We start from the raw sequence: 55,379 nt of genomic DNA, 5'->3' as shown, positions 1-55,379 counted from the left end.
CCGCGATGTGCAACTGTTCGAGGATGTGCACGTTCTCCCCGGGCAGTCCCGCGTCGCGCACCAGGAACGCGGCGGCGGCGAGCGAGGCGATTCCCCCGCCCACCAGATAGACCTTGGAGTTCGGCGATGCCGGCATGGCGTCCTCCGGTTCGTCGGGCCGGACTGGCGGCGACCGGAAGACCCGACGGACCACCACACCGGCCACCTCTGCCCTCCCGAGCCTCTCCCAGCCCCGCCCGCCCCGCGAACGGAAGCCCATGGGCACCCGGCCCCGCCGTTCGGTTCCACCCGATCGGCCCAGTGCCGTGCGGAGGGGTACGGTCGGCTGCCGCCCGCCGACCGGAGGCCATCCACCCCCGGAGACCCGCCCGCCCGGGCCCGTTCGCGCGCGGACGGGCCCGGGACGGGAGACCGCCGCCCCTTTTCCCTGTCCCGTCCCGCGCTCGTCCCGTCCCGTCCCGGCGCCCGGACACCTGCCGGACAGCTCCGGGCCTCCCGGGGCGAGAACGCCTGCTCGGCGCGCCCGGACCCTGCTCCGGGCGGTGTCCCGGACGCGTCCGGGACACCCGTCCCCTGTTCCCCTCGCGTCACCGCCGCTCCCAGGATCGATTCCGACAGCCAACGCTTCGACCCGAAGGAGAGACATGCGTACTCGACTCGTGCTCGCCGGTGCCGCCACGGGAGCCGCCCTGCTGCTGGGCGCCGCCTCCGCCACCGCCCAGGCGGCGCCCGCGACCTCCGGCACGAGCACCACGTCCGTCGCGCCGATCGCCGACTCGTGGATCTACGTCGGCACCTACCGCACCCACCAGGCGTGCTACGACGATGGTGTGAACTCCGCCTACGCCGAGTGGGACTGCAAGCCGTCCAGCAGCGGCAAGTGGCAGCTCTGGGTGAACGACGAGTCCTGAGCCCGGAGCGGGACCGGGGCACGAACGGCCCCGGTCCCGGCCCGGGTTCCAGAACGGCGGCGACGTCACGGCCCGCCGCGGCCGGCCCGTGACGTCGCCGCCGGCATTCCGGTTCGGGCCCGCAGGAGCGGGGCGACAACGGGCCGGCGGGATCTGTCGGACCCCTTCTGTAGGGTGCGTCGCGTGAGTGACATCTACGAGTTGGTGATCGCGGTCGACCTGCGCGACGAGCTCTCCGAGCAGGAGGTCGCCGAGCTGCGCTGGCACCTGGGAGCCGGGCCGCAGCCCGAGCAGCTGTCCATCGTGACCGACTTCCCCTTCATGACCGAGGACGAGTCGGGGGAGTGGGTGGTCGAGGACGATCCGTCCCCGCTGCTGGCCGTGAACGGCGGCGCCTGGAAGGTCGGCGGCGCGCTCTGCTCGGCACTCGCCGTCCGTGACGAGCCGCCCCGGAAGGGCTGGGCGCTGACCTCCCGCCAGGAGGTCCACCCGGACGAATTCGAGAAGCTGGGCGAACTGCTCGGCTGGCTCGCCGCCCGCGCGCACGGGAGTCACCGTTTCCCGGATGACACGACGGTCCGGCTGGGGTATCTGAGGTTCTACGAGGACCTGATGCCGGACGTGCTCGAAGTGAAGGACGGCCGGGTCGTCTGGCCCGCGTAGCCCATGCCCTGCGGGGCGAGCGGGTGGACGGTGACTCCGGCGCCGCACACCGGTTCGTTCGCCTCCGGCGGGAACGTCGGAATCACCCGGGCCCGTGCCTGCGTACCACCCCGCACGCGGGCGACAGCGGCCGGTCCGCGCTGTCGCCCGCCTCGTGCGTCGGCAGGTCCATGGGGGACGTGCCCATGGGTCAGGCGGAGTAGCCCTTCGGGGGTATCAGGGTGGCGAGTTGGTCGAAGGAGAGCCAGTAGATCTGGTTGCCGCCGAAGGAGGCCGGGTCGGCGATGAGGACGGTGCGGTTCGCGTCGTCGTACCCGATGACCGTGAAGTAGTGGTAGATCGTCTGGTCCGACGGGTAGCCGGGCGGCTGGTTGCCCGGCGGGGCGACGATGTTCGCCACCAGTGGGTAGTTGTTGTCGATGTCCAGGACGATGTCCCTCCACAACAGGTCCCGCTGGGCCTGGGTGGGCGGATCGTTCGGCATCTCCTTGGTCTCGTACCAGCCGGTGCCGAGGTTCGCGTTGAGGACACCGGTGACCTGACCGATGTGGTCGGTGCCCGCCTCGGTGGTACCGAGCTGCCAGGCCAGGTCACCCTGGCTGGGCGGGGCGATGCGTGCCGACAGCGCGATGCGGGTCGCGGCGGGGCCGCACCAGTAACCCGTCTGCTGCACCTGGTAGTCGATCTGCAGGGTGTGCGCGCTCGCCGTCCTCACGCCGTCGACCCGCAACCGGGTGCCCGGCTCGTCGTGTCCGCTGACGACGGCGGTTCCGGCCTTCGAGCCGTGGGCGAGCACCGACACCGGGCCGGGCCGGGCGGGTTCGGCCCGGGCCGCGGCCGGGGCTACGAACGCCCCGAGGGCGGCCACGACGACTGCCGCGGAAAGGAATCTCTTGCGCATGAGGGCTCCTGGGTGAGGTGGGAGAGAGAACGAGGAGGAGGGCACGACCGCCCGTGCGGCGGTGCCTGTGCCTGTGCCTGTGCGTGTGTGGCTGTGGCTGTGGCCCGGAACGCGTGTGCTGTGCGCGGGCCGGTGCGGCCGGGGTGGTATCAGGGGATCGGGGGCACTGTGGGGCTCTCCCGGGCGAGCAGGTCGCGGGCGAACGGTTCCCACTGCGCGTAGCGGTCGGGGTACGCCGAGACCTGCACGGCCTGGCAGACCTCGCCCGGCGGCATCGTCTGCCACCCGTCGATCTGGATCAGCCCGGGATTGCTGCCGAAGGGGGCCACGCCGTAGAAGGACTTCGACGACGTGGCGACGTCGGTGATCTGCTCGGGGGTGCCCCAGCCGGTGCTGGGACGCTGCTGGAAGATGCCCAGCGAGTCATGGTCCACCGGGACCAGGTAGTTGACGAACTTCGACTCCTGCATGGCCGTCATCAGCGCGATGACCTGACCCTGTTCGGGAATGCCCGCCCCCTTGCCGACACCGATGACGGTGCGCGCGTTGGCGAGCTCCTCGGGTCCGAGGTCGGCCGCGGTACGGAACGTGCGGAGCAACTCGGCATCGGAGGCGTGCCGCAGGACGTCGGCGGTCGCGCCGTCGACCCGTCCGGTCGCGGGCAGCCCGTGCCGTTCCTGGAACCGCGCCACACCGTGGCCCGGGCCCGTCTCCCCGGCCTCGGCGGTCGGGTTGCGGAACGAGGACGCCCGGGCCACGCCGGGGGCGGCGAACAGGGTGCCGGCGACGGCGAGCGACGCGGCCGCGGCCGCGGTGCGGGCGAGGGCAGTGCGCAATGCCACTGCTTCATCTCCTTCGTACGGGGCGTCACCCCGCCCGTCCGCCCCGTGCGTGGGGCTGTCGCCCCCGCCGCCCCGCTGCCGTGCGCGTCGCGCGGCACGACCGCTCAGGCCCGGGGCCCCGAGGGGTGCTCGGGGCACGTCGTGGGGTGACCGGGCCTGGAACGGGCGTTGGTGACGGGGCGTGGGGAAGAGGCGGTGGGGGAGGGACTGTGGGGGGTGGGGGATGCGCGCGACGGTTCCCAGCATCCTTGCGTGCCCATGACAGACGCAAGGCCCGAAAGCCCAGGCTTACCGCGTGGCGCCGGGCGGTGTCGGCCACCCCGGCGGACCGGCCGCCTCCCCGCGCCCGCAACTGCGCAGCAGCGCACGCCCCTCCGCGGTCGCGACGTGCAACGACCGCCCGTTCCCGCGGACCGTGGTCACCAGACCGGCCGCGCGCAGCACCTTCATGTGCTGGCTGATCGCCGGATGCGTCACCCCGAGGAGCCGGGCCAGGCCGACCGTGGAGGAGCCGGTGCGAACGGCCCGGAGGACCGAGGCGCGCGTGTGCCCGAGCAGCGCCCCCAGCGCGTCGCCACCAGTCCGTTCCGGGGGCGCGGGCCGGGCCCAGTCCATCGCGTGGTCGATCGGGTACACCAGGACGGGGGGAAGGTCCCCGTCGGCGAGCGTGATGGGCGTGGGCCAGCAGAAGAAAGAGGGCTGCAGGATGAGCCCGCGGCCGTCGAGACGGAGGTGGTGGTCCACGGGGTAGTCGGCCTCCAGCACCGGCGGCCGCCAGCGGAGCCGCGGTCCGAGAGCGGCCAGCAGACCTTCCGTCCCGCCGTCCAGGAGGCTGTGCAGCCGGACGATGCGGTCCGCGTCGATGTGGGCGTGGACGCGCGGCCAGAACGGTGCCAGTGCCTCCTGGTGGTACGTGCGCAGGGCGTGCCCCAGCCGCAGGAGGGTGTCACCGTCCCCGCCCGCCAACGCGTCCGTCCAGCCGGGAAGGCGGCGCGAGGCGGCCACCCGCGCCAGATCCCTGCGCAGCCGCGGACCGGGGGTGCGCACCAGGGTGTCCACCGCCGCCTGGAACGTCTCGCCACCACCGCGGGTGGGCGTGAGGAAGTCCGGGGAACAGCCGTGGGGCGGCAGCAGCGGCGACAGGAATCTGCAACTGTCGGAGAGGCGCGGCCGCACCCACCGCCGCCATTCGCCGAACACCCCCTCCCCGTCGCGCCGTTGAAGGGTCTGCACACTGTTGCTGATCTCCCACAGATGGTCCGGACCCGAGGCGACGCGCACCCGGCCCAGGTCCTCGGACGTGAAGTACACGCGCAGCACGGCCAGTCGACCCCCGTTACCCGACTCCATGGACGAACTCCGTACGGGACGGAGCGGAGCCCCAGCCGATCCCCGTCCGACGGCCCCTGTCAAGACACCCGGCAGCCCCGCTCGCGGGACACGACGGACGGGGCCGGCCGTCTCCTGTCAGCGGCGTGCGGCGGACTTCCGATCATGTCCACGGGGATCGACGACGTCGACCGGGCGTCCATGAACCGTGCGTACGGCGACGGAAGAGGCCCTGACCGCGCTGATGATCTCGTACCCGCGTCGGCTCGAGGCGTCGCACCGGGGCGGGGTACGGGCCCCTGGGCGACCGATCTGCTCAGGGAACCGCACTACGCCCGGACGACCGGGTCGCCGAACGCTTCGCGCTGCTGGAGGACCAGTTGCGCAGCCCTGACCGGGGCCAGCGGCGCGAGCGATCGACACGAGCGGTCTGCTCCTGACGGGCCGGCGGGGCCCGCACGAGGAGTCCGTACGGCTCCTGGGCGAGCGGATCAGGGAAGCCGAACCCCGCATCGTCCGGTGGGCGGCCGATGAACCGGAGCGGCTGTACGCCATCGGCGGGCCGGCGACCGAGGCCCTGGCCGAACGGGTGACGGCCGGGCCGGGCTCCCCTCCCCAGGCGCGGTGGAACGAGACCTCCTGCGGGGCGGCCGAGGAGTGGGCGCGGATGGGGCCCGCCGCGGCCCCGCCGCTCCGCCGGGATCTCGCCTCCGCCCGGCGCCGCGACAACACGGGCGGCCGGGGCCGGAACCGCTACCGCTGCACCGACGACGAGCGGCTGCTGCGGCACGGCCGTGCGGTGATCGCCGCGGTCGGGTCCTGACGAAGCCCGGACACGATCCGTTCCCGTCCGTCACGCGGTGCGGCGGGCGCCGTCACGGGCCGGGGCGGACCACGGGGCGGGAACGGGCCCCGGACATCCGGGCCCCGGCATACGACGCGGGTGGGGTACGGGTGGGGTAGCGGACCGGAGCACCGGGGAAGGGGCCGGTCCCGCGAAGGGGCCGGGGTGCCGCCGGACCACCGCCCGTGCTCCGACCCTCACGCGGGCGGGGCGTGATCGCACACGGAGACACGGCCTCGGCTGCGTACTTCTGCCCCGGCGGGGGAAAAACCTTTCTACGAGAGGTCGCCAGAACCTCGTGACCGCACGGGCGATGCGCGTGGGCACCTCCTCGTACGCCATCTCCCGGGAGCTGTGCGTCGTGGTGACGGAACGGCTCCATGGAGTGACCCGAGGGTCCTGCCCGCCGCGGAGAGCCGCTCCTCGCAGGAGTACTCCGATGACCACACTCAAGATCACGTCTTTGCCACCCGCACGCCGTGACCACCTCCTGAGCCTTGCCGAAGACGTCCACTTCCCCGCGGCACAGCGGCTCTTCGAGGAACACACCGCCGCCGACCGCTTCTGGGTGCTGAAGACCGGGGCGGTGACCCTCGACTCGCAGCTGCCCAACCGGCGCCGCGCGGAGATCGAGACCCTGGGGCCGGGCGAGCTGGTCGGACTGTCCTGGCTCTTCCCGCCCTACGAGTGGGAGCTGGGCGCCGAGACACTGAGCCCCGTCCGGGCCCACGAATTCGACGCGGCCCGGGTACGGGCCCTGTGCCGGTCGGACCCCGAGTTCGGATTCGAGATCAGCCAGTGGGTCGGCATGGTGCTCACCCGTCGGCTGCACGCGACCCGCGGCAGGCTGCTCGACCTCTACGAATCCGTCGCACGGGCCTGAGACCACCCACCGGGCCGCCCCTGTCCGCAGGAGCGGCCCCGCCCCGCCGCTCGCCCGGACCACCCCGGACGACCGGCGCGGCTCACGCCTGCCCGCTCCCGGACGGCCCCGCACCCGCCCGGTCGACGCGGGCGATGTGGGTACGCTGGACGAGGTGGCTGCCGTCGGACGCCGGACACGGTGATTCAGACACCGGACACGGTGAAGAGGGCGCCGTCGGAGTCGCGGATGACGCAGGCGTCCTCCGGGGTACCGGTGAGTGAGGGAACCGGTGACGATTCGCCCCCGGCCGCGACGGCGGCCGCTGCGGCCCGCCCGCTGTCCCGGACGTGGAAGTCGACGTTCCAGCGGGGCCGGACCTCGGGGTCGGGAGAGTCCTCGACGCCCCCGCCGCGCAGGGTGGCGACGGTGCGCCCCGAGGCCTGGACGACGATGTGGTCCTGGGCGTAGTCGACCGTGCAACCGCCGGGCGGGCGGGCCCAGTCGAAGATCTCCGCGTAGAAGATCGCGGCGTCGAACGCGTCCCGGGTCCGCAGGTCCAGCCGGACCGGGGCACCGCACAGCCCCACCGGCCAGGACAGGGCCGGGCCCTCCCAGAACCCGAACACGGCCCCGTCGCGGTCGGCGGCGATCCCGGCCCGGCCCTCGCCCAGCGGGAGAGGGCCGACGGCGAGCGTGGCACCGCGCTCGTTGATCCGGCCCGCCGTCCCGTCCGCGTCCTTGACGGCGAAGTACGGGGTCCAGACGGCCGGATGGCTTCCGCCCGGACAGCATCCGATCCCGGCGACCGGCTCGCCCCGTGCCAGTGCCACCGAGAAGTCGTCGCCCAGGTCGCTGTCCCTGAACTTCCACCCCATGACGTCGGTGTAGAAGGCCTGAGCCGCACGCAGGTCCTGCGTCAGCAGGTTCACCCAGCAGGGCGCGCCGATCACCGGCATGATCTTGTCGGAGGTCGTCATTCGGAACTCCTTCGGATGCGTGGAGGGACAGCCCCCGGACGTGCAGGGCGGTGGGGTCGGCCCAGGGCCGGCCCGGACCACCGGTGCCGATGCCGGTGCCGCACCGTGTGCGTGTGCCCACCTGCCGTCGGGATACCGAAGCGGCGCCCCGACTACTGGGCCCCGCCCGTGCGCACGGCTCATCCGGCGTGCCGCGGCGGGCCGGGAACACCATGACCGCGTCACCGCCGTGCCGGACCCCTGTCCCCACCCTGGCGCCGATCGCACCCCACCGCACATCAACACCACGGCGCCCGCGCCCGATCCCGCACCACCCCGGCCCGGACAACCCTCGGCGGCCCGCGCCCGCTTTGGTTCCGGCTCCGGCTCCGGAGTCTCGGGGCGATCCGGTCCGTCCGCCGGGCGAGGACAATGGAAGTGAGGAAACGCCGCCGTGCGCCGGAGGACCGCGCTCCCGCAGCTCCGGCGAAGGGCCTCCCCGCGCGGCTGCGTCCTCCACCGGCCGTACCGCCGAGCTCCCGGACCCGCCCGGGCCGGTCCGTGCCCGGCGCACCGGCGCGACGACGAGGAGCGGACATGGCACGGGTGGTGGTCGAGGGCACCGACATCGTCGTGCGCCTGTCCTGGTGGGAGAAGGCGATGGCGCGCCACCGCGACGTGCGCGTCCCGGTCACGGCACTGCGCCGCCCCCGTGTCGAGCCCGACTGGTGGCGGGCGCTGCGCGGCGAGCGCGGCCGGGGCACCTGGATCCCCGGACGGTTGTACGCGGGTGTCCGCCCGCTTCAGGAGGGACGGGACTTCGTGTCGATACGGGAGGGCAGACCGGTGCTGTGCGTGGAGCTGCGCCGGGGCGCCCCGTACAGCCGGCTGGCGGTCTTCGTCCCCGACCCCGAGGAGGCGATGGGCGCCCTGCTGCCGCTGGCCCCGCGGGACCGGCTGGGGGTGGAGTGACCGAACGCTTCCGCCGCCCCGCCCCGGACCGGACCGGACTGGCGCAGGCACCGGCAACGGCACGACCGGGGGCGCGACCTCCGGCGACGACGAGGCCGTCCACGCGACGACCGTCGACGAAGAGCGGAAGGGAGAGGCCGGATGAGTGAGAACCCGCACCCCGGCCGGCCGGGCGAGCGGTCGCTCGTGCCGGTGCGCGACTGGCACGGGGCCGCCCCGGCCGGGCTCCCGCCCCGGCATCGCCGGGACGCGGCGGGGACCGGCCGGACGGAGCCGAAGGACGGGACGGGGCCGCGCGAGCGGATCGCGGAGCTGACCGACGACCTGCAACGGGTGAAGGCCGAGTACGACAACTACCGCAAGCAGGTGCGCCGCGACCGCCTGGCGGTCCGGGAGATCGCGGTGGCCAACGTCCTCACCGGTCTGCTGCCGGTCCTGGACGTCGTGGAGGAGGTCCGCGCACGGGGCGACGACCGCGGCGCGGCGGCCCTCGCCGGGGTGGTCGAGAACCGGCTGGCGGCGCTCGGTCTGCGCACCGTCGGGGCGGTGGGCGAGCCCTTCGACCCCCGTGCCCACGAGGCGGTCGCCTTCCGTGCCTCGGGCGCGGCCCGTGCGGCCGTGTGCACCGAGGTGCTGCGGTACGGCTACCGGGTCGGCGGCCATCTCCTGCGCCCCGCCCAGGTGGAGGTGACAGGACCCGCCCCCGCCCGGAAGCCCTCCGTGCGGCTCAGCCGCGGTAGAAGTCGGCGAGGGCGGTGAACGCGGCCTTGGGTTCCCACGGCATGTCGGGATAGGCGGTCCCGGAACGGTCCTCGAAGACCTTCACGACGCCGTAGCCGGCCAGGTCCAGGTCCTCGCCCGGACCGCCGTCGGGACGGTGCGGGTAGTCGCGGAGCGCGAAGGTGAACACGAAGGTGCTGTCGACGCCCCCGGCGTCGAACGCTTCGAGCAACTCGCTTATGTACGCGGCCTGTCCGGCCTCGTCACGCTCGTACTCCCCGTTCAGCCGAAGCGGCACACGGGTGTCCTTGTCGTGCTCGACGATCTCCAGACCGCGGGCGCCCACGTCACCGGCGCCCCGGTAGCAGGCCGAGCCGAACTCGGTGATCGCGACCGGTTTTCCCTGCGCGACGAGGCCGTGGACCCCCTCGGCGAACCGGTCGGCGGTCTCGGCCGACCGGTAGAGGTCCAGGGACACGATGTCGAAGAGGGACCAGTCGACGCCTTCGAGCGGTACGGCGGCGTAGGTCACCTTCCCGCCGAAGCGCTCGCGAACGAGGGGAACGGCCTCGGCGAGGAACTCGTCGACCCGGGCACGGGCCCCGGCGATGTGCTCGTGCACGTGCTGCGGGTCGGCCAGCAGTGCGACCCGCTCGTCCAGCCCGTCGCCGGGCAGGAACCCCTTGTTCATGAGGCTCAGCTCGGCGCCGGTGACGAAGACGACCTCGGCTCCCCGGCGCCGGAGCCGTTCCGCGCGCCCGGCGCAGTCGGCGAACAGCGACAGCATCTCGTCGGTGGTCAGTTCGAGCGGGTAGGGGGAGAACCAGACCTCCAGGCCGAGGCCGGCGGCGAGCTCCGCCGCGATCTCGATCCGGTCCGGATCGCCGCCCATGATCCGGACCGCGTTGCAGTGCAGGTCGTCGCGGATGACGCGCAGTTCGCGCCCGACCAGCTCCGGGTCGAAGTCGCCGCGCCCGACGGTTCCGCCCCGGACGAAGCCGGTGTCGTAACTGATGCCTCTGGCACGCATGTGTCATGTCCTCTCCGCACGGAAACTTTTACGGTACGGACCGTACCTTATTTTTGATGAGGCCTGGGCGGCAAGGAGAATGGGAGGGTACGGGCGGTATCGAGTGCGGGAAGGCGCCATGGCGGAGGAGTCGAAGGGGCGGGTGCGGTCGGACACCGGACGGACACGGCGGCGCGGGGCCGCCCTGGAGGAGGCGATCCTGCGCGCCGCCGCGGACGAGCTCACCGGCTCCGGATACGCCGGGCTGACGATGGACAAGGTCGCCGCCCGCGCCGGCACCAACAAGAACGCCCTCTACCGTCGCTGGCCGAACCGCCTCGCGCTCGGCGTCGCCGCCTACAAGCACCTGGCCACGACGGTCCAGCCGCCCGACACCGGCACGCTCCGCGGCGACGTCCTGGAGTGGCTGCGCCAGGCGAACCGCTACTGGAGCTCCCCGCTCGGCGCGATCCTGCGCGAACTGCTCGCCGCCGCCGGCGGAACCCCGGAACTCCTGGCACGGCTCCAGGAGAACTCGACGGACGCCACGGCCGCACCCTGGCTGACCATCCTGGGGCGCGCCGTCGCCCGCGGCGAGGCTCCTCCCGAGGCGCTCCACCCCCGGGTCGCCACCGTGGCCATGGTCCTGCTGCGCAACGAATTCGTCGTACGCGCGGTGCCCGCCGCACCCGACGAGGTCCTCGTCGAGATCGTGGACGAGGTGTACCTGCCGCTGGTGCGAGGCCGGGGCGAACCACCGTCCTGAGCAAAGCGGTTCGGGCCGGGCGGGGGTGTCCGGGCGCCTGTTACGCCTCCGGCGCCTGCTCGGCCCGCCCCTTCCCGGCGCGGTCCCTCGCTCACCGGGCGGCGACGGGCCTACGCGCCGCCCCAGCCGTCACCGGAGTCCCCGCCCCCGCCGTACGGCCACGGCTTGTTCGTACCGAAACGGACCCACAGCCAGTAGCCGCCCGCGCAGAGAGCCAGCAGGCCGACCGGAACCAGAACGGCGAGGAGTATCCGGATCACCACGTCGCCTCCTCGGCAGGGCGTCGGCGTCCCGTCGGGCCGGACGCCTCGGGCCGCCCGGTTCCCGGCTTCGTCCGGGCCTCGATTGTAAGGGGCCGTCAGGTCCGTGGCACGGGCTTCTCCGGCTGGTTTCCCGGGCCGGCCGCGTGTACCTGGACGTCCGGTTTCCCGGGCCGGTCGCGCGTCCCGCCCGGACCGCGCGACCTCGGCCGGTTGTTGCGCAAGGGGCTGGAACTGCTGGTCATGGTGTGCCTCCTGCGGAACTGCGTCGTGCGTACCCGGACGGCGCCAGGTCTTCGGGCACCTGGTGCGTTGACCGGTGGCGCATGCGGTGGTGCCTGCCGGCGCACTGCGCGCGGCGTTCCGCACCGGCCTGTTCCGGCCCGCCCGCACCACGGACGGAAGCCGCGCGGCCGGACCCCCCGCGCGGCTGTTCCGCGGTCCGCGGTCCGGTCAACCCGTCGCGCGCACCGCGTCGAGGACCGGCCCGGCGACCTCCACGGGCCGGGACACGGCCACGGCGTGCGAGGCGCCGTCGAGTCCGACGGTCTTCGCCCCGGCCCGCTCGGCCCCGAACCGCTCGACCTCGGGATCGATCGCCCGGTCCGCGTCGGCCACGAGCGCCCAGGAGGGCTTGGTGCGCCGCGTGGCGGCCGAGGCGGCCTCCGTGAACACCGAGGTGGCCGACGGGCGTTGCGCCACAGCGAGTACCTCGGTGACGGCGGCCGGCACGTCGGCGGCGAAGACGTCCCCGAACGCCCCGGCCCCGATGGTGACCTCGACCGCGGGCTCCGCCTCCCGCACGGGGTACGTCGCCCCCTTCAGGTCGCTGACGAGCGGCTAGAGGGGGAAGCGGCCCTGTAACTCGCTCAGGCTCCCGCCCTCCTCGGGGACGGGCGCGTGGCGCGGCGTCACCCGGCCTGGAGCGCGGTGCGCAGGGCGTCGACGGCCAGCGTGATGGCGGCCTGGGCGGCCCGGGTCCCGCGCAGGGCGTCGAGCATGACGAAGTCGTGGATGATGCCCTGGAAGCGCACGGCGGTGACGGGGACACCGGCCAGGCGCAGCTTGTCGGCGTAGGCCTCGCCCTCGTCCCGCAGCACGTCGGCCTCGCCGGTGACGACCAGGGCCGGCGGCAGGCCGGTGAGCTGGTCGATGGTGGCCCGCAGCGGGGAGGCGGTGATCCGGGCGCGCTCGGCCTCGTCGGTGGTGTACTGGTCCCAGAACCACTGCATGCCGTCGCGGCGCAGGAAGTAGCCGGTGGCGAACTGGTGGTACGAACCGGTGTCGAAGTTCGCGTCGGTGACCGGGTAGAAGAGGACCTGCTGGACGAGGGGGACGTCGCCGCGTTCCTTGGCCATCAGCGTCAGCGCCGCGGTCATGTTGCCGCCGACGGAGTCACCGGCCACGGCCAGTCGCGAGCCGTCCAGCTCCTTGGCCGCGCCCTCCTGGACGATCCACCGCGCGACCGCGTAGTTCTGCTCGATGGCGACCGGGTAGCGGGCCTCGGGGGAGAGGTCGTACTCGGGGAAGACCACGGCGGCGTTCGCGCCGACGGCGAGTTCGCGCACCAGCCGGTCGTGGGTGTGGGCGTTGCCGAACACCCAGCCCGCACCGTGGATGTAGAGGATCACCGGCAGGGGGCCGGTCGCCCCGGCGGGGCGCACGACGCGCGTGCGGACACCACCCGTCGGGCCGCCCGGCACGGTGATCCACTCCTCGTCGATGCGCGGCTTCTCGATCTCCCCGGACTGCACCTCGTCGACTGCCTTGCGGCCCTCGGCCGGCGGCAGGTCGAACAGGTAGGGCGGATTGGCGGTCGCCTCGGCGAAAGCGGCTGCCGCCGGTTCCAGCACCGGCCGGGCCGGCTCCACGACGTCGGACATGTGGTTCTCCTGGGTTCCAGATGACGTGCCGGTTCCTCCGGCCGGACGGCTCCTGGCCGGACACGGATCCGAGGGGCCGTCATCCGTCAATCCAAAACCATGGGAACGACGGAAATTGCCCCCCAGTGCACAGGTGATGACCCGACAGTGTACGGAAAGCAGGCCGCACTTCTGGAACGGACACGGTGCACTTCCGGGAAGCAGTGTCGTGCCGACCGGAAATCGTCTGAGGGCGAATCTGCCGAGGGCCGCCGGGATTTCGATCCCGGGCATTTCAAGGAAAAGCCGCCCGGAATTCTTTCCGCCGGGCACGGACGGACCGGTCCGACAAGCCCGAAGTGCTCGTCCCGTCCGCCGCCGCCATCGAGGCCGGGCGCCGGTGCGCAGGAAGCGGCGCAGAACGGCGCAGCCGGAAACCGGCGCCGTCCACACCGCAGGAGGTTGTCGAAAGGTGTCCATGATGCCGGTCGGTGGGCTGGTCCCCCGCGCCACCGGCGATGCCGTGGATCTCGTCGTCCGCCGTGCGAGGATCCACACCGGCGACCCGGTCCGCCCCGAGGGCGGCGACGAATGGCTGCGTCTCGACGGCGCCGGGGAGGACCTCGCCCCGGCGGCGGATTCCGAGAACTTCGCCAGGCCGCGCCCCGAACTCGACCTCGTATACACGGTGGAATTCCAGAAGGCCGTGCACCTGCTCATGGAGAACGGTTGGAGATTCCGGCGGCACGCCACCTGCGACGAAGCCATTCGGCGGGATTTCGCGGTACTCGATGAACTGGCCGCCGAGTGATCTTCCCGGCCGGTAACCGCCGGCTCTTCGACCACGCGGAGACCGTCCCGGAGGAAAGCCTCGACCGTATAGCCGCCCTCGGCGGAGCCATGTCCGTACAGAACCGGCCGTCCTTCCAGGGCGAGGCGTTCGTACGCCGCTACGGCTCCGGCGCGGCCGCCGACGTGCCTCCCGGTCCGGGCCTGGTCCACGCGCAGGCCGTCATCGGCACCCGCGCGCCCGGCCGACGCCTCGGCCGGGCACGGACGGAATGCCGGGAACGGGCGGGAACGCGATGGACGTCGGACTGCCGGTCCCCCGGCCGGCAGCGGGGTTCCTCATCGCCGGACACGGAGTGCGGAAGGTCGGTTTCGGGCTGGGCGGTCACGGCCTGGCGGGCGGGACGGAGGAGTTCCGCCACGACGGCTTCCACGACGGCTTCCGCGGCGGCAGGCCCACCGCGCCCACCGCGCCCACCGCGGTCGGCAGCCGGATCGACGCCGGCCCGTTCCTGGCAGCCGGTCTGCTCACCCCCGCGGCGGCGATGGCTGCCATGGGCGTGATGACGGTCGTCGGCATCGTCAAACGGCCCAACGGGCTCCGGGCACGGAACGACGGTTACGAGTACCCGCTGGTCCTCGTCGTGGTCGCCGGGGCGCTCGCCCTCACCGGGCCGGGCCGCTGGTCGGCCGACCACGCCCTGGCACTGGCCCCCGGCAGAGGGTTCCCGGGCCGGGAGTTCTCCGACTGGGAATTCCCCGGCCGGAAGGGGAAGGAGCCGGTATGCGCAAACTGCTGACCGACATGGCCCGTACGCTGGCCCCGCCCCGGGAGGACCGGCACGGCCCGCTGCCGCCGCTGATGCTGATGCTGACGGTGGTGACCGGGCTGGTCGACGCCGTCAGCTATCTGGCGCTCGGGCACGTCTTCGTCGCCAACATGACCGGCAACGTGGTGTTCCTGGGGTTCGCCCTGGCGGGCGCCGAGGGGCTGTCCGCGCCCGCCTCCGTCGTGTCGATGGCCGCGTTCCTCGCCGGCGCGCTGGCGGGCGGCCGGCTCGCCACCCGGTTCGCGGCGCACCGCGGGCGGCTGCTGGCCTTCGCCGCGGCGCTCCAGACGGTGCTCGTCGCCGCGGCGGCCGTCGTCGTCGGGCTCTTGCGCGACGACACGGCCGGGGAGGTCCGGTACACCCTGATCGTGCTCCTCGGCCTCGCCATGGGGCTGCAGAACGCGGTCGCCAGGCGTCTCGGCGTCCCGGACCTGACGACGACGGTGCTGACCCTGACCCTGACGGGGCTGGCCGCGGACTCCGCCCCGGCGGGCGGGCCGGGACCCCGCCCCGGGCGGCGCGTCCTGTCCGTGCTGGCCATGTTCCTCGGAGCCCTCGGCGGCGCCGTGCTCCTGGCCCGCTCCGGAATCCTCCCGGTCCTGGTCCTGGCGGCGGCGCTGCTCGTGGCGGTGTCCGCGGTCACCCACCGGCTCTCGGTCCCCGGCGCCCCCTGGACCGGGCCCGGGGCATGAGCCGGACCGTCGTCCCGCGGGAAAACCGAACGCCCCGGCCCTCCCGGCAGCACCGGGGAGGGCGCCCCCCGCTCACCGCTGAGGGGCCTCGCGCACGGGGTGCTTGCTCAGAATGGACACCCGGTTGAACGCGTTGATGGTGATCGCCACCCATATCACCGCGGAGATCTCGTCGTCGGTGAAGGTCCGGCGGGCCTCGGCGTAGGCGTTCTCCTGCGCGAGGGCGTTCGCGGGTTCGGTGGTCGCCTCCGCCAGGGCGAGCGCCGCGCGCTCACGCGCGGTGAACAGCTCGGTGTCGCGCCAGGCGGCCAGCACGCCCAGGCGCCGGGTGGTCTCACCCGCACGCAGCGCGGCCCGGGTGTGCACGTCGAGGCAGTAGGCGCAGTTGTTGATCTGCGACACGCGGAGATTGACCAGCTCCACCAGCACCCGGTCCAGCCCCGCGTCGGCGGCGACCGCGCGGACCGCGCCGGACGTCTCGACCAGGGCGCGGTAGGCGCTCGGACTCTGCTTGTCCACGAAGACCCGCTCGCTCACGGGGCCCGCCACCGTGTCACTCAACCTGGACTCCTTCACAGGACCTGCCCGATCCTCGTTCGTTTCGCCGTGCGCCCGACGGAGCATCGGCCTACCATCGGGCATGATTATTGAACATGAAACCATTTTTGGGAGGGGCGTGTGATGAACGACGCCGAGAAGGGGCCCGAGGAACCGCCCCGGGCAGCCTTCGGCCACGGTGAGAACCCGCCGGGGATCGAGGTGCTCGGAGCACGGGACGTCCCGCTGGGCGGCCCGAGGGCGATGACGGTACGGCGTACGCTGCCGCAGCGGGCCCGGACGACGATCGGCGCATGGTGCTTCGCCGACCACTACGGACCCGACGACGTCGCCGACACCGGCGGCATGGACGTCGCACCCCATCCCCACATCGGCCTGCAGACGGTGAGCTGGCTGTTCAGCGGGGAGATCGAGCACCGGGACAGCATGGGCAACCACGCCTTCGTGCGGCCCGGCGAGCTGAACCTCATGACCGGCGGCCACGGCATCAGCCACTCGGAGGTCTCCACCGCCCGCACCACGACCCTGCACGGCGTCCAGCTGTGGGTGGTGCTCCCCGAGGAGCACCGGAACACCGGACGCGACTTCCAGCACCACGTCCCGGCCCCGGTCCGGGTGGACGGGGCCGAGATCAGGGTGTTCCTGGGGACACTGGCGGGGGACACCTCCCCGGTGCGCACCTTCACCCCGCTGCTCGGCGCCGAACTCCTCCTCGACCCGCACTCGACGACCGAACTCGCCGTCGACACCGGCTTCGAGCACGGCGTCCTCGTCGACCACGGGGACGTGCACGTCGCCGGGACGACCCTGCGCCCGGCGGAGCTGGGATACCTCGGCACGGGGAACGACACGCTGACGCTGACGAACGGGACGGACTCCGTCGCGCGGGTCATCCTCCTCGGGGGAACACCGTTCGAGGAGCGGATCGTCATGTGGTGGAACTTCATCGGCCGGAGCCACGAGGACATCGTCGAGGCCAGGGAGGCGTGGCAGAACGCGTCCGACCGCTTCGGCGAGGTCGACGGCTACGACGGCGACCGCCTGCCCGCACCCGTGCTCCCCAACGTCCGCATCGCACCGCGCCGCAACCCGGCCAACCACTGAAAGGCCCACGATGACACAGCCCGCCGCCGCTCCGGTCGTCCAGCGAGTGGACTCCGAGCACCGTTACGAGATCCTGGTCGACGGCGTGACCGCCGGCCTCACCGAGTACCACGACCGCGACGAACAGCGCGTCTTCTACCACACCGAGACGGGTGAGGCCTTTGCCGGACAGGGTCTGGCCTCGGTACTCGTGCAGCAGGCGCTGGAGGACGTACGCGCCTCGGGGAAGCACATCGTGCCGGTCTGCCCCTACGTGGCGAAGTTCCTCAAGAAGCACGAGGAGTTCGCCGACATCACCGACCCGGTGACCCCCGAGGTCCTGAAGTGGCTGAAGGGCATGCTGGCGCACTGACCGCCCCGCCGTCCCGGCCCGCCCCGCACGGGCGGGTCCGGCCGGAACCATGAGGCCCACCCTGCCGGTGCCTTCGACGGGTGGGCCTCGTGGTTCTCCGGGAGGCCCGGGCGGTGCAGAGGTGGGCCCGCGCCTGCTGGGCCGGGTCGCCGGCGCGTTCCGCGACGGGCGCGGCGCGGCCGGCCAGTTGGCGCTCTCGTCCTGGATCCACTCCCGGGCCCGGTCCGCGTCGGACAGGTCCACGATGTCCTGCCACGAGGCCGGCGGAGCACCCCGGTCGGGCTCGAACCAGCCGCCCGCCACCACCGCGGTCTCCAGCAGCCAGCGATGCATCGCCCCGCGGGCCCGTGCGGCGTCCTCGGCGGACTCCTCGGCCTCCAGACGGGTACGGGCGTACAGCCGCAGCAGGTCGTGGAAGCGGTAGCGGTCCCGGTCCGTGCCCGGCAGGCCGGTCTCCACCAGCTCCTCGAGGGTGTCCTCGGCGTCGAACAGCGACTGCCCGGTCAGCCGGGCGGCACAGGCGGCGCCGGTGTCGGGGCCCGGGACCAGGGCGAGCGGCCGGAACACCCGGGCCGCCCCGGGGGTGAGCTGACGGTAGGGCAGGCCGAAGGCGGCCGACACCCGTACGTCACCGGCCGCCAACGTGTCCGGGCGTCGTTCCTCGAGGGCGAGGCGGTCGGCGAGACGGCGTACGCTCCAGCCGCTGCGGGTGGCCGGCCAGCTGCCCGCCACCCGCGGGGCCAGCGGCAGGTGCCCACAGCGCCGGGCGACCTCGGCCGGCCCCTCCAGCGTCAGCGATGCCCCAGCCGCAACGCCCCGAACACCGCGTCCCCACCGCGCCGGGCGTCAGGACGGCTGCCGCAGCCAGGTGTCGAGAGCCGTGTAGTCGCCGTCGGCCAGACCGCGGCGGGGGTCGACCCGATGGAGCAGGGCACGGCCCGGATGGTGGGCGGCGACCCAGGCCCGGTCGGTGCCGGTGACCTCGTCGTCGACCCAGGCGAACGGGCGCCCCGCCGCGCGGTCGACGAGGGCCCGGGTCTTCCAGTGCAGCCCGGCACGCTCGTCCCGGGCATCGACGTCGGACGGTTCGGGCCAGACCACCACGGCCAGCGGTGGCAGACCGAGCAGGGGAGCGACGCACTCGTTCGCGTCGGCCATCCACGTCGTGGCCCAGACGATCTCGCAGGGGAGGGCGGCCAACCGGGGACCGTGCCCGGGATCGATTCTGGCCAGGAGCGGGTTCGCGGCGGCACCGAGGAACGCGGGATCCACCGGGTGGGTCGGGTAGTGGTGCGACGGCGCACCGAACGGGATGAGCGGTCCGTCGACGTCGAGGAACAGCAGTGGACGCTGCGCGGGGTCGGTCACGGCAGCACGATAGCGACCGGCCCCGGTCCCCCGGCGCCGCCTCCCGGACCCCGCCACGGCGGGCGCTCTTGCCTCGGGGGCCGTGATCGGCGAGCATCATCGGCATGCGTGGGGTCCATGACGACGAGCGGCTGGCGGACGTCTACCAGAGCGGCAACGAGATGCCCGAGGAATCACTGAGGGACTGGACACGGCTGATCGGCTCCTTCGCGGCCCGTCCGTCACCCGCCGTGGTGGAGATCGGCGCGGGCACCGGCATGTTCTGCTCGGCGATGGCCCGTTGGCTGGACCCGTCGGCGGTGATCGGGATCGATGCCTCCCTGCCCATGCTCACCCGGGCCCGGAGTCTCAACCCGCACCCCGCGGTCCACTACCTGGCAGGAACCGCGGAAGCCGTGCCCACCGGATCCGGCCTGTTCGACCTGGCCCTGCTGTCCCGGGTGATCCACCATCTGCCCGACCGCGTCGGGGCGGCGCGTGAACTGGCCCGTGTCCTGCGGCCCGGCGGAACGGCCGTCATCCGGACGACGTTCCGGGAGCGGCTGGACGCGCTGGTCTACGATTACTGGCCGCGCCTGCGCGAGTCGGACGAACAACGCTTTCCGTCCGGGGCCGAGGTGCTCGACGACTTCGCCGCGGCGGGCTTCGCGGTCCGGACCGTCACCTCCTTCGCCCGCCCCGTCACCACCGGCCTCCGCGACTACCACGCTCGCATGACGTCCCGGCCCCAGTCGAAGTTCACCCGGCTCACCGCCGAGGAGTTCGGGGACGGACTGCGGCGCCTTGCGGCCGACGCCCGGAACGAGCCGGTGACGCGCCCGGTTCCCGTGACGGAGCGGTACGACGTGGCCGTGCTGTCCCTGCCCTGAGCGGCGGCCCGTTCCCGGGGCGGTGCCGCCGGTACGGGAGGGGACGGGGAATGCCATGATGGCGGCTCCGACGATCCCGAGGGGCGATCCCGCGTGCACACGCCCGCCGATTATCTCGAACTGGCGCGTACCGAGAACGACGGCCAGGTCCTGCACCGGCTCGTGGGAAGCCCGTATCCCTTCGTCTGGCAGGCGCTGGCGGCCAACCCCCACACCCCGCCCGCGGCCCTCCTGGAGCTGAGCGCGGCCCGGGACAGTGTCTGGAACGACAACCGGCTCCTGTGGCTGCTGGCGGAACACCCCCGCGCGGACCGCACCGTGCTGCGAGCGGTCCTCGACGCCACGGCGGCCGTGCTCGCGGAGGGCGAGCGGCCCTACGCCGCCGTGCTCGCCCTGGCGGGGCGCGGAGAGCTGGAGGCGGACGAGGTGGAACGGCTCGGAACCCTTCGCGGCGCCTCGGCCCGGCTGCGCGGCCTGCTCGCCCGGCGGCTGGACGCCCGCGCCCCGGACCGCGCGTGATCCTCCGGGGCGCCGTCATGCCTCCAGCAGCCGTGCGGCACGCCGCTCGTCGAGGCCGCCGCGCCAGCCCGCCAGCGGCAGGGTGATGTCCGAACGCGGTGCGCCGCGCAGCGCGCGGGACGCGGCGTGCCGCTCGGCGGTGGGGACGAACCGGTCCCACATCGGCGGCAGGACCGGGCAGGGGAGCACCCCGGTCTCGGCGAGTCCGATGAGGATGCCGTAGCGCTGGTACTTGTCGGTGCCGGGCACGATCCTCGCCCGTGCGACCGCCTTCTCCAGCTCGCCCGGGCGTGTCCCCGCCGGCACCGAACGGATCACGTCGAGCAGCGCGCGCAGCCGTTCGCGGTCCTCCTCCTGCGGCCGGGGCAGCCCCTGCGCCACCGCGGCCTCCAGGTCCGGCAGGTAATGCTCCGGCACCTCGTTCCACGACCAGCCGAGCGCGAGGCGCAACAGCTGCTCGGTGACGTCGACCTCGGACTCCGGGGCCAGACCGCAGTCGGGAACCCCGTCCCCGTTCCGCGGAGCGGTGCCGAGGAACCGCGCCCAGCCGTGGGAGATCACCGTCTGCCGGCCGCGCGGGGCGCTGCCCAGCCCGGCGACGAACGCCGCGAGCACCGCGTCCTCGTGCAGCGCGGCGGCCGCGGCGCCGGCGCGTCCGACGATCTCGGACGCGCTCCACCGCTCGGGCTCGCGCACCGGCCATCCCGCGCGACGGGCCGCGGCGACGTCCGCGGGGTCGCCGGAGGGTTCGGTGCCCCTGACCGTCCCGGTCCGGGTGAAGCGGTACCCGTAGCAGCGCATCAGAGGCTCCAGGTCGTCCTCGCCCGGAATCCGTCGCGGGGCGGTGCCCGGGGGAGTGGGGCCGCCGGTCACGAGAGCGCCTCCCAGGACCAGGCCGCGATGCCCACGCGGTTGCGCACCTTCAACTTGGCCTGGATGTTGGCGATGTGGGTCTTCGCCGTGCCGGGGGAGATGAACAGGCGCGCGCCTATCTCGGCGTTCGTCAGGCCCTCCGCGACGAGGCGGGTGATCTCCTCCTCGCGAGGGGTGAGGGGCGAGGGTTCGCGCGGTGCCGGAGCAACGGGAGCCGCCACGGACCGGAGGAGACGGACCGTGATCTGGGGGCTGATGAGGACGTCGCCGGCCATGGCGGCCCGCACCCCCTCGATCAGCAGGCCGGGGCCCGAGCGCTTGAGGAGGAAGCCGCAGGCGCCGTCCCGCAGGGCCGTGCGGACGTAGTCGTCGTGGTCGAAGGTGGTGACCACCAGGACGCGGAGCGGGTCGGACACGTCCGGGCCCGCCAGCCGCCGGGTCACCTCCAGGCCGTCGAGGACCGGCATGCGGATGTCCGCGACGACCAGGTCGGGGCGGAGCTCGTGGGCCAGGTCGACGGCCGCGGCACCGTCCGCCGCCTCGCCCACGACCGTCATGTCCGGCTGGGAGTCGAGGATCAGCCGGAATCCGCCGCGGATGTCCTCCTGGTCGTCGGCCAGGAGGATGCGGGTGGGTGCGTACGCGCCCGTCGGGGGAATGGTCACTTCGGTTCCTTCGCAGGGGCTGTGCGGGGCGTCCGCAGCGGCAGGACGGCCACGAGACGCCAGCCGTCCTTCTCGTACGGGCCCGCGATGAGTGTGCCGCCCAGCGCCTCGGCGCGTTCGGCGAGCGCGGGGAGGCCGCGCCCGCCCCCGCCCCGGCGCAACGCACCGGTGCGGGGGCCGGGGGACGTGCGCGACGCCTCGTTGGTCACGTGCAGTTCCACGCCCCCGGGGACGTGGACGAAGCGGACTTCCGCACGGGGAGCCCGGGGAGCGTGTCTGCGGATGTTCGTGAGCGCCTCGACCACGATGCGGTACGCCACCGCGCTTGCCTCCCGCGCGTGGGTGAAGGACTCCAGGACGTCCGGCGGCAGGAGGAGCCGGGTCGCGGTGCCGCTCGATTCGGTGAAGTCGTCCACCAGGGCGGCGAGTCGGGGAACCCCCGGCGGCTGGAGCGACGCGTCCGGTGTTTCCTCCCCGTCCAGCATCCGTATCGTCCGGTCCATCGTCTCCAGGGCGTTCAGACCCGCCTTCTCGATCCGTTCCAGGGCCAGGACCGCCTGGCCCGGATCGGTCTCCGCCACGAAGCGGGCCGCCTGGGCCCGCACGACGATGCCGCTGACGTCATGGGCCACGAAGTCGTGGAGATCGCGCGAGAGTTGCAGGCGCTGGGCGCGCCGCGCCTCCTCGACCGCGGCACGCCGGCGCAGGTCCATGCGGCGCGGATAGGCCCCGATCGCCGCCGCGCCGAGTGCGGGGAGCAACCAGAACGACGCCGCGCCCGTACGTTCCAGGAAACCGCCGTCGACCAGCGGCGCGGGCCAGACGGCCACCGCGAGGACCGCGAGGGGGACCGCGACGCGCAGCTCCCGCACGGGCGACCAGCGCGTCACCGCCGCGATGAGGAGCAGCAGCAGGGCGGCCTCCAAAAGCTTCCAGACGGAGCCGGGGCCCGTGGTGGCGGTCGCGGTGGTCGTCAGGGACAACAACGCGCAGACCGCCGTGGGGCGGGCCAGACCGGAGGGGCGGCGGAGGATCAGGGCCCGGACGATGGCTGCCGCCGCCGCGAGCGCCGGAAGACCGCCGAGTATCACGCTTGTCATGGCCGGTGTCGTTTCCCCCGTGGTCGTTCCGTCCGTCGTCGAGGACGGGGCCGTTCGTGCGGATCCGCCCCGCCGTCGTGTTCGTCGGTCCCGACGCTTCCGCGCAACCCCCGCCGACGGGACGGGCGTTCACCCGGGGACGCTACCCAGCGGCCGTCGCGGCAACGTGCCCGGGGCCGTCCCGGTGGTGTGGGGATCCGGTCGGTCACACGCTCATGCCGTAGCCGAGTTCCTCGGCGGCCATGCACCAGAAGGCGTTCTCGTCCGCGACGGCGTCGGCGTCGAGTGCCTCGAACCGTTCCAGCAGTGCGTCGGTGAGCGCGTCGGCGGCCTGCTCGGCCTCGTCGTCGTCGGCGTCCCCACCGGGCCCCTCGTACGCGGCTGCCTCGTCGGCGGCCTCCTCGTAGGCGCGGTTGAAGGCGATGAACGCCGCCACCCCGGAGTTCAGCAGGTGGGGATCACCGTCCTCGGGCAGGTTCCACAGCGACCCGTCGTCGCGGCGCAGGCCGAGCGAGCCCAGTCCCGGGTCGACCGCGACCAGGGCGTACCGCGCGTCGCCGATCGTGCGTTCCGCGAAAGGGGGTTCCTGCCAGGCGCCGGGATGGGGGAAGCGGGTGCATCCGGCCAGGAGCGGGGCGAGTTCGGTGTCGTCCATGCCGAGAACCTAGCCCGTACCACTGACACGCCACCCATCCGGCCGGCCCCTGCGGCACCCGTGCCGGCGGACACCCCGGGACCGGGACGGCCGGGTCAGGAGCGGGACGGCCGGGCCGGGACGCCGTCGGCGACCGTGCGACCGTTCGCGACCGACGCCTTCGGCTCCTTCTGCCGGATGAGCAGCACGGCGGGGACCAGGACCAGGATCATCGGCGTCGGCTCGACGACGACGGAGCCGACGACGCTCCACGCGGCCAGGCCCCAGCCGATGGCCGGCGGTACCCGCACGCACTGCCGCCCGAGGTACGAGACGAGCAGGCCGAGCAGCAGCAGCGGCACGGCGAAGCTCCCGAGCGAGATCCAGAACGCGCCGGCCGCGCCGCTCGGCTCGATGAACTCCTCGCGCGGCAGCCCCCACAGGTCACCGCCGAACCAGGCCCCCAGGTGCCCGGTGTTCTGCGCGCCGAGGGCGAGAAGGTGCAGGGCACCCAGAAAGGTCAGGACGCGCCCCGCGCGCACGGCTGTGTTTCCCATGACGACCCCCGCAGAGTTTACGAAACCATCAGTTCCGAAACTATGGGTACCGTAATATGGCGGTCATGGCAACCACGGGACGACCACGGGACGCACGGGTGGACGCGGCGATCCTCGACGCCACGCGCGAGCTCCTCGCCCGGGACGGCTACGCCGGGCTGACGATGGACGCGGTGGCCGTGCGGGCGGGGATCGGCAAGGCGGCGATCTACCGGCGCCACGCGAGCAAGCAGGAAATGGTGTTCGCCGCGGCGGTCTACGGACCGGAGTTGCCGGTCCGGCCCGACGCGGGCAGCCTCGCCGGGGATCTCACGGCGCTCGTCGGGGAGATCGTCGGTCATCTGGCCGGCCCCGCGGCCTCCGCCGCGGTGCTCGGCCTCCTGGCGGACCTGGGGCCCGACGGCGACCTCGGGGACCGCTTCCGGGAGCGGTTCGTCAGCCGCGAACTCGCCGACATCGAGGGCCTGCTCGACCGTGCGGTCGCCCGCGGTGAACTGCCGCCCCCGCCGTCCCGCCCGGACGCCTCGATCGTCCACGCCCTGGTGACCGGCCCGGTCTTCGCCCTGCTGTACCTCCAGCACGCCCCGCCGGACGGCCTGGCCGAACGGCTGGGACCGATGGTCGCGGCAGCCCTCATCGCCGCCCCGTCGCCGTCCGACTCCCCGGACGCGTCCGGCGGCTGATCCGGTGTCGGCCCGGCGGGTCGGCGCAGGTCCGCCCGGCCGTGTCCCGACAGCGGGTCCCGTACCGCCCCGACGCCCTGGTATACCATCTGCCGAATGCTGGATGGACGGAGCAACGATGCGCGGGGCCGCGCCGACGGCGCCCCGTCGGTCTGGCGGGCGCCGGGCATGCCGGCCCTGCTCGGTTCGACCGCGCTCGGCTTCGCGGGCGTCGCCCTGCTGATGCCGGTCGCCCCGCTCCGGGTGCTCGACGGCGGCGCCGACGAACTGGGCGCGGGCGCGGTCAACGCCGTGATGATGCTCTGCACGGTGATCGCCCAACTGCTCGTGGGGAGGACTCTCGAACGCCTCGGCTGGCGCCGCACGCTCATGCTCGGGGCGTGCCTGCTCGGGGTTCCCGCGCCGGTGCATCTCCTCACCGACGACGTGTGGGCGGTGGCGGCGCTCGCGGCGGTGCGCGGTCTCGGCTTCGGGATCATCACCGTCTGCGGAGCCATGGCAGTCGCCGTGCTCGTCGAGCCCGCGCGTCGCGGCCGCGCGGTCGGAGCCTACGGACTGGCGATCGCCGCCCCGCAGTTCCTGCTCGTTCCCGTCGCACCCTGGCTCGCCGAACGGGCCGGGTACTGGACGGTGTTCACGCTCGCCGCCGTCCCCCTGCTCGCGGTCCCGCTCGCCCCGCCCGTGGCCCGCGCCCTGCGCGCCTTCGACCGGCCCGCCGATGCCCCCGGCCGACCCGCCGGGCGGCGCGACACCGCCGCACTGCGCCGCGCCCTGACCGGGCCGATCGCCGCGCTGCTCGCGATCACCTCGGCCGGCGGCGCCGTGCTCACGTTCGCGCCGGGCCTGGACCCCGACCCGACCACGGTGTACCTGGCGCTCCTGGTGTTCACCGGGACCTCGGCCCTGTGCCGTTGGGCCTTCGGGGGCTTCGCGGACCGCAGGGGCGCCGCCCCGGCGATCGCACCGCTCCTCCTCCTCGGCGCCGCCGGACTCGCCGCCATCGGCGCGGGGGCGGCCGACGGCCCCGGCACGACCGGCAGGGCCCTGCTGATCGGCGGCATGCTCGTCGTGGGCGTCGCGTACGGCGGTCTGCAGAACCTGACCCTCGTGCACGCCTTCGCCGCCGCGGGGGAGGAGGAACGACCGGCCGTCGGCACGGCGTGGAACGTCGGCTTCGACGCGGGCACGGGGCTCGGCGCCCTCGCGGCCGGCGCGGTCGCCGCCGCCTCCTCCTACACGGTCGCGTACGCCGTCCTCGCCCTGGTCACCGGGCTCGTCGGCGTCGCGTGGGCGATCCCCCGCCGCCGTACCGGAACCGGTACGGCCGGAACACGCGCTAACGCAGGCGGAACACCGGGCCCCGGGGAGTGAAGGGGAGCGGGGCGCCCTCGGGGACGAGATAGGCGTGCTCGGTGCGGACGCGGAGCACGTCGCAGGCGCCGTCCGTGATGATGAGGACGGGCGCCGCCGGCGGGAAGTCCTCCGCGCGCCGCAGCAGGTCGATCCCCGGCTGGAGGACGGTGCCGCCGCGCCCGCGGACCCGGACCCGGCCGGCGATCTCCGACGGCGGGAGATAACCCGCGTCGTACGGGGCGGCGTCGCAGAACACCACCCGGGCGGCCGGGACGTCGCGGGCCTCGGCGTAGGAGGCGATGGCACCGAGCGCCTTGCCGAGCAGGCGCGCGTTCATGGAGCCGGAGGTGTCCAGGACGACGCCGAAGGTGCAGCGGGCGACCTCCTCGGGAGGGAAGTACCGCCCGGCCCGTGGAATGTCGGGGGTGGACGCCTGTCGGCGGGCGGGCCGCGCGAAGCTGCGCACGGGCTCAGGACGGGGCACGAACTCGTCGAACCAGCGGGCCAGCCTGGCGTCCCACGGCACCGGGGGATGGGTCAGCGCCCGGATCTCCTGGACGAGTCCGGCGGGCAGCAGCCCCCGTTCGCCGGCGGAGTGCAGATCGAGCCCCTGGGACAGGCCCCGCCGGTAGAACTCGTCGAGATCGACCCAGTCACGGCGGAGGCCGTCGAGCGGTTGGCCGAGGACGTCGCCGACCCCCTTGCCCCGCAGGGTGGCCAGCCGCCGCATGCGGCGCGTGTCGGTGACGATCCGGTCGTACACCTCCTCCGTCGACAGCCCCCGCAGCTCCGGGTCGTGCAGCAGCCCCTCGGGCATGGTGCCGACGCCCATCTCGACGAGCCAGCCGTTGATCACGTAATCGGCGGCGACGTTGAAGAGGTACGGGTCGCGGCCCCCGCACCGGTCGCCGTGGCGCAGGGCGGCGTGCAGCATCTCGTGCGCGAGGATGAACCGCCACTCCTCGTCGTCGTACCGGCGCAGCGGGTTGACGTAGATCTCCCCGAGCGAGGCGTCCACGGCGGCGACCGCGATGCCGTGGGCACGGGCGAGTTCGGCGTCGGCGACGACCTTCATGCCCGCCGCGATGCCGCCGAGCAGCGGATAGGAGGAGATGAACCAGCTGAACGCCCGGTCCCAGGGCCGCGCGGGCAGCCGTTCGCCGGTGAGCGTGTCGCGCCGGCCGCCCGCGACGTCCATGGCGGCGGACATGGTGCGGGTCAGGGCGTGGGCGAAGGCGAGCTGCCAGTCCGGCTCGGTGTGCCACCGCGACCACGGCACGAGGACCTGGTCGGACGAGTCCCCTCCGGTACCGCAGCGCTCGTACGCGGCGGGGATGCCGTCGCGGCGCCACCGGGCGGCGATCTGCTCCTCGTCGCCGTCGGGATAGGAGTCCGGCAGGTGGTCGGGGGTGCGGCCGACGGGAAAGGTGAGCAGGAAACGGTTGACGACGACACAACGGGCGGCCAGGTCGAACCGGTCGGGCTGCGGGCGGACGCGCTTGTCCGCGGGGACGTGACCGAAGCCGAGATGGACGATGCTGTGGGCGACGGCCCAGGCCCACTCGGCCGGCTCGGCACGGCGGTCGGGGTGGGCATGGATCCTGCCGTTGGAGTCGACGCGGGTCAGGCCGTGGCGCGGACCCAGGTCGCAGTCGCGGCTGCGGCAGACATCGGCCTCCAGCGAGGCGAGGGCCGGGTTGCGCCGGACGACGGCCATGCCGGCGAGGAACGCCTCGGTCGCCGCGTCGTTGCGGGCCTTCTTCCCGTGCGACGCACGGCTCACCGGCGGGCCTCGACCAGGCGCGGCATGTCGCGGGCGGCCTCGACGAGGAACCAGGCGGGCAGCACGGGCTGTCCGTCCTCGTCGTCGCGGATCACGGTCTGGGCCACCTCGACGGAGATCTCGGCGAGCTGGACGAGCAGCGACTTGGCCCGGTGGGCGGTCTGCCGCAGTACGGGCGAGACCTGCTCCTTGGCGGCGGGCAGTTCCTTGACGAGCCGGCCCCGGAACGCCTCGGCCAGGTAGTAGAGCAGGTCGCGGTCCTCGATCCGACGGGGCCAGGACGCGTCGCCCTTGATGATCGCGTCGATGCCGTGGGCATGCCGCACGATCTTGACGTAGCCGCAGAACGCGACGGCGTGGGACGGGGTGAGCGTGCCGTGCGCGACGACCTTGAGCGTCTCCTCGTCCAGCGTCGGCCCGAAGGAGTGCAGGGCGTCGGAGAGCATGTGCCAGGAACGGGGGGTGGAGAACGGCTCCTCGGTCTTGGGCGGCTGCGACCAGAGGTGGTCGGGCCGGTCGGTGAGGTGGTCGACGACCCACGGGTGGATGCCGTTCTCACCCGCCCACACGAGCCAGTCCGTGGCGGAGGCGCGCAGATGGACATGGGTGAGGCGGTTGACCAGCGCGGAGGCGATCGGCCGGGCCAGCGCGTTGTCGGTCGCGCGGTTCCCGGCGCCGATGACGATCGACCCGGCCGGGAGCTCGTACGAACCGATGCGCCGGTCGAGGATCAGGGAGTAGAACGCCTTCTGCACATCGGGCGTCGCGGCGTTCAGCTCGTCGAGGAAGAGGCAGTACGGCTCGTCCCTGGCGATGGCCTCGGGAGGACAGAACACGGACCTGCCGTCACGGATCTGCGGCACCCCGATGAGGTCCTCGGGCGCCAGCTGCGTACCGAGCAGACTGACGCATTCGAGCCCCAGCGACTCGGCGAAGTTCCGCACCAGCGACGACTTGCCGATTCCGGGAGCACCCCACAGGAAGACGGGGCGCACGGTGGCGAGGCCGAGCAGCAGTTCGGGGACACGGGCGGGCGTGACGGTGACGGCTGCCTGCAAACTGAACACTCCTGGGGCGGGTGTGGTCCGGTGCGTCCGGACCGCTCGACGTACCCGGACAGTGTGGGCGCCGCGGGCCGGACGGCGCATCCGAATAACCGCCCTCCCGCATCCGGACGGCACCCCGGGCCGTCGCCGCCCGGCACCCGAACGGCCCGAACCGCCGCCCGAACGGCCCGGATCGCCGTTCGCGCGTCCCGGACGGGTCCGCGGCGCGGGAGGACGGGGCGGGGGCCGCCGGACGCGGGCCGGCCGGTCCTCCGACGCGATGCCCGACACGGCCGCCGACCCTACGGTGGTGGCATGGCGGTGGTGATCAGCGGATGGCGGCGACGGGACCGGGGCCGCAACGGCGCGCTGGACGTGCTGGGCGTGACGGTGCTGTTCGTGCTGTCGGTCGTGGCCGCCTCCATCGTCCCGCACGAACGCCACTTCTCCCTGCGCTGGTCCGCCGTGGTGCTCGCGGGAGTGGGCTGTTCGGCGCTGTTGTGGCGGTACCGTCACCCGGTCGGCGTACTGGCCGTCGCGGTCGGCTGCGGAGTGGCCTTCCAGGTGCTCGGCTTCCGCGAGAGCCCACTGGTGATCAACTCCGTCCTGGTGTCGGTCTACACCGTCGCCGTGCTCACCGACCGGCGCGTCACCTGGACCGCGGCATCGGTCTCGGCCGCCGTCCTGGTGGGCGCGGCCGTGCTCTGCGACCCCCGGTCGTGGCTGGCCCCCGACAACGCGGCGATGCTGGCGTGGACCGCCCTGCCGGCGGCTGTCGGGGACGGCGTGCGCTCGCGCCGCGCCTACGTCGCGGCGGTGGAGGAACGGGCGGAACACGCGGAGCGGACGCGCGAGCAGGAGGCGCAGCAGCGGGTGGCGGCCGAACGGGTGCGGATCGCACGCGAACTGCACGACATCGTCGCGCACCACATCGCCCTGATCAACGCCCAGGCCGGAGTCGCCGCCCACCTGGTGGAGCGGCGCCCGGAACGGATCCTGGCCGCACTGGAGGACATCCGGGACACCAGCCGCTCGGCCCTGGACGAATTACGGGTGACCGTGGGGCTGCTGCGGCAGTCCGGCGACCCGGTGGCGCCGCGCGATCCGATGCCGGGCCTCGCCCGGGTACCGGAGCTCCTGGCCTCGTTCGAGTACGCCGGCCTGTCCGTGAGCCACACCCGGCTGGGCACCGCGGAACCACTGGCCCCGGCCATCGACCTGGCCGCGTACCGCATCGTGCAGGAGGCCCTGACCAATGTGCACAAGCACGCCGGGGCCGACCACGCCCGGCTGTTCCTGCACTACCACCCCGAACGGCTGACGATCACCGTCGAGGACGACGGACGCGGCGGCGGGCGGCACGCCCGCCCGGGGACGGGGCACGGGCTGATCGGGATGCGCGAAAGGGCCTCCACGGTCGGCGGCCGGCTGTACGCGGGAGCGCGCCCGGAGGGCGGCTTCACCGTGACGGCCGAACTGCCCCTGCGCCCCGGCCTGGCCATGGGCGAACCACCGAGGAGGGACGGGCATGACGATCCGCGTACTGCTTGCCGATGACCAGGCACTGCTGCGGGGCACCTTCAGGATGCTGTTCGACTCCACGGACGACATGGAGACGGTGGGGGAGGCGGCAGACGGGCGCGAAGCGCTGGAACTGGCACGCGAGCAGCGCCCCGACGTGGTCCTGATGGACATCCGGATGCCGGAGATGGACGGCCTGGACGCCACCCGGCACATCAGCGAGTCCGGGGACCTCGCCGGGGTGAAGGTGCTCGTCCTGACCACCTTCGAGGACGACGAGCACGTCGCCGAGGCCCTGCGCGCCGGGGCGAGCGGCTTCCTGGGCAAGGGGGCCAGGCCCGATGAGCTCCTGGACGCCGTACGCACCGTCGCGGCCGGTGAGGCGCTGCTGTCCCCGTCGGCGACCCGGGTGCTGATCGAACGCTTCCTCGCGCAGCCGGAGCCGTGCCCGGCGGGCGTGCACGAGCGGCTGGAGTGCCTGACACCGCGGGAACACGACGTGGTGGGGCTGGTGGCGCTCGGACTGTCGAACGACGAGATCGCGGAGCGGCTGGTCGTCAGCCCGCTGACCGCCAAGACCCACGTCAACCGGGCCATGACCAAGCTGGCGGCCCGGGACCGGGCCCAGCTCGTCGTCATCGCCTACCAGTGCGGCCTGGTCAGCCCGGCGGCCGAGCCGGGGCCGTCGCGGACGCCCGTGTAGCCGTCGGCCCGCCCGGTCGCAGGGGGCGGGGGCGGATACCGCAGCCGTGGTAGCCGGAAAACGCTGCGGAGGGACGACGCGCGAGGGGCCTCGCCGGGGAAAGCTGGTATCGAACCCCCCGAAAGCGCCCGGTGGAGGAAGAGGCGCCGCACACGGACCCGCAGGCCCCCGCCCCACCGGCACGGCGCCCCGCGACCGGCCCCGCGCAGCACAGGAAGGACCCGCCCCATGCTCACCGCGACCACGCAGCGCAGCACGACCGGTGCACGACCGGTCGACGACCACGCCCGCACGTCCCCCGCAGCCGAGGAGGCGGTCATGATGGGAACCCACCCGACGACACAGCCCGCCCACCGCCCCGGGAACGACCGCCGCACGGCCCTGCCCGCCCACCTGTCCCTCCTCCACGACGCCCTGACCCGGAACGCCGGCGGACGGGGCCGGGAGACGGACCGGGCCACGGCACCGCGCCCGTCCGGCACCAGGCAGCTCACCCTGGCCCAGTGGGTCGGCCGGACCGCGAGGATCGGGGCCGCCGCCGACGCGCGGCCGACCACCGGCTGAACCCCCGCGAGACGGCGCCCCGGTGCCCGGCCCGGACCAGGCGGTCCGGGCCGGGCACCGGCCGGATCACCCCGCCACCAGCCGCGCGGGCACGAAACCCTCCTCCGCGAGCCGGACCCACAACTGATCCGGGACCGGGAACCGGTACGCGGCGGCGTTCGCCGTCACCTCGGCCGCGGACCGGCAGCCGACGACCACCGAGGTGACCGCCGGGTGCAGGAACGGGAACTGGATCGCGGCCGCGGAGAGCGGCACCCCGAATTCGGCGCAGATCTCACCGCACCGCCGAGCACGGGCCAGCTCCCGGTCGGGTACCGGACGGTAGTTGAACATGGCATCGGGGGAGGGGTCGGCGAGCAGCCCGGTGTTGAAGACCCCGCCCACGACCACGGCCGTGCCGGTCCTCGCGCACAGCGGCAGCAGGGTCTCCAGCGCGTCGTGGTCGAGCAGGGAGAACCGGCCCGCCACGAGGACGACGTCCACGTCGAACTCCGCCACGTACGCCGCGAGCGGGCCGCTGTGGTTCATGCCGAAGCCGATCGCCCGGACCAGCCCCTCCTCCCGGAGCCGGCGCACCGCCGGATACGCGGTGCGCCGGACCTCCTCCGGGTAGTCGTCCGGATCGTGCAGGTACAGGATGTCGACCGAGGAGCGCCCCAGCCGCTCCAGGCTCGACTCCAGCGACGCCCGGATCCCGGCCTCCGTCCAGTCGGTCACCACCTCTCCCGGCGCCCCGTCCGCCCCGGGCCGCAGCAGCCACCCGGTCTTCGTGGAGATCACCGGCCCGGTGACCCCGGCCGGGCCGAGCAGCCGGCCCAGCCGCTCCTCGGCCTGGCCGTGGCCGTAGCGCGGCGCCGTGTCGAAGTACCGGATGCCCGCACGGGCCGCCGCCTCCAGCGTCGCGGCCGCCTCCCGCTCGGTCACCTCCTGGAACAGCCCGCCCAGCGGGGCGGTGCCGATCCCGAGCCGGGGCAGGTCGAAGGGCAGCCGCAGCGGCGCCCCGGACGTCGGCGAACCGGTCATCGGGCCACCTCCCACGGGGACCGGTAGCTCGGCCGGCCCGCCCGCAGCGTCATCGTCAGGGTGAGCCGTGCCCGTGTCCGGCCGGGCAGTTCGACGGTGCAGCAGTGCCCCTCGACGTCCTGCGCGGGGCCGTCGTCGAGCCGGACGGTGTGCACGAGGTGCTCGGCGAACGAACCGGCCTGCACCACCACCGGACGCGGGGCGTCGCCGAGGTTCACCAACTCCACCACGGTGTGGTCGGGCCGCACGTCGGACACGAGCGCGGCGACGTCCTCGGGCAGCCCCGGCCGCTGTCCGGCCGCGTCGTGGTAGCGCAGGTGCAGCTGCGCCAGGCCGCCGTTGTAGAGCACCTGCGGGGAACCGGTGGTCAACTGCAGCAGCGCCTCGGTGAGCACCGGATTGCGGTCCTGCCAGTGATGGATCCCCAGGGCGTCCGGGCCGACCGCCGGGTCCACCGGGTCGTTCTCGATCGAGGCGACCCGCTCGGCGCAGACGTCCAGGGCGCTGCGCAGCATCCGCTCGGGGAAGTCCGGATTGCGGCCGGCCAGGTACTCGTACCACGGCTCCTCGTGACCGGCCTCGTCCTTGATGCGCTGCGTGTGCACCGTCGCCCAGTCCCACTCCGACGTGGAACGGAGCTGCTCGATGCGTTCCAGGTCCACCGCGTCCCGGCTGAAGTGCCAGAGGGACATGGGGAGTTGGGTCGGCATGATGGTGTAGTCGAACCAGCCGGAGTCGTCGTACCGCTGGGGCACCATGAGGGTGCGTCCGCCGGGGGTCGCGCGCAGGTGCGGCTGCCAGCGCCTGCCGAGGGTGCCCATCCCGTCGGCGCCGCGCCGCTCGGCGTGCCGCAGCACCGCGTCCAGCGGGTTGCGGGCCAGGTCCAGGAAACCCCGGTCGCCGGTGAGCAGCGTCGCGTTGGACGCCCCGATGATCGTGGCCGACCCCACGGGGGAGAGCCCGTGCGGCCAGGTCCACCCGTAGTGCCCGCCGTACCAGCGGCCGTCCAGGTACTCGCCCACCACACCGTTCAGACCGGCGTTGTCGGGCACGACGTCGCGGCCGTCCAGCCGCTCGTGCCACGCGCCGACGTACTCGGCGACCCAGTCCGCGTAGCGCCGGTCGCCGCCGATCAGGTGGGCGTTGACGGCGAGACCGGTCGCGGCGAGGTTGACGATCGTGTCCCCGCGTCCCATCCGGTCCCACATCTGCCGGCCGTAGGCCCGGGCCCGCTCGGGCGAAGCGGCCAGCTCGTCGAAGGACGCGGCGGCGTCGATCCAGCTGAGCGGCAGGCCGTAGGGGCGGAGGGCGGCACTCCACGGGAAGTACGTGTCGTGGTCGCTGAAACCCGGGCGGGGGCCCGCGGAGCCGTTGTGCGGCGCCCGGATCACCCGGTGCCCGGGGTCGTAGTTGGGCCCGCCCGGCAGGTAGAAGTCGGCGAACCGGCAGGCGAGTTCACGCAGTTCCGCGTCGTTCGGATCGGCGAGGCACAGTCCGTAGAACAGCAGCATGCCCTCGCCCTGGTGGAACCAGTCGTAGCCGCGTTCCAGGCCGCTCTCCAGCATGCCCATCTCGGTGAGCTGGGCGCTCACCCCGCGCCAGTGCCGCCGGGACGCGGTCAGCAGGTCCGCGCTGCCGCCCAGCAGGTACAGCGTCGGCCAGTTGAAGAACGGTTCGTAGAAGTCGTCCACGCCGTCCCGGCCGTCCAGGCCCTGTCCCAGCGAGTCGTGGAAGACCAGCCGGCCGTCCCGCTCGGTGTAACGGTCGGCGAACGTCCGCCACGCCTTGTCCTGGGCGGCGAACAGTTCCCGTTCGAGCACGGCCCACCGCGGCACGTCGGTGACCCGGCGGCTCGCCCTCAGCTCCGGCATCCGCACGGCTTCCCCGGCCCTCACCGGCCCGCCCCCGTCGTGGAGTTGCCTTCGCCTCGTCCGGTCGTGAGCACCAAGAACACCCGGCCCTTCATAATCGCCCATCGATTACCGATGGCTAGACTCACCGGCAGGGGCCGACGTGTCAATACGCCGGCGACGCTCCCGTGGAGGGTGATGTCCGTGATCGACTGCCATGCCCATCTGTGGAACCCAGGGGAGGGGTTCGGCTGGATCCGTCCGGACTCCGCGCACCACCGGGTGTTCTCGCTCCCCGACCTGGAGGAGTCCGGCGCCGGATGCGACCCGGCCGGGACCGTCCTGGTCGAGGCGGGCCGGGGGGACGCCGGCGAGACGTCCGCGCTGCGCGAACTGCGCCTGCGCCGACCCGATCTGGTCGCCGGTTACGTGGCGAACCTGCAGGCCCATGGGGAGGCCGGACCGCACCGCCTGCGGGCCCTCCTGGACGGGGCGGACGAGGCGCGGCCCAACGGGATGCGGCTGAGCGGACCGGTGTGGGAGCGGACGCCGGAATCGGTCCGCGGGCTCGTTCCCGTGCTGGCCGGGGCGGGTGTGGTGCTCGAACTCAACCTCGGCGACGGTGCCTTGCGGACGGCCGCCGGGGTGGCCGCCGGACACCCCGGGCTGACCGTGGTCGTCGACCACCTCGGCAACCCGCCGAACCTCCGGACGGGGGACCCCGGCGACTGGTACCGGGACGCCGAACGCGCCGCCGCGCTGCCGAACGTGGTGGTGAAGATCTCCGGCCTGCTCACCCAGCAGCACGGCGTACCGGCCGACCGGGTCGACCGCCTGGTCCGGCACGTGACCGACACCTTCGGCCCGGCCCGCTGCCTGGCCGGCTCGGACTGGCCGATCTGCCTGCCCCGCGGCTCCCGGGCCGATTCCCTGGCGGCGGTCCGGCGGGGGATCGACCATCTGCCCGAGGGGCAGCGGCGGGAGGTGCTGCACACGACGGCCGTGCGCGTGTACGGGCTGCGCGGTTGACAGTGCTCGGACCGCACTGCTTCGATCATTGATCGATAGGCGATAGGTGGTGAATGAATGCTGTCGCTCGACCGGGCCGGTCCCGGCCCCCGTGAAGTCCCCGGGCGGCTCCTTCCTCCCCACCTCCCCCGGGCGAGCCGGAGGGGCGCCTTCCCATGGCCGGACAGGCATCCCGGGGTGCGCGGCGTGCGTGACCCCGTCATCGAATCAGCCGATCTGCGGGATTCGGTCATCGATAGACGATGACCGCGTATCATGACGCAACCGGCTACCCAACATTGCAGGATTGGGATCTCATGGCATCGAACGCGTCGGCTGGGTTCGTCTCCACGCTGGCCACCAACAAGGACCGGTTCCGTAAAACCCTGATCTCCGACCAGGTCTACGAACTGCTCCGTCAGGCAGTCGTCGAGGGCGACCTCGCACCGAACGACCGAGTGGTCGAATCGGAGATCGCCAGGCGTCTGGGGGTGAGTCAGGCCCCGGTACGGGAAGCGGTGAAACAGCTGGCCCGGGAGGGCCTGCTCATGCACATCCCGCGTCGCGGCCACTTCGTCGTCGAGATCTCCTCGAAGGACGCGGAGTACGCCCGCCAGGTACGAGAACCCCTGGAGCGGCTGGCCGCACGGCTCGCCGCCGAGAACCTCACCGAGGAACACCTGGAAGAACTCGACGGCCTGGTGGAGCGGATGCGCACCGCGGCGGCCGACAACGACGTCAGCAGTTTCCGCGACGCCGACATAGAGTTCCACACCACGGTCGGCCGGATCTCGGGCAACCCCTTCCTGGCCCGCATGTGGGAAGTCCTCGAACCGAATCTGCGCGCCCTGCGCGCCATCTCCGACCCCCTTTTCGAGGGGGACCGGCAGGCGATGGCGGACGAGCACGGCCGTCTGGTGAACCTGCTGCGCGCCGGTGACCCCGACCGGGCGGCCGACGCGTTCGCCGACCACGCCGCGGGACGCGGGCCGGTGCCGGACGCGCGGGCGGCGAAGAAGCCGCGCAGGTCCACGGCGGCCAAGAAGGGCTAGGGCGCGCCCGACGAGGGCCGCCGTGCTCCCCGCGGGGCGCAGGCACGACGACAGCGGCCCGAGCCGGAGATCCGGCTCGGGCCGCTGTCGTACCCGGTCTAACGGCGGGCGCCCGCCGTCCACTTCGGCGCCCCGTACTGGTAGGCGCCGAGGCTGGGGGCCGGGTCCGTCGACCCGTCGTTGATGCCCGGCAGCGCGATCCCCCGGTTGCGTGCGGGGGACCCCTCCGACAGGCGGTAGTCGTGCCGTGCCGCGTCGACGTACAGCGGATCGACCTCGGCCGGGAGATTGGCGGACAGCACCAGCCCGCCGTTCGTGGCACCGTCCAGGCCGCGGATGGGACCGACGTTGTTGTAGATCTTCGTCCCGGTGGACTGCCCCGGTTCCTTGACGTAGAACAACGTCATCCCACCGGTGTTGTTGTACACGCCGTTGTCGTGCGAGCCGGTGCCCAGACCGTTGAGCATGACCGTGCCCTCACGGTTCCCCCAGCCCACGTTGTTCGCGATGACCAGGTCGCTCTGGCCGTTGTCCGCGTAGATGCCGGAGATCCCGAACGTGGTGAGCGTGGTGGCCGGCTCGGGGTCGTGCAGCACGTTGTGGTCGAGGGAGGAACCCATCATCCAGGCGCTGCAGCAGGTGTAGATCGCGGCGACGTCCAGGCTCAGCCGGGCGTACCCGGAGATGTCGTTGTACGCGATCCGGTCCGGACCCGGGGAGAGGCCCTCGACGGTGTTCCATTGCAGGTTGATGCCGCTGCGGCCGACCCGGGAGATGGTGTTGTTCATGACGGTCTGGCTGTTGCCCTGGACCGCGATGCCCGCCGCGTACGTGCCCATGTAGTCCACGTCGTGGATGATGTTGTCCGTCGCGGTGTTGTTCTGGCCGCGCAGGGCGATCCCGTTCCCGGCGCTGAACGACAGGTCGCTGTTGACGATTCTGTTGCCGGTGCCGTTCAGGACGATCCCGGTGTCGGCGACACCGCGGGTCACCGTGGAGCCGCAGTCCGTCGCACCCCGGGTGATGTCGGTGTAGTGCGACAGGTACTTGCCGGTGATGCGGTTCAGGGTGATGCCCGTGCTGGAGTCGCCCGTGGTGATCGACGAGGCGAACAGGCCGATCCCGACGACCGAGGTGTGACTGGCGCCGGTCAGGTCGAAGGCCAGGGTGCGCGACTTCGCCTCGATCGTGTGCCGGCCGGGGTCGTCCTCGCTGTAGAGGTACAGGCGCTTGGCCGCGGGGTCGTAGAACCACGTGCCCGGGTCGGCCAGTTCGCCGATCTTCCCGGCCAGGGCGTAGCGGGTCTCCTTCGGCACCACCTTGTGCACGCACGGCGGCGCCGCGTCCAGCGTCACCGATCCGACGGCGGAGCTCTTCACCTTCGCCGTCGCCGACACGTACCAGTAGCCGGTCAGCGCACGCGCACCGTCCCAGTACCCGGCCGGCCGGGTCAGCGCCGGGTCGGTGATGGTGGCTTCCGCGCTGCCCGCCGCGGCGTACTGCAGGGCCGGGGCGAGCAGGTCGAGTCCCGGATGGGGCCACTGGGCCTCGACGTTCATCTTCTTGTCCGTGAACACCTGCACGGTGGTCACGTCGGAGCCGAGGTCCACCCGGGTGCTGTAGATCCGCCCCGCCTTCACGGCCTCGCCGAACGGCGAGGCCGCCGCGTACGGGTCGGTCCGGGCGATCGCGGCGACGTCCCGGTCGGTGACCTTCGACCAGCCCCGGACGCGGTCGGCGCCGTTCATCGTCACCTGCGCGCCCTCGGCGGCACGGTAGGTGATGGGCCGTCCGGGGGTGCCCGACCGGGCCGGCACGACCGTCTCCTGGTAGGTGCCGGACATGATCAGACAGGTGTCGCCCGGCCCCATCACGTCGGCGCACCGCTGGATGTGACGGAACGGGGTCCGGGCCGTCAGGCCGCTCGCCGTGTCCCGGCCCGACGGCGCGACGTAGTAGGTCCGGCCCTCCTCGGCCTGCCCGGCGGCGGCCGGCATGGCGGCCGCCACCACGGACAGGGACGCGAGCACAGCACTCGCGGACCACGTGCCCCGACGGGACCGTGACCACCATTTCCTCAGCACAGCATGTCCTTTCTCCTTCGACGGACGGTCCGCGAACGGCGGGCCCGGATCATCCCTTCACCGCACCGACCGTGAGGCCGCTGATGATGTGGCGCTGCATGTAGATGAAGAAGATGATCACGGGCGCGACCGCGAGCAGCAGATTGGGGAACACCTTGGTCAGATCGGTCGAGTACTGACTGATCCCGGCGTAGATCGCCGTCGTCACGGTGTAGTGCCCGGACGACGGGCTGAGCAGGATCTGCGGGCTGACGAAGTCGTTCCAGATTCCTATGGAGTTGAGGATCAGCACCGTCACGACCGCCGGACGCATCAGCGGGAAGATGATGGTCCAGAAGGTCCGGTACCTGCCCGCACCGTCGATGGTCGCCGCATGGTCGATGTCCACCGGGATGGTGCGGATGAAGCCGACGAACAGGAAGATGCTCACCGGCAGGGTCGTCGCCACGTCGTGCGCGACCAGACCGGTCACGGTGTTCGCGAGACCGATCTCGCGCAGCACGTAGATCACCGGAATGATCACGGCGGCGCCGGGGATGAAGGTGCCGGCCAGGAAGTACAGCAGCACCAGTTGGGTGCGGCGCTTGAGACTGCGCGCGATCGCGTACGCGGCCGGCCCGGCCAGCAGGATGCACAGCACGTCCACGACCACGACCAGGAAGAGGGTGAACCCGTAGCCGCCGATCACGTTGTACTGGGGGCTGCTGACGGCCGCGGAGAGGTGCTCCAGCGTCAGACCGCCGAGCGGCAGCGAGAACGGGCTGTCGAGGATCTCCTCCTGCGACTTGAACGCGTTCACGACGAGCAGGTACACCGGCACGATCATGACGACGAACAACACGCCCAGCAGCACCCAGCGCAGGGGCGAGCGGGGCTCGCGCTGACGCTCGTGCCCGTCCCGGGGGGCGGGCACCGGCGGTGCCGTCCGCTTCTCGCGGACCTTCGCCTCGGTTACGACCACCACCTGCTCCTAACCAGCCGCGGCTTGATCTTGACGGTTGCGCAGCGCCGTCACGAGGAGGGCGAGCACGGCGGACACGACCATCAGGAAAACCGCCTGAGCTGTTGCGTAACCGATCTTGGTGCCCTCGAAGGAACGGGCGAGGATGAGATAGGTGAACGTCTGCGTCGAGCCGGCGGGACCACCGCCGGTCAGGCTCACCACGATGTCGTAGGCCCGGATCAGGCCCACCAGGTTGAGCACCGTCGCCACGGTCACCACCGGCGCGATCATCGGGACGACGATGCGCAGATTGGTCTGACGCCGGGTGGCGCCGTCGATCGCGGCGGCCTCCAGCAGTTCCTTCGGCACCGTCTGCAGCGCCGCCACGAACAGCACGACGTTGAACCCGAACCCGGCCCACACGATGACCCCGATCAGGGTGATGAGCGCGAGCTTCTCGTCGAAGAGGAACCCGATGGGTTCCATGTCGAACTTGGCGAGGGTGTTGTTGATGGCGCCGTTGGTGCCGAGGATCGCCGCCCACAGGTACCCGAGGATCAGCGCGCTGATCACGTGCGGGAAGTAGGCCACGGCCCGGAAGAACGAGTTCGCGCGCGACCGTCCCTTGAGCACCAGCGCGTACACCAGGCCCGCGCCGACCATGAGCACGGTGCCGACCCCGGCGATGAGCGCGGTCACGTACCAGGCGTCGCCCGAGCTCGGGTCGTCGAACAGATGCCGGTAGTTGTCGAGGCCGATGAACCGGGACGGCGAGAAGCCGTCCCAGTCCGTCAGGCTGAGGTACACCGCGACGCCCACCGGGATCACGGTCATCACGGTGTAGAGCAGGACGGCCGGCCCCATGAGGCCCAGGGAGACGGCGGCCTCCCGCAGCCGCACCCGCCGCCGGGCGGTGGTGTGCTCCCGCCGGGTCAGCTCTGCGAGTTCCACCACTTGTCCAATCCTTCGGCGGCGTCCTCGGCGGAGGCGCCCGTGTACAGGGACTGGACCTGCTTGTTGAGTTCGTCGCTGAAGCCGGCGATCGGCTGGGAGGGGCCCGACTTGACGATCACCGACGGCGCCCCGTCCAGGATCTTCTGCACCGAGGTGCCGAGGCTGGACATCGGGTAGCTGAACCCCTCCCGCAGATTGCCGTCGGCGGCCAGCTGGCTCTTGATCGCGACCGGGTCGGTGACCAGCCACTTCACGAAGTCGATCGCCTCGGCCCTGTGTCGCGACTTGTTCACCACGACGTACGGGTTGGACATGTTGCCGAACTGGCCCGACGGGTACGCTCCGTCGGTCGGCATGGTGAACACGCCGATGTCGTCGCTCTTCTTCGCGGCGTCCGCGGCGGGCACGAAGTACGAACCCATGACGTACATCGCGGACTTGCCGTTCAGGAAGGCGGTCTGGCCGTCCGCGTAGGTGAGACCGAGGGAGCTCTTGTCGAGGTGGCCCGAGTCGATCCACTCCTTGTAGTGCTCGAGGTAGGGCAGGTAGCCGCTGTCGGCGAAGGAGACCTTGTCGTCGTGGCGCTTGACCGTCCACTTCGGGTCCTCGGTGAGGACACCGGCGTCCGCCATCATGGAGAACTGGGCCCCCGTCACCCACTGGCCGGACGTCTGCAACGGCTTGTAGCCGGCGGACTTCAGCTTCCCCATGGCATCGGTGAACTGGCCTATGGTCCGGATCTTCGTCGCGTCGAGCCCGGCCTTGGCGAAGGCGGCCTTGTTGTAGAAGACGAGCGACTGGATCTGCTCGCCGACCCCCACCACGTAGCGCTTGCCGTCGATGGCGTACTGCTCGGCCAGCGGGGTGTCGGCGGCCCAGGGCTGGTCCGACAGGTCGGCGAACAGGGAGGCGTTCTCCGGCGTCGGCGTGATCTGCTGGGCGACGTCCGGCGGGTCGCCCGCCGCCAGGTCCTGGGTCAGCTTGGCGTTCGCCGATATCGTGCCGGTCAGCTCCAGCTTCACCTTCACGCCGGGGTTCTTCTTCTCGTACTGGGCGAAGAGGTCGTTCCAGTACTTCTCCGTGAGGTTCGGAGAGATGTTGACGATGACGCGCAGGGTCGTGCCCTCCGCGTCGTCTCCGGAGCCGCCGCCGCAGGCGACGGCGGAGGCCATCACCAGCGGAGCCACGGCGAAAGCACAGGCCCGGCGCCAGGTAGTTCTCATTCGAGACACGCTCCCTTGCGTAGTCGTAAGTGATCGATAGTCGGCTCCCCCTACCGGCTTGCGGCTCCGCAGGCAGGGGAGGGCGGGCGAGCTGCCGGGGTGGCACGGGGACTCGCTGACGCGCGGTGAGGGCGGGGCCGGGGATGGCCCGGCACCTTGGGGTCTCACTCGGGGAGCTATCGTCTATCGATTACTGATGCTATGGGTGGCACCCCGGCATGTTCAAGGGTGCTGCAGTCAATCCGCCGCCCGGATCCGTGCGTTCCCTCCGAACGGCCCCGCACGGAGCCGGTCGCCGGTGCACGGACCGGCGACCGGCGTCGGCCACCTGCGGGAAGAGGCCGCGGTGCCCTCACTCGTCGTCCAGTTCGAGCTCGATCACCGGGAGCAGCACGTCCGGCCGGACGATCGGGAGCGTCAGTGTGAGCGTGCCCGGGGCGCGGCCGGGCGGGGCCATGTTGACGTGCTCGTGCTGCGCCCCGTCCAGTTCGTGGAACCGGATCTCCGAGCCGTCGTGCAGCAGTTGCGCGTAACGCACCCGCCCGGCGAGACCCGGCAGATGGAGGTGTTTGAGGGGCCACGAGAGCAGGTGCAGATAGAGGTTCCGGCCGGATCGCGTGCAGAGGGTGTTCGGTGGTGCCTCGAACCCGCTCGGCCCCGCGCCGTGCACGGCCCGTGCGTGCGGAACCATCCACCGGCCGATGGCGCGCAGCGTCTCCCTGGCCCGGGGATCCAGTGAACCCCGGCCGGTGGGGCCGACGTTGAGCAGCAGATTGCCCCCGCAGGCGACGGACTGCACCAGCATCCGGACGAGCATCGCCGGGTCCTTGTACTCGTGGTTGTCCCGGTCGTAACCCCATGAGCCGTTGAGCGTGTGGCACGCCTCCCACCGCACCGCCGCGCCGTCCCGCTCCAGCGGGCGGTCGGGCTGGTACTGCTCGGGAGTCACGTAGTCGCCCGGGATGCCGAGCCGGTCGTTGACGAGGATGCCCGGCTGCAACTCGCGGACCATGGACATCAGTTCCTCCGCACCCCACTCGGCCGGCCCCTTGCCGGGATAGGTGAAGTCGAGGAAGAGCAGGTCGACCCGGCCGTAACCGGTCAGCAACTCGCGCACCTGGCCGTGCAGATACGCGCGGTAGCGCGCCATGTCCCGGGGCTCGTCGGCCGCGTCGGTGCCGCGCAGCGGATGGTGCCGGTCGACGGTGAAGTCCGGGTGGTGCCAGTCGAGCAGCGAGTAGTACAGGCCCACCCGCAGTCCTTCGGCGCGCATCGCCTCCGCGAACTCGGCCACCAGGTCCCGGCCCGCGGCGCGCACCGAGGTGTAGTCGGTCAGGGCCGAGTCGAACAGGCAGAACCCGTCGTGGTGTTTGGCGGTCAGTACGGCGTACCGCATCCCCGCCTTCCGGGCCGCGCGGGCCAGTTCCCTCGCGTCGAACAGGTCCGGATCGAATTTCCGCAGGTAACGGTCGTACTCCGACTGAGGCATGGCCTCCCGGCCGCGGACCCACTCGTGCCGCGCGGCGAGGCTGTACAGACCGAAATGGACGAACAGTCCGAAGCGTGCCGCGTCGAACCAACCGACGGATGCTGTGGGCACTGAACTCTCCTGCCGCTGTTGACAGTTCTCATTGGTCGGCTGTTATCTACCATCGATAGGCGATAATGTCACTGTCGTTGCGTGCGGCGGAGTACGCGGAGAGGCATGCGAATGAACCCGACCGGGGACCGAGAAACGGCGTCGACGGTGGAGGCCGAGACCTACGAGTCGATGCGGGCTCCGGTCCACACCTCGTCCTTCGTACGGCCGACCGCGCGCATGGTGGAGGCACTCGCGGACGTGAGCGCCGCCACCGCCTGCGCGAAGCTGCACCAGATGGGCATCACCCGCACTTTCATCGACGGCCCCGTGCCACTGCACCGGGAGCCGGACGTCAAGATCACCGGTGGCGCCGTGACCCTGCAGTTCCTGCCGCAGCGCGAGGACGTCTTCTCCGGCGCGGAGCAGGAGGACATCGAGCGCAAGACCGCGTTGTGGGGCGTGCTGGAATCCATCCGCCCCGGCGACGTGCTGGTCGTCTCGGCGTACGCGAGCCACTTCACGGGCTGCCTCGGGGACATGCTGGTGCGTTACTTCAAGCTGCGCGGCGGCGCGGGCATCGTGGTGGACGGAAGGGTGCGCGACGCCGCACGCATCCGCGCACTGGGCGTGCCCGTCTGGTGCACCGGCGTGACACCGCACTACGCCTCGCAGACGGAGCTCTTCCCCTCCGCGTTCAACGTCCCGGTCGGTGTCGGCGGCACCCTGGTGACCCCCGGGGACCTCATCGTGGCCGACGAGGACGGCGCCGTGGTGGTTCCGCAGCACAGCGCCGTTCCCCTGGCCGAGGACGCCCTGCTGCACCAGGACCGCGAGGCGTTCGCACGGCAACGCCTCGACGAGGGCGCCCGGTTGTCCGACTACTACCCGCTCACCGGCGCGGGCATGGCCGAGTACCTGGCGAGCCGCTCCGCCGACTGAGGCACCCGGGCACCGGCCACCCGCGCGAACGGGCCGGGACGGACCACGGCCTCCCCGCCCCGCCTCGTCCCGTCCCGTTCGCGCGGGCACCGCGGCCGCCGGGTCGGCGATGCCCGCCGAACCCCGTGCCGGAAACGGACGGAACCTCTCACGGCCCGGCGTCGTCCTTGCCGCAGACGTGTCCTGCCACCGACACGCCCCGTGAGGATTCCGCTCCGTCCCCGAGGAGGACACATGCGCTCGAACCAGCCCCGTACGCCCGCCTCTCGCACGCCGCGCCGCGCCCCGACCCCGGGGCAGGTCGGAACCATATTGATCGTGATGGCCGCGATGGGCGTGTTGTCCCGCTTCTCCGAGGGGCCGGTGTTCTGGCTCGGGGTACTCCTGGGCGTGGCCGGTGTGCTCAGCGCCTTCGTCACCTTCTACGCGGCCCGCGGTTGGATTCAGATGTCCTTCGGCGTGCTCGCGGTCCTCACGTGCTCGCTGTTCGTCATGCAGGCCCTGGTCATGCTGCTGGTCTGACGGGCCGCCGGCCGGTGCCCACCGGGCCGGCGCCGGGATCAGGGCAGGATGGAATCGATGTAGCCGCCGTCGACGCGCAAGGCGCCGCCGGTGGTGGCCGAGGCCTGGGGCGAGGCGAGGTAGACGACCATGTTGGCGATCTCCTCGGGCTCGATGAGGCGCTGGAGCAGGGACTGGGGGCGGTGGGTGACCATGAACTCGCGCTGCGCCCGGTCCCAGGGCAGCTCGTCGCCGACGAGTTCGCGGACGAAGTTCTCGACGCCTCCGGTGCGGGTCGGCCCGGCGATGACGGAGTTGACGGTGACACCGGTGCCGGCGGCGTCCTTGGCGAACCCGCGGCCGACGGCGAGCAGCGAGGTCTTCGTCATGCCGTAGTGGATCATTTCGGCGGGGGTGACCACGGCCGAGTCGCTGGCGAGGTTGAGGACGCGTCCCCAGCCCCGTTCCTTCATGCCGGGCAGGTACGCGCGGATGAGCCGGACGGAGGCGAGGACGTTGACCTCGAAGTAGCGGCGCCACTCGGCGTCGTCGATCTCCAGCGGGGGGACGGAGCCGAAGATCCCGAGGTTGTTGACGAGGATGTCGACGTCGGGCACGGTCCCCAGCACGGCGGCGGCGCCCCGCTCCGTCGCCAGGTCGCCCACGGCGCCGGTGACGTCGTCGCTGCCGGAGCCCTCGCGCACGGTGCGGACGGCCTCCGCGACGCGCTCCTCGCCGCGGCCGTTGACGACGACGCGGGCTCCCGCGCGGGCCAGGCCGGTGGCGATGGCGTGGCCGATGCCCTGGGTGGAACCGGTGACCAGGGCGGTGCGGCCGGAGAGGTCGATCTGCATGAGGCGTTCTCCTCGTCGGGGCGGTGGAGCGGCTGCGGTGACGACGGCGCCCCGCGGTGCCCGTCCGGCGTGGACGGGCACCGCGGGGGCGGTTCGGGGTCAGTTGAAGGTGTCGGGGTCCGGGCCGGTGCGCAGGTCCCGGTCGAGGCCCGCGACGGCGGTCATGTCGGCGTCGGTGAGCTGGAAGCCGAAGACGTCGAGGTTCTGCCGGATGCGGGCGGGGGTGACGGACTTGGGGATCACGATGTTGCCGCTCTGCAGGTGCCAGCGCAGCACGACCTGTGCCGGGGTTGCGCCATGTGCCTCGGCGACCCCCACGATCGCCTGGTCGTCGAGGACCGCGCCCTGGGCCAGGGGGCTCCAGGCCTCGGTGGCGATGCCGTGCTCGGCGTGGAAGGCGCGCAGCGCCTTCTGCTGGAGACCGGGGTGCAGCTCCACCTGGTTGACCGCCGGGGTGATGCCGGTGTGCTCCATGAGCCGCTGCAGGTGGGAGACCTGGAAGTTCGAGACGCCGATGGCACGGGCCCGTCCGTCGGCGAGGATCTTCTCCAGCGCCTTGTAGGTCTGTACGTACAGGTCGCGGGCCGGGGTGGGCCAGTGGACGAGGTAGAGGTCGACGTGGTCGAGGCCGAGCTTGTCCAGGGAGGCGTCGAACGCGGCCAGCGCCCGGTCGTAGCCCTGGTCCTCGTTCCACAGCTTGGTCGTGACGAACAGTTCCTCGCGGGGGACGCCGGAGGCGGCGAGGGCCTTGCCGACACCGCGCTCGTTGCCGTAGATCGCGGCGGTGTCGATGCTGCGGTAGCCGGCCTCCAGGGCACTGGCGACCGCGGCGGTGGTCTCCTCGTCGGGGACCTGGAAGACGCCGAAGCCCAGTTGCGGCATGGTCACACCGTTGTTGAGCGTCACGTTCGGTACGGAGGTCATCGGGGGGTCCTTACGTGGTGAGTGGGGTCGGGCCGGAGTGGACCGGTGGGGAGCGGGGCGGGCGGCGGCCGGACGGTGCCGGCCGTCGCAGCCCCGTTGGTCGGGGGTGGGTTCAGAGGGCCTGGAGGGCGGTCCGGGCGAAGGAGTGGTCCTGCTCGGGGGCACCGCCGCCGAGGCCGAGGGCGCCGATGAGCTGTCCGTCGCGGTGGACCGGTATCCCGCCGGCGATGAACAGCAGCGGCCGGCCCAGCGCGGTGGGCAGGGAGTGGAAGGGGCCGTCCGGCTTGACCAGGTCGACCAGGTCGGCCGTCGCCGCGTTCAGCTGCAGGGCGGTGCGGGCCTTGGCCGTGCTGGTCTCGCCGGAGATGAGTACGGCACGCTCGTCGCGGCGGAAGGCCAGCAGGTTCCCGCCGGCGTCGAGGACGGTGATGCTGACGGGGACGCCTGCCGCGTCGGCGGCGTGGCGGGCGGCACGGACGAGGGTCTCCGCGTCGTCGGCGGTCAGCGGGGCCACGGGGGCGATGGTGCTCATGAGCATTCCTTGTATCGGTGGGAGGAGGGGGGATCGGTGAGGGACACGCGACCGGTACGGCGCGGGTGTGGGTGAATCAGGAGCGGACGGCTTCCGCCGGGGCGGTGGCGGGAACCGCGGCGGGGGTCGCGGCGGTACGGGCCGGCCTCAGTTCGAGCCGGTGCGAGACGACGGCCAGCACCAGGGCGGCGGCGGCCAGGACGGCCCCGACGGCGTTGGGCGCGGTGTAGCCGAGACCGGCGGAGATCACCAGGCCGCCGAGCCAGGCGGACAGGGCGTTGCCCAGGTTGAAGGCGCCGATGTTGACCGCCGAGGCCAGTGTCGGGGCGCCGTGGGCGTGGTCCAGGACGCGCTTCTGCAGCGGCGGGACGGTGGCGAAGCCGAGGGCCCCGATGAGGAAGACGGCCACGACGGACGCGGCCTTGCCGGAGGCCAGGAAGGTGAACAGCAGCAGGACCAGTGCCAGGCCGCCCAGGGCGGTGTGGAGCATCGGCATGAGCTTGCGGTCCGCGAAACGGCCGCCGATGAGGTTGCCCGCCACCATGCCCAGCCCGAAGACCACCATCAGCCAGGTCACGGAGGACTCCGCGAAGCCGCTGACCTCGGTCATCATCGGTGCGATGTAGGTGATCGCGGCGAACACGCCTCCGAAGCCGAGGACCGTCATGGCCATGGCCAGGATGACCTGGGTGTTCCTGAAGGCGGCGACCTCGTCCCGCAGCCGCACCCCTTCCGGCGCGGGTACGTCGGGCACGAGCTTGGCGACACCCACCAGACCCAGGACGCCTAGTCCGGCGACGATCAGGAAGGTCACGCGCCAGCCGGCGCTCTGGCCCACGAAGGTGCCCAGGGGCACCCCGACGACGTTGGCCACGGTCAGGCCGGTGAACATCATGGAGATGGCACCGGCCTTCTTCTCCGGCGCCACCAGTTCGGCGGCGACGACGGAGCCGATGCCGAAGAAGGCGCCGTGGGCCAGCGAGGCCACGACCCTGCCGATCAGCATGACGGCGAAGACCGGGGCGACGGCGGAGATCAGGTTGCCGAGGATGAACAGGCCCATGAGCAGCATGAGCATGTTCTTGCGGGAGATCCTGGTGCCGAGGACGGTCATGATCGGTGCGCCGATCATGACGCCGAGGGCGTATCCGGTGACCAGGAAACCGGCTGTCGGCACGGAGACGCCGAGGTCCGCACCGACCTGGGGCAGCAGCCCCATGATCACGAATTCCGTGGTGCCGATTCCGAAGGCCCCTATGGCCAGGGCCAGCAGTGCGAGTGGCATGACAGGGTCCTTTGACATGCTGAGGAGGGATTGCGTGAGCGCTTTACGTGCTCCGACAATAGTTGCACACGAGGGCTAATGGCAAACGCGGGTATAGTGAGCTGTGTGATATACCGCCGGGGCGCACCGAAACCCCGTCCGTCCGACCCGACCGAGGAGCCGCTCATGACCGCCACCGATCCGGCGATGACCGCACTGGCGCACGGCTGGTCGGCGCTCTCGCTGCTGCACGGCCGTATCGAGAGCAGAGTCGAACGCGCGCTCCAGGCCGGACACCGGCTGAGCGCACGCGAGTACTCGCTGCTGGACGTGCTGAGCCGCCAGCACGACGGCGAGGGCGGACACCTGCAGATGCGGCAGGTCGCCGACTCCGTCGTCCTCAGCCAGAGCGCCACCACCCGGCTGGTGACCCGGCTGGAGGACCGCGGACTGCTCTCGCGCTACCTGTGCCCCACCGACCGCCGGGGCATCTACACCGACGTCACCGACGACGGCCTGCGCCTGCTGGAGGAGGCCCGCCCCACCCACAACACCGCCCTGCGCGAGGCCCTCGACCAGGCGGCCGCCGACCCCGCGCTGGCACCCCTGGTCCGGGCCGTCCGGCACCCGCGGAGCGAGATTCGGCCGGTCTGACCCGCCCGGCGCGGGGCCACGGCCGCGCCCGGCCGGTCAACGGGACCGTACGGGTCCTCCGGCGCGGAAGGCCCGGTACGTGCCAGGCCGGCCGGACGCCACCGCGCCGCTCACCGGGCGGATCCTTCCGCGGCACGCCGCGCACCGGACCGGTCGCGGCGCGCGAACCCGCGGGCGACGGGCTCCGCCGTCACACCGTGCAGGACCACACTGAGCAGGACGGTCGCGGCCGTCGCCTGGAAGACGAACGCCCCGTCGTCCGGCGGGAGCTCGGTGTAGGCGAGGACCGCGAAGACGATCGAGGTCACCCCGCGGGAACCGAGCCAGCCGACGGTGCCGCGCTCGGCCACGTCGAAGCCGACACCCGTGAGCGAGGCGTACACCGGCACGAACCGGAGCACGGTGAGGGCGAGCAGGGCGTAGCCGACGACCGCCAGGGGCAGACCGTCCTGCGCGAACTCGTCCGCGGCCAGCTTGCCGAAGGTGAACCACACCGCCAGGGCCATCACATGGGCGGCGTCATGGGTGAGTTCGAGGTTGTCGTGGCCGACGGCATGCGCGGCGCGGGCGTACCACAGGCCGCAGACGAACGCGGCGACGAAGCCGTTGCCGCCGATCAGCACCGAGGCCGCGTACGACAGGAACGGCAGGGCCAGGGCCGACAGGCGCAGCCCGGCCGGCCGCGCCCAGCCGGAGTCCAGGGAACGCCGCACCAGCCAGGAGGCCAGCAGGCCCACGACCGTGCCCACGAGCACGGCGAACGCCACACCCTTCAGGGCGTTCAGGACCAGGGACGCGAAGGACTCCCCCCGGGGAGAGACGATGTTGGCCACGCAGAACACGAACAGCGGCGAGATCAGCCCGTCGTTGAAGCCGCCCTCGACGTTCAGCGCGGCCCGTACCCGCAGGGGCACCCGCTCGTCGCGCAGGAACGTCGCGACCGGGGCGAGGTCCATCGGCATCACCACGAGCGCGGCCACCGCCAGCAGCCACCAGCTCGTACCGGGGAAGAGCACCGCCCCGGCCAGGGTCGCGAGGCCCACCGAACCCGGAAGGGCCAGGCACAGCAGCCGGCCTTCCCCCACCGACCTGCCGAGACGCCCGTAGTGCCGGGCCTCCGTGGCGTCCGTGAACAGCATGACGGCGAGCACCAGCTCGACACCCTGCTGAAAGGCGTGTGCCTCCAGGTCGAGAGGAACGGCCGGGTGCTCGCCGCGGGTCAGCACGATCCCGGCCACGGCGAACGCGATGGGCGCGGTGATGCTCCACCGGGCCAGCCGCTCCGACACCAGGGTCCACACGAACAGCAGCGACACAAGGACGAGAAGAGCGAACACGGGGACTCACAAACGCGGGACTCACGAACGCGGGGCTCACGAACGAAGCAACGCGCGAGCGCACGGGTGCGGCAACGCGCGAACACGGGAGCACGCGGACGCGGAAGGCAGGAGGGCGACGAAACGCTTCGTCGGACGCTAGCCCGCGGTTCTCCGCCCGCCCCGGCGCACGGCAAAGCCGCGCCCGGTGGTCACCCGGACGGCCCCCGCATCCGGCCCGCCGCCTCCCGTACGACCGGCCGGACCGCGCCGTGGACCAGCAGGGCGCGCCCGACGGTCAGGGACACGGCGGCGGCGGCGAAGCCGAGGACCGCACCGGCCGCGACATCACCGGGATAGTGGACGCCCGTGTGGACGCGGGAGTAGCCGACGGCGACGGCCAGCGCCCCGAGCGGCACCGCCGCCGGGGGCAGCACGACGCCCACCGCCGTGGCGAACGCGGTCGCCGACGCGGTGTGACCGGACGGGAAGGACGCCGACTGGGGCATGGGCACCTGCCGGGCCACGATCACCCGGGCCTGCTCCCGGTCGGGCCGCCGGCGGCGGACCATCCTCTTGCCGAGCAGGTTCGCCGTCGCCGACGCCAGCGCGACCGCGCCGGCCCCGGCCACCGCCGCCCTGCGGGGACGGCCGGGCCTCAGCGCGAGACCGGCCGCGACGACCAGCGAGATCTTCGAACGGTCGGCCGTGTGCGACAGCCGCCGCAGCGCACGGTCCAGCGTGGGCGTGGGGGTGGCGGCCACGGCCGCGTACATGGCCCCGTCGACCGCCTGCAGATCGCCCAGCACGGCCGCCGCGGTACGGCGGACCGACGCGACGGACGCGGGGGAGTGGTACTCAGTCACAGTGCCGTCCTTCGGAGGTTTCGCCGGCCCGGCCGAACGCGAGGTCGACGAGCCGTCGCCAGTCAATGGGCGGAGCGGGCGCGGCCACGCCCGGCCGGTCGCGCGGCACCAGGACCCGCAGCGCGCCCGGCCGCGACGTGCACACGACCGGCGTGGACATGCACAGCGCCTCGCCGTCCACGGCCACGGGGATCTCGTCCGTGTCGGAGGTCACCTCGACCCGGTGCGCGGACATGGCGGTCAGCCCCGTGGACTGCGCGCCACGCACGGCCAGGTCCGCCGCCTGCACGGCGCTCTCCACCCGGATGCCCAGCACCCCCAGCACACCGTCGTCCAGCCGGGGCCGACGGCCGTCGCCGGCGATGTCGTCGGGGGAGACGTAAGGGTTGTTGCTGATCAGCAGCGCCTGCTGGGACGAGAGCGGGACGCCGTCGACCCGGGCGTCGAGCCGCCGCACCCCCTCGCCGACGAGCAGGTCCGGCATCAGGCTCAGCGCCGTGCCCGCCTTGTCGTCCCGGTACTCCGGATGGTGCACGACATCCGCGTACACGCCGAAGGACACGGTGTTCACGAAGCTCCGGCCCGCGACGTCGCCGAGGTCGACCCGCAGTTCCTCGCCGTCGGTCAGCGCGTCGAGGCAGCGGGCCGGGTCGGTACGGTCGAGACCGAGGTCCATCGCGAAGTGGTTGCGGGTACCGGCGGAGATCACGAGGAACGGCAGGTCGTGCTCGACGGCGACCGCCGCGACCAGCGCCTGGGTGCCGTCGCCGCCCGCCACCCCGAGCAGGTCCGCGCCGTCGGCCACCGCGTCGCGGGCCAGCGCGGCCACGTCGGTGGGAGCGGACGGGTCGAGCAGGATCACCCGGGCCCCCATCGCCCTTGCCCGCTCGGCCAGGCCGAACCGTTCCACCTTCCCGCCCCCGGACTTCGGGTTCATGATCAGTGCCGGCCGCCTCGGCCGGGGCGCGGCGACCCCCTTCCTCGGCCGTTTCGGACGCGACCTCCGCAACGCGCCCCGGGCGAGGGCCAGTGTCGCGGCCCAGCACAGGAACCCGGCCGCGGCTGTCAGCCACAGCCCGTCCCGTGCGAAGAGCAGCACGACCCCGACCGGTGCGGCGACCGCGACGAGGGCACCGCACAGCCGCACCGCACCGCGGTACGCGAGGAGCCACCACACGCCGACGGCACACGCGACCAGCCCGATCAGCCCGGCCCCGACGACCAGCAGCCCGCCCTGGCCGAGCGGGAACACCAGCACGATCACGGCCCCGACCGCCGTCAGCACCGCCAGCCGCGCCAGCACCCGGGCGGTCACACCTCCGCCGCGATCCGCCGCCCGCGCCCCGCCCGTGTCTCCTCGCCCCATGCCGTGTTCCGCCTCCCGGCCTCGCCCGTCATTCCAGCCTGCGCGCTCCCGGCCCGCGGATCATCCCGGCCGCGCCGGGCGGGTGAGTACCGTACCCCGCCCGGGACGTCCTCAGTCCCGGTCGCCGAGCCACCGGTGGACGCTGAGCGCGGTCGTACGGGCATGTTCCTCCAGCATGGTGAAGTGGTCCCCGGGAACGGTGACTTCGGTGTGCGGCAGGCTCCAGTCCGGGGCGGGGCCGGCACCGGGCAGCGGATCCCGGGCGCGTACGTACAGGGTGGGGCAGGCGAGCGGCGCGGGTTCCCAGTCGCGGAACAGCTCGAAGTACCCGGCCATGGCGGTGAGCCGGTCGGGACTGGTGGAGGCGAACTCCGCCGCCCGGCGCAGCATGTCCGACGTCATCGCGGTGAGTCCCCGGTCCTGGTCGCCGTGCACGGGGGGATGGGTGTCCACCAGAACGACGGCCACCGGGGCGGCGCCCTCGGACTCCAGCCGCTCGGCCACGGCGTGTGCCACCCAGCCACCGGCCGACCGCCCCAGCAGCACCGGGGGGCCCTCGGCCGCGACCGCGCGGACGGCGGCGGCCTGGGCGGTGATCAGGGCGTCCAGCGCGACGGGCAGCGCCTCCCGGGGCTCGAACCCCGGGTGCCGCACCGCGGAAACCGGCCGCAGACCTCGCAGCCCGGCGGCGAGACGTGCGTACTCCTGCGGCCCGGACAGCGCGCTGAGCGCGGGGAAGCAGACCAGCCGGGGTCCCGTGCCGCCCGCCGCGAGCACGGCGGGTTCGTGCGCCGCGCCCGGAGCCCGGTCGCTGTCGAAGGCCGGACGCAGGCGCGCGGCCATGGTGAGGAGCGCCATGCCGTCCCAGCTCCGGCCCCCGGCGCACGCGGCGCGGAAGAGGGCGCCCAGGGAGTCCGAGGACTCCCCGGCCCCGGGCGCCCCGGCGATCCGCCCAGGGACCGGGACAACCTGCGCGGCACCCGCCCCCGGACCGCCTTCCGTACCGCCGAGGCCTTGACCGGGGCCCTGCCCGTCCTCCGTACCGCCGTGGCCCGCACCGTCGTCCGGCAGCCGGCTCGCGAGGCCCGCGGAAGGGGCCTCGACGGCATGCCGTCGCGTCAGCTCGTCGGCGAGCGCACGCGGCGTCGGGAAGTCGAACAGCAGCGTGGACGGCAGCGCCAGCCCCGTCCACGTCGCGAGCTCGTTGCGCAGCTCGACCGCGGCCAGGGAGTCCAGCCCCAGGTCCGCCAGCAGGGCGTCCTCGTCGATCTCGGCCGCCTCCTCCCGGTGGCCCAGGACGCGGGCCGCCAGGGTCCGGACCCCGGCGAGCAGCACCCCGCCTATCTCGTCGGGGGAAGCGGTCGCCGGCCCCCGGCCGGGCCGTTCCCCGCCGCCCGCGCCGACGGCCGTGGGCCGCGGCCGGTCCGCCGTTCCACCCCCGCCCCCGTCCCCGAGCGCGGCCGGTCCGAGGCGGGCCGCCACCACCACGGGTTCGTCACCGGCCACGGCGGCGTCGAAGAGCGCCAGGCCCTCGTCCGGCCCGAGCGGGCCGAACCCGGCACGGGCCATCCGCCGCAGATCCGCGTCGCCGAGGTGCGCCATCATGCCGTCGTCCTGCTGCCAGGGACCCCAGGCGATCGACGTACCGGGCAGCCCGAGCCGCCCGCGGTGCCGCGCCAGGGCGTCCAGCACACAGTTGGCCGCGGCGTAGTTGGCCTGGCCCGCGGAGCCGAGGACCCCCGCCACCGAGGAGAACAGCGCGAACACGGCCAGATCGTGCCCCCGGGTCAGCTCGTGCAGGGCGAGGGCGGCGTCCGCCTTGGGTCGCATCACCCGCCTCAGCCGGTCGGTGGTGAGCGCCTCGACGACACCGTCGTCCAGCACTCCCGCGGTGTGCACGACACCGGTCAGCGGATGGGCCGCCGGCACCGTGCCGAGCAGGGCGGCGAGCGCGGTCCGGTCCGCGACGTCACAGGCGTGGACGCTCACCCGGGCACCCGCCCCGCGCAGCTCCGCGACCAGTTCCCGCGCCCCCGGGGCGTCCGGCCCGCGCCGGCCGGCCAGCAGCAGATGCCGGACCCCGTGCGCGGCGACCAGATGCCGCGCCACCAGCGCGCCCAGGGAACCGGTGCCGCCGGTGACCAGAACGGTGCCCTCCGGGTCGAGCACCCGCCCCTTTCCCGGTTTCGGCACCGCCGCGGCCAGGGGCACCAGCCTCGGCACGTGCACCGTCCCCCGGCGCACGGCCGCCTCCGGCACCGGAGAGGCCAGCAGGGCGGGCAGCGCACTCCAGGAATCGGGGTGCTCGTCCACGTCGACCAGGGCGAAGCGGCCGGGGTTCTCCCGCAGGGCCGAGCGGACCAGCCCCCACACCGGGGCGTGCGGCGGCACGGACGCCGCCCCGGGACCGGCGGCACCGTCCGCGGGGAGCGGATCGTCGGGCAGGGCGACGGCGCCGGACGTCACGAGGACGAGACGGGAGCCGGACAGCCGCGGCTCGGCGAGCCACTCCCGTACGAGCCCCAGTGCCCGGTCCGCCGCCCGCAGCGGACCGGCGGCCGGGTCCTGCCCGTCACCGGCCGCCACCGGCGGCGGGCACGGGGCCACGACGACGGCCGACGACGCGTCGCACGCCGCCGGACCGGAGTACACCGGGATGCCGGAACCCGGCGGCGCGAGAGCCGCCACCGGCCGCGAGCCCGCCGCGCCCAGAACCCCCCAGCGGGGCATCGCCCCGGGCGCGGGCGACCCGGCCGACGGCACCCAGTCCGTCCGGTGAAGAGCCCCGGCGCCCGCCCCCGCCGCCGGTCCGGTACGCGGAAGGGGCCGCAGCGCCAGCGAACGGACCGTCGCCACCGGCGCGCCCGCCCCGTCGGCCAGCTCCACCCCGACCCGCCCGTCGGGACCGGGAGCCACCCGTACCCGCAGGCTCCGCACACCGGCGGCGCGCACGCGTACCCCGCTGAAGGAGAACGGCAGGG

Annotated in this window: 55 protein-coding genes and 3 pseudogenes (2 of these 58 only partly in view); 25 read left to right on the top strand and 33 right to left on the bottom strand. The window is 73.0% G+C overall.

What is annotated here, in order from left to right:
- Positions 1-136, bottom strand: the start of a protein-coding gene (locus ABZZ04_RS10925; protein ID WP_356931870.1) for an oleate hydratase. 1,475 nt of this gene lie to the left of the window's left edge; only the first 136 of its 1,611 coding nucleotides appear in the window; its start codon is at positions 134-136; the stop codon falls past the left edge of the window.
- 508 nt (positions 137-644) lie between these two features.
- Here ABZZ04_RS10925 and ABZZ04_RS10920 point away from each other — a divergent pair.
- Both ABZZ04_RS10920 and ABZZ04_RS10915 read left to right on the top strand, forming a co-directional pair.
- On the top strand, positions 645-911 hold the full coding sequence (locus ABZZ04_RS10920; RefSeq protein ID WP_356931869.1) for a hypothetical protein: 267 nt from the start codon (positions 645-647) through the stop codon (positions 909-911).
- Between the two features lie 183 nt (positions 912-1,094).
- Positions 1,095-1,574: a hypothetical protein gene (locus ABZZ04_RS10915; protein ID WP_356931868.1), complete on the top strand. Its 480-nt coding sequence runs from the start codon at positions 1,095-1,097 to the stop codon at positions 1,572-1,574.
- Between the two features lie 190 nt (positions 1,575-1,764).
- Here the strand turns inward: ABZZ04_RS10915 and ABZZ04_RS10910 are convergent, their stop codons facing one another.
- From ABZZ04_RS10910 to ABZZ04_RS10900, 3 genes are all read right to left on the bottom strand, one after another.
- Positions 1,765-2,475 (bottom strand): C39 family peptidase, encoded by a 711-nt coding sequence (locus tag ABZZ04_RS10910; protein WP_356931867.1) that lies wholly within the window; start codon positions 2,473-2,475, stop codon positions 1,765-1,767.
- Between the two features lie 149 nt (positions 2,476-2,624).
- On the bottom strand, positions 2,625-3,311 hold the full coding sequence (locus ABZZ04_RS10905) for a peptidoglycan-binding domain-containing protein (protein WP_356931954.1): 687 nt from the start codon (positions 3,309-3,311) through the stop codon (positions 2,625-2,627).
- Positions 3,312-3,605: 294 nt separating this feature from the next.
- Entirely contained in the window at positions 3,606-4,637 is a 1,032-nt protein-coding gene (locus ABZZ04_RS10900; RefSeq protein ID WP_356931953.1) for a helix-turn-helix domain-containing protein, read from the bottom strand.
- A 676-nt stretch (positions 4,638-5,313) separates the two neighbouring features.
- On the opposite strand from ABZZ04_RS10900, the gene ABZZ04_RS10895 reads away from it, so the two are divergent.
- Both ABZZ04_RS10895 and ABZZ04_RS10890 read left to right on the top strand, forming a co-directional pair.
- Positions 5,314-5,469 (top strand): hypothetical protein, encoded by a 156-nt coding sequence (locus ABZZ04_RS10895; RefSeq protein WP_356931866.1) that lies wholly within the window; start codon positions 5,314-5,316, stop codon positions 5,467-5,469.
- A 460-nt stretch (positions 5,470-5,929) separates the two neighbouring features.
- Positions 5,930-6,373, top strand: coding sequence for a cyclic nucleotide-binding domain-containing protein (locus ABZZ04_RS10890; RefSeq protein WP_356931865.1), 444 nt, complete (start codon positions 5,930-5,932; stop codon positions 6,371-6,373).
- Positions 6,374-6,558: 185 nt separating this feature from the next.
- Here the strand turns inward: ABZZ04_RS10890 and ABZZ04_RS10885 are convergent, their stop codons facing one another.
- Positions 6,559-7,332 carry a VOC family protein gene (locus ABZZ04_RS10885; RefSeq protein ID WP_356931864.1) on the bottom strand — a complete coding sequence of 258 codons (774 nt, stop codon included), beginning with the start codon at positions 7,330-7,332 and terminating at the stop codon, positions 6,559-6,561.
- 576 nt (positions 7,333-7,908) lie between these two features.
- Between ABZZ04_RS10885 and ABZZ04_RS10880 the strand changes: the two genes are divergently transcribed.
- Both ABZZ04_RS10880 and grpE read left to right on the top strand, forming a co-directional pair.
- The gene (locus tag ABZZ04_RS10880) at positions 7,909-8,283 is read left to right on the top strand and encodes a hypothetical protein (RefSeq protein WP_356931863.1); all 375 of its coding nucleotides are present in this window, start codon (positions 7,909-7,911) and stop codon (positions 8,281-8,283) included.
- A gap of 141 nt (positions 8,284-8,424) precedes the next feature.
- Positions 8,425-9,042, top strand: coding sequence for a nucleotide exchange factor GrpE (gene grpE, locus ABZZ04_RS10875; RefSeq protein ID WP_356931862.1), 618 nt, complete (start codon positions 8,425-8,427; stop codon positions 9,040-9,042).
- Here grpE and ABZZ04_RS10870 read toward each other — a convergent pair.
- Positions 9,011-10,033 carry a hypothetical protein gene (locus ABZZ04_RS10870; RefSeq protein ID WP_356931861.1) on the bottom strand — a complete coding sequence of 341 codons (1,023 nt, stop codon included), beginning with the start codon at positions 10,031-10,033 and terminating at the stop codon, positions 9,011-9,013. The genes grpE and ABZZ04_RS10870 overlap by 32 nt on opposite strands.
- Before the next feature lie 118 nt (positions 10,034-10,151).
- Between ABZZ04_RS10870 and ABZZ04_RS10865 the strand changes: the two genes are divergently transcribed.
- The gene (locus ABZZ04_RS10865; protein ID WP_356931860.1) at positions 10,152-10,778 is read left to right on the top strand and encodes a TetR/AcrR family transcriptional regulator; all 627 of its coding nucleotides are present in this window, start codon (positions 10,152-10,154) and stop codon (positions 10,776-10,778) included.
- Between the two features lie 110 nt (positions 10,779-10,888).
- On the opposite strand, the gene ABZZ04_RS10860 is transcribed toward ABZZ04_RS10865, so the two are convergent.
- From ABZZ04_RS10860 to ABZZ04_RS10850, 3 genes and pseudogenes are all read right to left on the bottom strand, one after another.
- On the bottom strand, positions 10,889-11,041 hold the full coding sequence (locus tag ABZZ04_RS10860; protein ID WP_356931859.1) for a hypothetical protein: 153 nt from the start codon (positions 11,039-11,041) through the stop codon (positions 10,889-10,891).
- Between the two features lie 450 nt (positions 11,042-11,491).
- Positions 11,492-11,938 (bottom strand): annotated as a pseudogene (locus ABZZ04_RS10855) (alpha/beta hydrolase); the annotation flags it as partial.
- An 11-nt stretch (positions 11,939-11,949) separates the two neighbouring features.
- Entirely contained in the window at positions 11,950-12,921 is a 972-nt protein-coding gene (locus ABZZ04_RS10850; RefSeq protein ID WP_356931858.1) for an alpha/beta hydrolase, read from the bottom strand.
- A 547-nt stretch (positions 12,922-13,468) separates the two neighbouring features.
- Between ABZZ04_RS10850 and ABZZ04_RS10845 the strand changes: the two are divergent.
- The 3 genes and pseudogenes from ABZZ04_RS10845 to ABZZ04_RS10835 form a co-directional block, all read left to right on the top strand.
- Positions 13,469-13,884: pseudogene (locus ABZZ04_RS10845) on the top strand (amidohydrolase family protein); the annotation flags it as partial.
- A gap of 101 nt (positions 13,885-13,985) precedes the next feature.
- Positions 13,986-14,489, top strand: coding sequence for a DoxX family protein (locus tag ABZZ04_RS10840; RefSeq protein WP_356931857.1), 504 nt, complete (start codon positions 13,986-13,988; stop codon positions 14,487-14,489).
- On the top strand, positions 14,474-15,211 hold the full coding sequence (locus tag ABZZ04_RS10835) for a YoaK family protein (protein WP_356931856.1): 738 nt from the start codon (positions 14,474-14,476) through the stop codon (positions 15,209-15,211). Before ABZZ04_RS10840 ends, ABZZ04_RS10835 begins: the two co-directional genes overlap by 16 nt.
- Before the next feature lie 72 nt (positions 15,212-15,283).
- Here ABZZ04_RS10835 and ABZZ04_RS10830 read toward each other — a convergent pair whose 3' ends face one another.
- Positions 15,284-15,772, bottom strand: a complete 489-nt coding sequence (locus ABZZ04_RS10830) for a carboxymuconolactone decarboxylase family protein (protein WP_356931855.1) — start codon at positions 15,770-15,772, stop codon at positions 15,284-15,286.
- 120 nt (positions 15,773-15,892) lie between these two features.
- Between ABZZ04_RS10830 and ABZZ04_RS10825 the strand changes: the two genes are divergently transcribed.
- The 3 genes from ABZZ04_RS10825 to ABZZ04_RS10815 all read left to right on the top strand — a co-directional run bounded on the left by ABZZ04_RS10825 (position 15,893) and on the right by ABZZ04_RS10815 (position 17,649).
- Positions 15,893-16,873, top strand: coding sequence for a pirin family protein (locus tag ABZZ04_RS10825; RefSeq protein WP_356931854.1), 981 nt, complete (start codon positions 15,893-15,895; stop codon positions 16,871-16,873).
- A gap of 10 nt (positions 16,874-16,883) precedes the next feature.
- The gene (locus ABZZ04_RS10820; protein WP_356931853.1) at positions 16,884-17,225 is read left to right on the top strand and encodes a GNAT family N-acetyltransferase; all 342 of its coding nucleotides are present in this window, start codon (positions 16,884-16,886) and stop codon (positions 17,223-17,225) included.
- A 121-nt stretch (positions 17,226-17,346) separates the two neighbouring features.
- Positions 17,347-17,649 carry a hypothetical protein gene (locus ABZZ04_RS10815; protein WP_356931852.1) on the top strand — a complete coding sequence of 101 codons (303 nt, stop codon included), beginning with the start codon at positions 17,347-17,349 and terminating at the stop codon, positions 17,647-17,649.
- Between the two features lie 422 nt (positions 17,650-18,071).
- Here the strand turns inward: ABZZ04_RS10815 and ABZZ04_RS10810 are convergent, their stop codons facing one another.
- Entirely contained in the window at positions 18,072-18,593 is a 522-nt protein-coding gene (locus tag ABZZ04_RS10810) for an HAD domain-containing protein (RefSeq protein WP_356931851.1), read from the bottom strand.
- 104 nt (positions 18,594-18,697) lie between these two features.
- On the opposite strand from ABZZ04_RS10810, the gene ABZZ04_RS10805 reads away from it, so the two are divergent.
- Positions 18,698-19,462, top strand: a complete 765-nt coding sequence (locus tag ABZZ04_RS10805) for a class I SAM-dependent methyltransferase (RefSeq protein ID WP_356931850.1) — start codon at positions 18,698-18,700, stop codon at positions 19,460-19,462.
- A gap of 93 nt (positions 19,463-19,555) precedes the next feature.
- Positions 19,556-19,981 (top strand): hypothetical protein, encoded by a 426-nt coding sequence (locus ABZZ04_RS10800; protein WP_356931849.1) that lies wholly within the window; start codon positions 19,556-19,558, stop codon positions 19,979-19,981.
- Between the two features lie 15 nt (positions 19,982-19,996).
- On the opposite strand, the gene ABZZ04_RS10795 is transcribed toward ABZZ04_RS10800, so the two are convergent.
- The 5 genes from ABZZ04_RS10795 to ABZZ04_RS10775 form a co-directional block, all read right to left on the bottom strand.
- Positions 19,997-20,854, bottom strand: coding sequence for a hypothetical protein (locus ABZZ04_RS10795; protein ID WP_356931848.1), 858 nt, complete (start codon positions 20,852-20,854; stop codon positions 19,997-19,999).
- A complete protein-coding gene (locus ABZZ04_RS10790; protein WP_356931952.1) occupies positions 20,851-21,513 on the bottom strand; it encodes a response regulator transcription factor in 663 nt (220 codons plus the stop codon). Before ABZZ04_RS10790 ends, ABZZ04_RS10795 begins: the two co-directional genes overlap by 4 nt.
- Before the next feature lie 2 nt (positions 21,514-21,515).
- Positions 21,516-22,619: a histidine kinase gene (locus tag ABZZ04_RS10785; protein ID WP_356931847.1), complete on the bottom strand. Its 1,104-nt coding sequence runs from the start codon at positions 22,617-22,619 to the stop codon at positions 21,516-21,518.
- A gap of 205 nt (positions 22,620-22,824) precedes the next feature.
- Positions 22,825-23,274 carry an SUKH-4 family immunity protein gene (locus tag ABZZ04_RS10780; protein WP_356931846.1) on the bottom strand — a complete coding sequence of 150 codons (450 nt, stop codon included), beginning with the start codon at positions 23,272-23,274 and terminating at the stop codon, positions 22,825-22,827.
- 95 nt (positions 23,275-23,369) lie between these two features.
- A complete protein-coding gene (locus ABZZ04_RS10775; RefSeq protein ID WP_356931845.1) occupies positions 23,370-23,810 on the bottom strand; it encodes a DUF6463 family protein in 441 nt (146 codons plus the stop codon).
- A 65-nt stretch (positions 23,811-23,875) separates the two neighbouring features.
- Here ABZZ04_RS10775 and ABZZ04_RS10770 point away from each other — a divergent pair, with 65 nt between their 5' ends.
- Positions 23,876-24,493: a TetR/AcrR family transcriptional regulator gene (locus tag ABZZ04_RS10770; protein ID WP_356931844.1), complete on the top strand. Its 618-nt coding sequence runs from the start codon at positions 23,876-23,878 to the stop codon at positions 24,491-24,493.
- A gap of 96 nt (positions 24,494-24,589) precedes the next feature.
- A complete protein-coding gene (locus tag ABZZ04_RS10765; RefSeq protein ID WP_356931843.1) occupies positions 24,590-25,864 on the top strand; it encodes an MFS transporter in 1,275 nt (424 codons plus the stop codon).
- Here ABZZ04_RS10765 and ABZZ04_RS10760 read toward each other — a convergent pair.
- Entirely contained in the window at positions 25,830-27,563 is a 1,734-nt protein-coding gene (locus ABZZ04_RS10760; protein ID WP_356931951.1) for a hypothetical protein, read from the bottom strand. The two genes, ABZZ04_RS10765 and ABZZ04_RS10760, sit on opposite strands and share 35 nt — an antisense overlap.
- Positions 27,564-27,625: 62 nt before the next feature.
- Positions 27,626-28,687 carry a MoxR family ATPase gene (locus ABZZ04_RS10755; RefSeq protein WP_356931842.1) on the bottom strand — a complete coding sequence of 354 codons (1,062 nt, stop codon included), beginning with the start codon at positions 28,685-28,687 and terminating at the stop codon, positions 27,626-27,628.
- 303 nt (positions 28,688-28,990) lie between these two features.
- On the opposite strand from ABZZ04_RS10755, the gene ABZZ04_RS10750 reads away from it, so the two are divergent.
- The 3 genes from ABZZ04_RS10750 (at position 28,991) to ABZZ04_RS10740 (ending at position 31,463) form a co-directional block, all read left to right on the top strand.
- The gene (locus ABZZ04_RS10750) at positions 28,991-30,232 is read left to right on the top strand and encodes a sensor histidine kinase (protein ID WP_356931841.1); all 1,242 of its coding nucleotides are present in this window, start codon (positions 28,991-28,993) and stop codon (positions 30,230-30,232) included.
- The gene (locus ABZZ04_RS10745; protein ID WP_356931840.1) at positions 30,204-30,899 is read left to right on the top strand and encodes a response regulator transcription factor; all 696 of its coding nucleotides are present in this window, start codon (positions 30,204-30,206) and stop codon (positions 30,897-30,899) included. The genes ABZZ04_RS10750 and ABZZ04_RS10745 overlap by 29 nt, the downstream gene beginning before the upstream one ends.
- Positions 30,900-31,127: 228 nt before the next feature.
- Positions 31,128-31,463, top strand: a complete 336-nt coding sequence (locus ABZZ04_RS10740; RefSeq protein ID WP_356931839.1) for a hypothetical protein — start codon at positions 31,128-31,130, stop codon at positions 31,461-31,463.
- 66 nt (positions 31,464-31,529) lie between these two features.
- Here ABZZ04_RS10740 and ABZZ04_RS10735 read toward each other — a convergent pair whose 3' ends face one another.
- Both ABZZ04_RS10735 and ABZZ04_RS10730 read right to left on the bottom strand, forming a co-directional pair.
- Positions 31,530-32,486, bottom strand: a complete 957-nt coding sequence (locus tag ABZZ04_RS10735; protein ID WP_356931838.1) for an aldo/keto reductase — start codon at positions 32,484-32,486, stop codon at positions 31,530-31,532.
- The gene (locus ABZZ04_RS10730) at positions 32,483-34,357 is read right to left on the bottom strand and encodes a hypothetical protein (RefSeq protein ID WP_356931837.1); all 1,875 of its coding nucleotides are present in this window, start codon (positions 34,355-34,357) and stop codon (positions 32,483-32,485) included. Before ABZZ04_RS10730 ends, ABZZ04_RS10735 begins: the two co-directional genes overlap by 4 nt.
- Positions 34,358-34,540: 183 nt before the next feature.
- On the opposite strand from ABZZ04_RS10730, the gene ABZZ04_RS10725 reads away from it, so the two are divergent.
- Positions 34,541-35,365, top strand: coding sequence for an amidohydrolase family protein (locus tag ABZZ04_RS10725; protein WP_356931836.1), 825 nt, complete (start codon positions 34,541-34,543; stop codon positions 35,363-35,365).
- 296 nt (positions 35,366-35,661) lie between these two features.
- The gene (locus ABZZ04_RS10720; protein WP_356931835.1) at positions 35,662-36,396 is read left to right on the top strand and encodes a GntR family transcriptional regulator; all 735 of its coding nucleotides are present in this window, start codon (positions 35,662-35,664) and stop codon (positions 36,394-36,396) included.
- Positions 36,397-36,494: 98 nt separating this feature from the next.
- Here the strand turns inward: ABZZ04_RS10720 and ABZZ04_RS10715 are convergent, their stop codons facing one another.
- From ABZZ04_RS10715 to ABZZ04_RS10695, 5 genes and pseudogenes are all read right to left on the bottom strand, one after another.
- A complete protein-coding gene (locus tag ABZZ04_RS10715) occupies positions 36,495-38,426 on the bottom strand; it encodes a right-handed parallel beta-helix repeat-containing protein (protein WP_356931834.1) in 1,932 nt (643 codons plus the stop codon).
- 103 nt (positions 38,427-38,529) lie between these two features.
- On the bottom strand, positions 38,530-39,441 hold the full coding sequence (locus tag ABZZ04_RS10710) for a carbohydrate ABC transporter permease (protein ID WP_356931833.1): 912 nt from the start codon (positions 39,439-39,441) through the stop codon (positions 38,530-38,532).
- 9 nt (positions 39,442-39,450) lie between these two features.
- Positions 39,451-40,377, bottom strand: a complete 927-nt coding sequence (locus ABZZ04_RS10705) for a sugar ABC transporter permease (protein WP_356931832.1) — start codon at positions 40,375-40,377, stop codon at positions 39,451-39,453.
- Entirely contained in the window at positions 40,356-41,600 is a 1,245-nt protein-coding gene (locus ABZZ04_RS10700; protein WP_356931831.1) for an extracellular solute-binding protein, read from the bottom strand. Before ABZZ04_RS10700 ends, ABZZ04_RS10705 begins: the two co-directional genes overlap by 22 nt.
- Positions 41,601-41,952: 352 nt before the next feature.
- A pseudogene (locus ABZZ04_RS10695) lies at positions 41,953-43,221 on the bottom strand (alpha-L-fucosidase); the annotation flags it as partial.
- Positions 43,222-43,305: 84 nt separating this feature from the next.
- Between ABZZ04_RS10695 and ABZZ04_RS10690 the strand changes: the two are divergent.
- Positions 43,306-44,121: a ribonuclease activity regulator RraA gene (locus tag ABZZ04_RS10690; protein ID WP_356931830.1), complete on the top strand. Its 816-nt coding sequence runs from the start codon at positions 43,306-43,308 to the stop codon at positions 44,119-44,121.
- Between the two features lie 234 nt (positions 44,122-44,355).
- A complete protein-coding gene (locus tag ABZZ04_RS10685; RefSeq protein WP_356931829.1) occupies positions 44,356-44,643 on the top strand; it encodes a hypothetical protein in 288 nt (95 codons plus the stop codon).
- Positions 44,644-44,681: 38 nt separating this feature from the next.
- On the opposite strand, the gene ABZZ04_RS10680 is transcribed toward ABZZ04_RS10685, so the two are convergent.
- From ABZZ04_RS10680 to ABZZ04_RS10665, 4 genes are all read right to left on the bottom strand, one after another.
- Positions 44,682-45,476 carry an SDR family oxidoreductase gene (locus ABZZ04_RS10680; protein WP_356931828.1) on the bottom strand — a complete coding sequence of 265 codons (795 nt, stop codon included), beginning with the start codon at positions 45,474-45,476 and terminating at the stop codon, positions 44,682-44,684.
- 99 nt (positions 45,477-45,575) lie between these two features.
- Positions 45,576-46,400 (bottom strand): aldo/keto reductase, encoded by an 825-nt coding sequence (locus tag ABZZ04_RS10675; protein ID WP_356931827.1) that lies wholly within the window; start codon positions 46,398-46,400, stop codon positions 45,576-45,578.
- Positions 46,401-46,512: 112 nt separating this feature from the next.
- Positions 46,513-46,932, bottom strand: a complete 420-nt coding sequence (locus tag ABZZ04_RS10670; RefSeq protein ID WP_356931826.1) for a heme-binding protein — start codon at positions 46,930-46,932, stop codon at positions 46,513-46,515.
- A gap of 76 nt (positions 46,933-47,008) precedes the next feature.
- Complete coding sequence (locus tag ABZZ04_RS10665; protein ID WP_356931825.1) at positions 47,009-48,217, bottom strand: MFS transporter; 1,209 nt, start codon at positions 48,215-48,217, stop codon at positions 47,009-47,011.
- A gap of 165 nt (positions 48,218-48,382) precedes the next feature.
- On the opposite strand from ABZZ04_RS10665, the gene ABZZ04_RS10660 reads away from it, so the two are divergent.
- Positions 48,383-48,850, top strand: a complete 468-nt coding sequence (locus tag ABZZ04_RS10660; RefSeq protein ID WP_356931824.1) for a MarR family transcriptional regulator — start codon at positions 48,383-48,385, stop codon at positions 48,848-48,850.
- A 110-nt stretch (positions 48,851-48,960) separates the two neighbouring features.
- Here ABZZ04_RS10660 and ABZZ04_RS10655 read toward each other — a convergent pair whose 3' ends face one another.
- The 4 genes from ABZZ04_RS10655 to ABZZ04_RS10640 form a co-directional block, all read right to left on the bottom strand.
- Positions 48,961-50,187: a cation:proton antiporter gene (locus ABZZ04_RS10655; RefSeq protein WP_356931823.1), complete on the bottom strand. Its 1,227-nt coding sequence runs from the start codon at positions 50,185-50,187 to the stop codon at positions 48,961-48,963.
- Positions 50,188-50,378: 191 nt separating this feature from the next.
- Positions 50,379-51,032 (bottom strand): phosphatase PAP2 family protein, encoded by a 654-nt coding sequence (locus tag ABZZ04_RS10650; protein ID WP_356931822.1) that lies wholly within the window; start codon positions 51,030-51,032, stop codon positions 50,379-50,381.
- Positions 51,025-52,398 carry a diacylglycerol kinase family protein gene (locus tag ABZZ04_RS10645; protein WP_356931821.1) on the bottom strand — a complete coding sequence of 458 codons (1,374 nt, stop codon included), beginning with the start codon at positions 52,396-52,398 and terminating at the stop codon, positions 51,025-51,027. The genes ABZZ04_RS10650 and ABZZ04_RS10645 overlap by 8 nt, the downstream gene beginning before the upstream one ends.
- A 111-nt stretch (positions 52,399-52,509) precedes the next feature.
- A protein-coding gene (locus ABZZ04_RS10640; protein ID WP_356931820.1) for a type I polyketide synthase crosses the window boundary here: on the bottom strand, positions 52,510-55,379 show its 3' end. It continues 5,458 nt past the right edge of the window; the window shows 2,870 of its 8,328 coding nt (coding positions 5,459-8,328); its start codon lies beyond the right edge, outside the window — the gene reads right to left on this strand; the stop codon is at positions 52,510-52,512.

Origin of the sequence: Streptomyces sp. NPDC006435 (genome assembly GCF_040612315.1) — a bacterium.
Classification (GTDB): Bacteria; Actinomycetota; Actinomycetes; order Streptomycetales; family Streptomycetaceae; genus Streptomyces.
The sequence above is the reverse complement of the archived record's forward strand: the minus strand, read 5'-3'. Positions and strand labels throughout refer to the sequence as shown.

Coding starts and splice junctions, on each gene's coding strand:
- ABZZ04_RS10920 (WP_356931869.1), top strand. CDS start 645: ATGCGTACTCGACTCGTGCTCGCCGGTGCCGCCACGGGAGCCGCCCTG.
- ABZZ04_RS10910 (WP_356931867.1), bottom strand. CDS start 2,475: ATGCGCAAGAGATTCCTTTCCGCGGCAGTCGTCGTGGCCGCCCTCGGG.
- ABZZ04_RS10895 (WP_356931866.1), top strand. CDS start 5,314: ATGGGGCCCGCCGCGGCCCCGCCGCTCCGCCGGGATCTCGCCTCCGCC.
- ABZZ04_RS10890 (WP_356931865.1), top strand. CDS start 5,930: ATGACCACACTCAAGATCACGTCTTTGCCACCCGCACGCCGTGACCAC.
- ABZZ04_RS10885 (WP_356931864.1), bottom strand. CDS start 7,332: ATGACGACCTCCGACAAGATCATGCCGGTGATCGGCGCGCCCTGCTGG.
- ABZZ04_RS10880 (WP_356931863.1), top strand. CDS start 7,909: ATGGCACGGGTGGTGGTCGAGGGCACCGACATCGTCGTGCGCCTGTCC.
- grpE (WP_356931862.1), top strand. CDS start 8,425: ATGAGTGAGAACCCGCACCCCGGCCGGCCGGGCGAGCGGTCGCTCGTG.
- ABZZ04_RS10870 (WP_356931861.1), bottom strand. CDS start 10,033: ATGCGTGCCAGAGGCATCAGTTACGACACCGGCTTCGTCCGGGGCGGA.
- ABZZ04_RS10865 (WP_356931860.1), top strand. CDS start 10,152: ATGGCGGAGGAGTCGAAGGGGCGGGTGCGGTCGGACACCGGACGGACA.
- ABZZ04_RS10850 (WP_356931858.1), bottom strand. CDS start 12,921: ATGTCCGACGTCGTGGAGCCGGCCCGGCCGGTGCTGGAACCGGCGGCA.
- ABZZ04_RS10840 (WP_356931857.1), top strand. CDS start 13,986: ATGGACGTCGGACTGCCGGTCCCCCGGCCGGCAGCGGGGTTCCTCATC.
- ABZZ04_RS10835 (WP_356931856.1), top strand. CDS start 14,474: ATGCGCAAACTGCTGACCGACATGGCCCGTACGCTGGCCCCGCCCCGG.
- ABZZ04_RS10825 (WP_356931854.1), top strand. CDS start 15,893: ATGAACGACGCCGAGAAGGGGCCCGAGGAACCGCCCCGGGCAGCCTTC.
- ABZZ04_RS10820 (WP_356931853.1), top strand. CDS start 16,884: ATGACACAGCCCGCCGCCGCTCCGGTCGTCCAGCGAGTGGACTCCGAG.
- ABZZ04_RS10805 (WP_356931850.1), top strand. CDS start 18,698: ATGCGTGGGGTCCATGACGACGAGCGGCTGGCGGACGTCTACCAGAGC.
- ABZZ04_RS10785 (WP_356931847.1), bottom strand. CDS start 22,619: ATGACAAGCGTGATACTCGGCGGTCTTCCGGCGCTCGCGGCGGCGGCA.
- ABZZ04_RS10780 (WP_356931846.1), bottom strand. CDS start 23,274: ATGGACGACACCGAACTCGCCCCGCTCCTGGCCGGATGCACCCGCTTC.
- ABZZ04_RS10775 (WP_356931845.1), bottom strand. CDS start 23,810: ATGGGAAACACAGCCGTGCGCGCGGGGCGCGTCCTGACCTTTCTGGGT.
- ABZZ04_RS10770 (WP_356931844.1), top strand. CDS start 23,876: ATGGCAACCACGGGACGACCACGGGACGCACGGGTGGACGCGGCGATC.
- ABZZ04_RS10765 (WP_356931843.1), top strand. CDS start 24,590: ATGCTGGATGGACGGAGCAACGATGCGCGGGGCCGCGCCGACGGCGCC.
- ABZZ04_RS10760 (WP_356931951.1), bottom strand. CDS start 27,563: ATGGCCGTCGTCCGGCGCAACCCGGCCCTCGCCTCGCTGGAGGCCGAT.
- ABZZ04_RS10750 (WP_356931841.1), top strand. CDS start 28,991: ATGGCGGTGGTGATCAGCGGATGGCGGCGACGGGACCGGGGCCGCAAC.
- ABZZ04_RS10745 (WP_356931840.1), top strand. CDS start 30,204: ATGACGATCCGCGTACTGCTTGCCGATGACCAGGCACTGCTGCGGGGC.
- ABZZ04_RS10740 (WP_356931839.1), top strand. CDS start 31,128: ATGCTCACCGCGACCACGCAGCGCAGCACGACCGGTGCACGACCGGTC.
- ABZZ04_RS10735 (WP_356931838.1), bottom strand. CDS start 32,486: ATGACCGGTTCGCCGACGTCCGGGGCGCCGCTGCGGCTGCCCTTCGAC.
- ABZZ04_RS10730 (WP_356931837.1), bottom strand. CDS start 34,357: ATGCCGGAGCTGAGGGCGAGCCGCCGGGTCACCGACGTGCCGCGGTGG.
- ABZZ04_RS10720 (WP_356931835.1), top strand. CDS start 35,662: ATGGCATCGAACGCGTCGGCTGGGTTCGTCTCCACGCTGGCCACCAAC.
- ABZZ04_RS10700 (WP_356931831.1), bottom strand. CDS start 41,600: ATGAGAACTACCTGGCGCCGGGCCTGTGCTTTCGCCGTGGCTCCGCTG.
- ABZZ04_RS10690 (WP_356931830.1), top strand. CDS start 43,306: ATGCGAATGAACCCGACCGGGGACCGAGAAACGGCGTCGACGGTGGAG.
- ABZZ04_RS10685 (WP_356931829.1), top strand. CDS start 44,356: ATGCGCTCGAACCAGCCCCGTACGCCCGCCTCTCGCACGCCGCGCCGC.
- ABZZ04_RS10680 (WP_356931828.1), bottom strand. CDS start 45,476: ATGCAGATCGACCTCTCCGGCCGCACCGCCCTGGTCACCGGTTCCACC.
- ABZZ04_RS10675 (WP_356931827.1), bottom strand. CDS start 46,400: ATGACCTCCGTACCGAACGTGACGCTCAACAACGGTGTGACCATGCCG.
- ABZZ04_RS10670 (WP_356931826.1), bottom strand. CDS start 46,932: ATGAGCACCATCGCCCCCGTGGCCCCGCTGACCGCCGACGACGCGGAG.
- ABZZ04_RS10665 (WP_356931825.1), bottom strand. CDS start 48,217: ATGCCACTCGCACTGCTGGCCCTGGCCATAGGGGCCTTCGGAATCGGC.
- ABZZ04_RS10660 (WP_356931824.1), top strand. CDS start 48,383: ATGACCGCCACCGATCCGGCGATGACCGCACTGGCGCACGGCTGGTCG.
- ABZZ04_RS10645 (WP_356931821.1), bottom strand. CDS start 52,398: ATGGGGCGAGGAGACACGGGCGGGGCGCGGGCGGCGGATCGCGGCGGA.